Source organism: Vibrio sp. CUB2 (assembly GCF_001557945.1).
GTDB lineage: Bacteria > Pseudomonadota > Gammaproteobacteria > Enterobacterales > Vibrionaceae > Vibrio > Vibrio owensii.
This window is the reverse complement of record NZ_LNRB01000010.1, coordinates 230687-272194: the sequence shown is the minus strand read 5'-3', so window position 1 is coordinate 272194 and position 41508 is coordinate 230687. Positions and strand designations below refer to the sequence as shown.

Genomic DNA, 41508 nt, shown 5'->3' with positions numbered 1-41508 from the left:
ACTCAATAAGCGAGAGTTTAATATTAGAGCCAAGACGGGAAAGATCCTTCCCTAGAGTAGTGAAGAAAAAACCTAGCCGATACCCTAGAAAAAACAATGCCGCTCACCTTAAGTGAACGGCATTAGAGCATCACTCTGGCTTTTCTTTTGGCTGTATTTGTAACGCTAAGCTGCGAACTTCAAACCCGCGATACCCGCAACAATAAGCAGTAAACTGATTAGCTTGATTAGTGTGGCCGGTTCATTAAATAAATAGATACTGGCAATTGCGGTACCTATCGCACCAATACCCACCCAAACGCCATAAGCAACGCCTAGCGGTAACGTTCTTAGTGCGATACCCAGTAACCAAAAGCTCAACCCCATAAATCCAATAGTGAATGCAGATGGTGCAAGCTTACTAAAACCTTCGGTGTATTTGAGCCCGACCGCCCATGCGACTTCGCATAGACCAGCAAGAAAAAGAATTGCCCAAGCCATTGAGAGATTCCTAACGATTGGGGTCGTCCCCGAGAGAGAAAAGAGCGGTGAGGTCGTCCTCACTTCTGTTAGACGCCTAGTATAAAGAAAAATTTCCCACTACTAAAACTCAGATGAGTAGCGAACAAAATCTATCCAAACCGATTAATATAAAATATAAATCCAATCACATTAAATAAAATAGACATCATTATTTAACAGTTTGAATATAACCTTCTGCTGTTGAAAATGATGCGTTTATTGCATTAATCACACAAAAGTTAAGCAAACGTGTAACTACGCAATCGTTTGTGTGACCCAGATCGCTTACAAAAGCTACTGATAACTTTAGTATTTGTGCGAATCCAATTATAAGGTATGACATACCCATGAAATACATCAAAACTCCTCTTGCTCTCCTTGTTGGTGCAGCGCTTTTAACTGGCTGTAATGACGACACTGAATACGTAGATGTTCAACCTAAAGAAGTAAAGATCGCCACTTATAACCTCTCTTTTGATCGCAGTACTTTTGAAGACCTTGTCGCTGAAATGCAGGTAGAGCCAGCAAAACAAACTGAGCTTGTCACCGCTTACCTTGATGGCACTATCGCGGATGAAGACAAAACAATGGCTGAGAAAGTCATTCAGATCCGTAACGTTGCTGCAATCATTCAGAAGAACCGTCCTGACGTTCTTATGATGGCGGAATACAACAACGACGGTACTGGTGAGGATATGGTTGCTTTGGAAGGTTTCCAAAATAACTACCTATCTGTTGCGCAAAGCCTTAACGGTGCAGGTGGTGAAGCAAACTTAGAACCAATCGAGTACCCTTACGCCGAGTCTTACTCAACAAACACAGGCCTAAACAGTGGTCTTGACCTAGATAACAACGGCACAGCTGGCCAGCTTCCTGGCGATGCTTGGGGCTTTGGCTTCTACCACGGCCAATACGCTTTCGCGTTGATGTCTAAATACGAGATCGACACAGAAAACACTCGTACTTTCCAAGAGTTCAAATGGAAAGACATGGAAGGCGCAGAAATCCCTAAAATCACAATCTGTGACGGTTCACAAACCATTCCAGATGGCATGAAGTGTGGTGACGATTGGTACACTGCTGAAGAGTGGGACGTCGTTCGCCTGTCATCTAAAAACCACGTAGATGCACCAATTATCATTCCTACCGAGAAAGGTGACGAAGTTGTTCACCTATTGATGTCTCACCCTACTCCACCAGTATTCGATCCAGGCAAGAACAAAGTTCAAAACGGAGCTGAAGTTGAGTTCTGGCATCACTATGTACAAGGCAAAGAGTACTTCTACGATGACGCTGGCAACAAAGGTGGCCTGACAGAAGGTGCAAAATTCGTCATGATGGGTGACCAAAACCTTGATCCATTAGATGGCGACGGCTTTAGTGACATCATGCAAGCATTCCATCATGATCCACTAGTAAACCAAAAAGTGATGAACGGAGAGCTTTACCCAACTAGCTTCGGTGCTGCGGAACACGCAGTAGATAGCAGTTCTACTCACCCAATCCCTAACCGCATCACTTCGACGTTCGGTCTGGGTGTTGACTATGCAATGCCTTCAGCAAACCTAAATGTGGTTGATTCTGGCGTTTACTGGGCTGCATCATACGAAGAAGGTCGTAAACTGTTTAACGATGACCGCATTGGTAAATACGGTAATGGTAAAGATGTTTCTTCTGACCACCGTATGATTTGGATTAAAGCTCAGTTCTAAAACGCGAACACGCTAACATTCAGATACAACAAAGCCTCGGTTTATGCCGAGGCTTTTTGTTTTTCAACGTTCAAACTACCAGCGGTATGTAAGTGATACGCCCATATCTTCGCTCGTCACCCAAGGAACGAGCTGAACATTTTCATCATAAGCGTCAGTGAACACGTATGCGGTCAAGGTTCCTAAAGCGGCGCCAGCAAGTACATCGCGCCAATAGTGTTTCTTCGCCTCAACTCGACCAACACCAACTAAAGTCGCGACCCCATAAGCAGGTAAGCCCGCTTCCCAACCATAGCGTAAATAGAGGTTTGTCGCCGAAGCAAAAGCGTTAGCCGTATGGTTAGAAGGGAAACTGTCATTACCACTTTTGTCTGGGCGCTCCGCATCGATGGTCGTTTTACCAATCAAACCAATTCCTGACGCAGCGCCAATACTGAAACCGGCTTGCCAAAAACCTTCCCAGTCCCCTTTATATGCGGGTACTGCTGCAGCCGTTGCAACCAAACCATAAGCACCGATATCGGTAAGCACGTCCCAATCTTTTTCACTCATCGCGTTTGCCGATTGAGCGCCACAAATAGAGACAACACCAACTAAACGTACAACTTTCTTCATTAATACAACCAATTAGAATTTATATGCGCGCGAAAACTACCACAGCCATCGCCATTGTTCGACTGGAAACTGTAACAATTAAAACGTGAATTGATTGTGAAAAAAAAGCCAACCACAAGAGATGTGATTGGCTGTATATACGTGTGAACAATTGGGTTCACTAACAACGTCAGTTGGCTAGGTGACCCTCGGCTTAAAGGGTCGATATAACTAAAGCATTAGGCATGCCAACTTTCTGATGCAGTCAAACCGATTGTTATTTAACCACTTGCAGTAAATTTGAATGAATAGTCGCTCTTACGAGATAAAATCATATGCATATTGCAAACAATCTTTTGCAAATGGCAAACAAGTTACACGGCCATTAAGGCTTACGAGCAAGGTCTCGTGCTAAAATCAAAGCTAAGCCAAAAACCTGCAAAAACAGTCCAATGCTTTTGTACCATGCGATCTTTTCTTCCAAACTCGACATAACTTCAGTTACCTCAAGGTTTTCTAGGTAGTAACTGTCGATGCGGTTTCGATAGTTAGTTTGAGCTTGATTGATTTCAGACATAAGGTTGGGCAGTTGAGTGATCTCAATGGCGCTAACCTTCTCCCCTGTCCATGCAGAAAGGTGTCCTTGTAGGACTTGATTCATCTCTTCAGACACCGCTTCGCTTTGGGACAAATGGAGATGCAGTAGCAACACTTCTCGCTTTCTCTCAAGCGTTTCTACACTGTTCCACGCCAATTGAATGGAGTACAAGTTGTCGGCCTTTTGCTCGGCCAACAAACTGGTTTCTTTTCCTAGTTTATCGAGCACCACGCTCGTCAGTACGATCGCCGCGATATTTAGCACCAATCCGATAAGAACCAGTAGCCACGCTGGCGGTAAGTAAGTCGCGTTTTTTACCATAAATTACCGTAAGGTAAGTAGATTAAGTTCAGCACCACTAAACCAATCATAGTAAAGAAGGTGAACTTCATCCCGGTCACGCGCCCTTTTAAGTCTTCACCTAATATTCCGCGCGCATGAATAATGCGCCCAATGACAAACGCAACACCAGCAAGATGAATCAGCCAAACCGATGCACCGTTGTATTCGACGAGAGCCATTAGAATCAGAGTAATAGGAATGTATTCACTTGCGTTGCTTTGGGCACTTCGGGCGATTTGAAGCGCTTCAACGCCGCCGTCAGCGTAGGCGATTTTGTTGCTTCGACGTTGTTTGATGACTTGAAAAGCGAGCCAGATGAGCAGTAAAGCGAGAATGGATGCGTAGAGAGCGGTGATCATAAATCTTCCTTCTTTAGATATTGCGATAGCATTCGAATAACGAAAACTAAGGGCTAACTATATATTAAATATAAGCTAGCCCTATGAATCTAAAGAAGGAATTGGCTAAATTGAGTGGTCAGCAAGCTTTTTTCTTTTTGATAGCTTAGCAATGCCCTCGAAGATCGTGAACAGAAGACCCACCCAAATAAAGGCAAAAGTCACCGCTTTAACGCTGTCGAACATCTCACCAAAGAACACAACAGCCAGTACAAACTGCAAGCTTGGCTCAATGTACTGCATCAACCCCACCGTCGATAAATTGGTGATGCGAATCGCAATCGAATAGAAAATCAGCGGCAAAAGTGTCACAGGCGCACTACCCAAGTAGAGCATAAAGGTGGTCATATCCACGGTTGAGGCCAACTCGCCCACTGTCACTTGTTTTACGATTAAGTAAGTGAGTGCGATTGGCGTCAGCACGACCGCTTCAATAAACAGCGTCGTGCTCCAATCAAAGTTAATCTTCTTCTTAAACAAACCATAAAGAGAGAAGAATATCCCCATTGTCAGAGCGACCAGTGGTAATTGACCGTACTGGATAACTTGATATAACACGCCGATGGTCGCCAGAAGAATCGCAATGAACTGCCCTTTTGAAAGCTTATCGCCCAACACAAATACGCCGAGTGCAACGGAGATTAATGGGCCAATAAAGAAGCCCAAGCTCGCATCAATGACGCGGTTGTTCGTTAACGCCCAAGTGAATGCCACCCAAGAAATACACATTAAGCTACTGGCAACAAACGTATACCAAAGCGATTTTTTATCCTGCCAGATCGCAGACCATTTTGGCATATGACGCGTAATCGCCAGAACGAGAACAAAGCCTACAGGCACTGAACCAATAATACGCAGCGCAAGCAGTTCATCCATCGATGCGTTTGGCAAAAAGCGATAGTAAATAGGCAACAGTCCCCAAATGACGAAGGACAATGCAGCCATAAAGTTGCCGTAACGATTACTGTTCATAACTAACTCGACAAATAAAAAGTGACGCGATTCTATAGAGCAAAGTGCTTTTGTAAAGCGAATTTGAAACGATGACTCAACTTTACAGTGCTAGGCCTTGAACCACGGCGGTAATTCCACTAACAAAACACAGCGTAAGTGCGCCAAAGCGAATCTTTTCTTTCGGCAATGACTGTGTCGTTTTGATTGCTAACCAATAACCAAATGCAGCAGCCGGCAGCAATGGCAACGTGATCACCAAATGATGAAGATTAAAGAAGCCAACGGGTATCTGGACTATCAATGAGATAATAGAGCTAAATACGAAGAATGCAGACAAGTTACCACGTAACTGATTCGCCTCTTGATGTTGTAACAATAAAGCCATAGGTGGACCACCAATCGCAGAACTGGTACCAAACAGACCAGAAAAGAAACCTGCGAACGTCATGCGTCCGGGAGTTGGTTCAATACGGAATGGGAGTACGCTTACTGCTACGGCAAACAGTACGAGAAAACCGATCCAAAGTGTGAGTGCTTCAGTGGAAACAAAGAATAGCAACGCCCCACCCGCTAGCGAACCTGGTACACGACCAATCAAAGCCATTTTTAGGCCACCAATTTCAACACTGCTGCGGTGCTTCATTGCGTTCATTAATGAAATAAACAGAGCAACCAAGCAGATTGGTGCAGGTACATATTCAGGTGCCCAAAGAATCAGCAATGGCGCAGCCACAATAGCGAGGCCAAAACCAATGGCGGTTTGAACATAAGAGCCAAGGAAAATCAGCCCCATTGCAAGCAAATTAGTTGAATCGAAATCCATCGATATGATCTTATATTTTAATTAATTATTAGAGAGCTGATTGAATACACACCACCTATCAATACCTCACTCTCACCCCGCGTAGGATTCACCAAAGCCATTAAAAACACAATCAAAATGTTTCAATATCTGAGTTCTTAAGTCTCACATTTTGCGACTTACAAAATCAGTGGGGCCCTGTCATAACATTTATAAAACGAATGCTATCAAGAACAAAAATATGGAACTATAATCACACTCCATTTAGAGTGAATACACCAATAAAATTCACCAAAGATGAACTTTAGTAGTCTATAGCACCATAAAATACATAAATATTAGACTATCGTATCAACCTAACTTAAAGATGGTTTATGAAAAGAAAATCAGGTTTTACTTTAATTGAGCTTGTTGTTGTTATCGTAATTCTCGGCATCCTTGCTGTCACTGCCGCGCCACGCTTTTTAAACATTCAAGACGATGCTCGCGAAGCTCGTTTAGAAGGTATGAAAGGTGCAATCGCTTCAGGTCTAGGAATTGGATATGGGAAAATGGCGACTGCCGGTCTAGAACATTTACCTTATGTATCGAATTACAACTCTTATAAGGTTTCGGATAGCTATACAATTCCAAAACAGGACTTACCATTCGACGGATGTAACGTAGGTGGGAGCAACAACTGTGTGTTCCTCTATGGCTATCCAGATGCAGACAACGATAGTTTGCCTCTTCTTATTCAGAGTCTAGAGAGCTCAAATTCGGACTGGGAAATCTTGCGTCATCCTAAAGACGATAATCGCAGAGAAATTGTCATCATTGCGAAAGATGATCCTAAGGGAAGCCTGACAGAGTGTGGGGTTTTATATGGTCCACCAAGAAACAAGTCAGATAACTACAAGCTCGAAGTTCTTCCTTGCCCATAATAAAAAGGCTGCCAATCGGCAGCCTTTTTATTATCTGTAGAAAGTTACGCGAAGCTAAACACGTGCTTATCCATCATGTTCACCATACGGCCAATCTCTGGCTTCGTGATGGTGTCATTCGCACCAAGAGATAACGCTTTCGCACGGTTGTCTTCACTCATCAAAGAGGAGAACATCACGATTGGTGTTTGGCTGTAGGCTTCAGTATCACGTAGTCGTTTCACTAAGTGCATACCGTCCATACGAGGCATTTCTACGTCGGTAACAACGGCATCAAGCAACTCACGAACTGGCAAGTTTTCTTCTTTCGCTACGTCGATCAAGCTCATCAGTTTTTCATACGCTTCGCCACCATCTTTACAGGTGATCACGTTATACCCCGCAGAAGCCAATGTATCTTGAATCAATGAACGAATAAACGCAGAGTCGTCCACAACCATGATGGTTTTTGCGTTACGCTTACCTACCATGCGTTGGTTTAGATCAACCGACTTATCGCCCGTCACATCGTACTTTTCCATACTCAGTTCTGGATTGATGTCTGCAATGATCTTCTCGAAGTCTAAGATCATGATCAGATTGCCATCTTTACGAACTACCGCAACAACACAGTCTTGCTCACCCGCTTCTAAGAATTGGCTTGGAGATTCAACGTCGTTCCAAGAAATACGGTGGATACGCGAAATACTGTCGATCAAGAAGCCATTCGTCATCTTGTTGAAGTCAGTAACAATAACAAACTTACGCTCAAGATCACGACGCGTAGGAACACCAAGCCAACCAGCAAGGTCAACCAATGGCGTTAACACTTCACGCGACGAGAATACGCCGATCATATGAGGTTGTGCATTCGGATAATCAGTAGTCTCCGGCACGCGAATCACTTCACGCACTTTAGCGACGTTAATACCGTAATAACATGTTTTTGTGCTGCCATCTGGCAATTGTTTTTCTAAATGGAACTCAATGATTTCAAGCTCATTGGTGCCACTTTCAGTCAGAATAGTACTGGTTACGTTACTCATAAACCCAATTATCCAAAATACGCATCAAGAAAAGGCTTGATGCAATGCCACAGAGAATCACTTCACAGGCGTAAAAATCCAAGAATCCTTTTGTAGTCTTTGAGACAGAATTTGTAAATAATCAAAAGGATGCTGACCGCACACTTCTATATCAAATGATGAAATTTCGTCTCATTTTTGAACAAAACTCAGTCATGAGCTCGATATAGAAAAGACGTCTGTTTAGATAGCGGCAGCAAATAGAAAAAGTTTAGCGATTTATTAGTGTGTTTTAACAACCGACTCATTCGAAACTCGGTGACGCTCACCGTATACGCCTTCTTCCGTTCGAACACCACAGCTAATCACCATGGTGATTTGGTCACTGTTACGCAAGCCAAGCAAAGCTTTCACACGTTTCGAATCAAATCCTTCCATCGGGCAAGTGTCGTAGCCCTTCTCTCTCATGGCATACATAAAGGTCATGGCTGCAAGAGAAACACTTTTGTGCAAGCATACGCGAACATCCGCTTTACTCACCTCACGCACCATAGGTTTATTACGCCCCAACCACCAGCTGTAGAGCTTACGAACGACTCCACGAACACCAAATGCATCGTTGTTATAAACCATTGGGATGAGTTTTTCGTAGTACTTTAGAGCGCGCTTGGCCGCAGCGTCGTCACGGCCTTCAAAAGCTTGGCGCACAGTCTCTGCGTTGCGCTTTGCGCGCTCTTTCCAGTTATGAGTCGTGGCAACAAACACCACCAATTCGTTGGCTGTCTTAGCGGCGTTTTGTCCCATACAAAGCTCAGCAAGCGCTGTTTTTTTATCTTCTGATATCACACGATGAAATTCCCACATCTGCATGTTGCTGCTGTTAGGACTTAATGTGGTTAGCTCTAGGGCCTTGGCAACATCATCATGGTTAAACTCAGCGCTCCCGTCGTATTTTCTGACTGAACGGCGAGATTGAACAATAGATTCAAAAGAAGTTTGGTTCATAACGGACTCAAAAGATGGGAAAAACGCGATCTTACTGATTCACACCTCACCTGCAAGCGCAAATACGAAGCCAGACACAAAATCGTGTCTGGCCGTCTTATTATTGAAGTTTGAAAAAACGTATTTGGTCTGAAAGGTTAATCGACATTCTTGCCAATTCGTCGGCGGCCTGATTACTATCTTGAATCATATTAACCGTCTGATCGACTTGGTCTCTTACCGATACGACACTTTGGTTGATCATTTCCGCTGTCGCACTCTGCTCTTCTGTTGCCGCTGCAATTTGTGTGTTCAGAGCGTTCGTTTGTTCAATATTGGTAGAGATACTAATAAAGGCATCGTTCGCAGATGCAGATTGATGAACCGTCTCCTCAAGCATTCGCTGTCCTGCATCGATAGAATCCACCACTTGAGTCGTGTTCTGCTGCAACGTATGAATTCGATCACCAATTTTTTCTACTGCTTTTTGGGTTTCTTGAGCCAACTGACGCACTTCATCCGCAACGACTGCAAATCCACGTCCTTGGTCACCAGCCCTTGCAGCCTCAATCGCTGCGTTTAATGCAAGCAAGTTGGTCTGCTCTGCAATGGTTTGGATGACTTGAGTGATGTCTGCGACTTCGGCTGTACCATTGGATAATGTCGCGACTTTCTGGCTCATTGTGCCCATTTGAGTTGCTAGCCCGCCGACTTGCTCAGTCGCACTTTGCATGACAACTTGCCCCTGCTCAGACACCTCCGACGCCACTTCGGCCTCACGAGACGCGCCATTCGCATTTTGTGCAACTTCAGCGATCGCAACCGTCATCTCGTTAACCGCCGTCGCGACTTGGTCGGTTTCCATTTGTTGCGATTGCGCATTGCTTAATATCTCAGAGTTTACAGCTGATAATTCTTCCGAAGCGGAAGCAAGAAGATCACTGCATGAAATAACTTCAGAAACGGTTTTATACAACTGCTCTTCCATGTGATGTAAGGCATCAAGCATTTCTGCCACCTCATCACTCCCCTTCACTTGTTGTTGCTCTGCCGAGATTTCACCGCGACTCAACTTCTCTGCTACTTGCTTTGCGAACAAGACATTGTTGGTAATATCGCGAGATATAAACACGCACAGCAAAGACAAAGCCGGAAGTCCGATGAACAGCGCTAATGCTACGTTAATCGTGGCTTCTTCAGTGGTCTGTTGTATCTCTTCTTTTAGTAAGTTCTGGTCATTGACAGCGTCTGTTTTAATACCGTTGATTTGTTCTGAAATATCAAAACCAATCTCCTTTAACACGTCCCATCGAGCATTTCTTTCTCGAATTAACACAGCCACCTGAGACAAGGAACTCGCAAAGCTGTCCGTTAGTGCATTTAACTGCTCTTGATTAACATAACCAAGTTTCGTCAAATACAACTTCCACTCGTCGAGCTTTGATTCAAACTGCTGATAGTCACTCTCATTATTGGTCAATAGGTATTCTGTCGCTTCTTGTGTTAACGCTTTAAACACCAAGGTGGCATCAGCAAGCTCTGCACGATATTGCGTTACATCTGTCGCTTTAGAAAGACGTTTTTCTAATTTTGATTCCACTTGCTTTTGAAAAGAAACAAGTTCGGCAACCTTTAGATCTCGCTCTTTCATTAAGCGAGAAACGTCATTTAGATTTTCCATGTAGCGAACCAATTCAGAAGTCACCTTTTCAAATCGAGTTTTACGCTCTGGATCGAAGGCATTTTCAGCCTGTTTTTGTGCTTCGGTAAGGGCTAATTTTAACGCATCCATAGATCGAGAAAAAAATTGAGGATCGCGATTCGTCCGATATGTCAGTGCATTGGTTCGAGCGGTTAAAAGGTTCGTTTCGATCTCGGTTGCTTCAAAAGCAGTGTTATTGATGGTTTGAAAATGAATAAAATTATTGTTGATGTGTTTGGTGGTAACAATACCCACCACGGTGATTGCAAATAGCACCAAAATAACGGCACTTAAAATCAGGTAAAACTTATGTTTTATTTTTTTAACCTTGTTTAGCATTCCGCCTAACTCCATGAAAACAGCAAGAATGAAATACTAAAAACCCATGGATTCAGGCGCAAACTGATCAACCAAAGCAAAATTACCTATCCTATTGTTATCATTGAACTTATTTCAGAATGTCAGTTTTTTCCGACGAGAAACAAAGATTGATACGTCAATGCAACACTGTGATTCGCTCACAATCTATCTACTTGATTCTATTATTTTTTGCGCGAAGCAATCTCATAAACGAGACACGCCTTTTCAAATAATGAAATTGTCATTTTCACCCATCCCTCACGGATTTTTCCTACAATCTTACCTCTTTTATTGAGTGCTGAAAGGAAGCGGCAAGTAAATTGAAATATCAGGTGAGGTACAAAAATGAATAATGTTCTTATTATCGACGACCAACCGCTATATAGCGAAGCGCTCGCTTCTCTTGTTCAAACCGCTTTCCAATCTGTTAATGCCGTAGAATCAACAGACAGCGCTGAAGTTATGGAAATTATTCGTAACCAACCTGTAGATTTGGTTATTTTAGACGTCGTACTAGGTGATCGAGACGGCATGCGCTTGGCTAAGAACATATTAGCGACAGGCTACCAAGGCAAAATCTTGTTTATTTCTTCTCGCGATTACTCGAGCTTGTCAAAAGCCGCATTTGAAATGGGTGCACACGGATTTTTAAATAAGAATGAAGCGAAAGCCACCATTATGGATGCGATCGTGAGCGTAACGCGTGGATATTCGATGTTTAAAGCGACGCATAACCAATCATCGGGTAACGTCACTTTATCTAACCGAGAAGCGATGGTATTTCACTACCTTGCACAAGGTTACTCAAATAAGAAGATCTCTGAACAACTGTCACTGAGTGCTAAAACCATCAGCACCTACAAAACTCGCATCTTGAAGAAATATCATGCCGAGTCTGTCGTAGAGCTTCTTAATACTCTTCCTCAAGAAGAATGTGGCAGTCTTTGCTGTTAGTTTTGTTCAGACACTCAGTTTAGGTAATTACGTATCTCGCGATGGCATCAGTTAATAACTGGTGCATCGAGTTGTAGCGATGAGTTTGTTTCATCTGCACCACAACTTTCGGACGCCCCTCTGGGTAGAAGGTTTCCGGTACTGGAATAAAATTAAAACCATCTATCGGTTTTTGATACTCAAGCAAAATTGTCGCTGCAGCCCTTTTTCTGATTACCTTTAATAAGCTGGTGATGTTTCCGATAGTCGCGACTCGGTCAATATTTAATCCGCTCTGCTCAAGCGCTCGCTTCGTCACTTGCTCCCTATCCTTCCAACCCGCTAATTCCAGTAGGATAAATTTAAGCTCACACGCTTTCTCTATATCGTGAATACCCAGCTCTTCTGGAACCACAACAACAGCAGGCGCGTAGCCAATAAACTGTTGATGGATCGTTTTAGGATATTCTTCATTAAAGTAATGCAATTGCATATCGACTTTATCTTCCAGAATATCGGCGATGGTGTTGTCTGTACTGCTTGCAACATTCACGTAAGCATTGGGAAACAAATCCATCAGGTCACCTAAAAGCAAGTGACCAAACGATTGCTGTGCAGATTGTGGCAAACAGATAGTAATGCTTTTATCGTAAGACAAAGGATCAAATTCACGTCGTACCAAACAAGACTCAAGCTGATCGAGCGCACTTGTGATTTCTGGCAGTTTTCGTTTTAAGTAGTCGGTGGGTTCAAAGTGATGAGCGTGCCGAATGAAAAGCTCATCTTCCAGTTGTGTTCGTAAACGAGTCAGGTATTTACTGATTGATGCTTCGCTTTTCCCTAGTGCTTTCGCAACAGGCTTAAGTTGGCGATGTCGCTCTAGCAGCACCAGTATTTTGAGCAAATTTAGGTCTAGATCTTTATTCACAGCGCGGTTACCAAATAGAATCAAAGATTAAAATTGTGTTTTTTATAATTACCTTCAGCCAAATACAAAGAAAGCAGCCTTTGCATAGGCTGCTTTACTATAGAAGACCAAAGTCACGTTTTGGTCAAGTTTATCAAACTCTTATATCGCCACTTACTGACATTTAAGTCATTTATTGCAATTTGCAGATGTAAGACACTGTCTCACTTTAGCATCGCTTTCGCTTACATTCGTATAGATCTTCATCTGCACGCATGATGACATCTTGCAAAGATTCATGCTCGCTACTTACCGCTAATCCAGTACTTACTCTGATATCTACCTCCATTTTCTTTAATGGGTTGTCCTTAACTACATCTTGTAACTTCTTCTCTAACATAGATGCTTTGCTAGCGCTGCAACCCGGTAAGATAGCCACAAATTCATCTCCCCCGGTTCTAACCAAGTAGTCTGTGGTTCTGAATACTTTGCGCATTGCCTCTGCGATAATCACGATAACCTCATCACCCACGTGATGCCCAAACTTGTCGTTAATTCGTTTGATTCTGTCACCATCAATGGCAATAACAGAATATGGTGCGGTTCTTAACTTGCGCTTAAATAGCTCTTCTCGAAATACTTTCCGATTGAAGAGTCCCGTCAGCTCATCTTTGGTTGCGTTTGAGATGGCATTGGCCAATTCGACTCGTTTCTCTCTTGTTTCTTGTACCTTCGAAAAGTAGGCAAAGGCGACTGTGAAGTAAATCAAAAATAAAAACGAATAATCAATAACGACTTTACTCAATGGGTAGTCGTAAACAATTAAGTTATTGTTGTCTGCCATGTAAGTTTGACTATACGCAAAGTGTGGCCAAGGATAACCAGGAAAGAACAGCAATATATGCTTGTAACCATTATTGATGTTGACATCAATCGCCTTCCCTTCCTGATACAGTGAATTCAGATACACTTGCTCTCCGAATTCACCAACCAATTTCCCGTTCAGATACACAGGACTCATGATGGTGAATGCCATCGCTCCCGAATAAGGCGTTTTGAACGGGTTAGATATTAGAATTCGGTCCGTTAACTGATCATTCCAAGCCGACAACAAACAGGAGTAGTTCTTTTTACACCACTCTTCATTGAATTCGACACGTTCTTTACGATCCAAACCCTCCACAGGGTGGTCGAAAATCAGCTTATTCCCCGTGTAAGAACGGAAATAAAGCAGAATACCTTCACGGTCATAGATACTTGAAATAAACCGCTCAGCTTCATGCATCGCTTTACGTGCGATGGCCTCTACAAAATCTAACTCTTTATCTTCGCCTAATGGATATACGGAGTCTGGAAAGTTGTATTCCGTGCTATCAATAACGTCTTGCGCGCTTTTATTCGCGTACGCATCAAGCTTTTCTTCTGTCAGTAAACCAAGCATGATCACTTTCTGCTTCATCTTGGTCACGCTTTCCGTATACAAGCCGAACTGCTTTACTTCATAGGAGATCACTAGCGCCCCTATCAGCGTTATCGATGTCATAAACAGAAGTGAAGACACGAACAACGACAGGTATAAGTTTTTTAGCTTCATCCTGAACCTCTTCGTGCGTTATGTATCGGCAACTTTCGTCAGTTCAACGATGTTTTTTACATTGAACTTATCCAGAACGCGTCGCTTGTAGGTGCTAACAGTCTTGTCACTGATAGACAGGACATCTGCGATATCTCGGTTACTCTTCCCTTGCAGTAGTAACTTCATGACGGCGCTTTCACGGCTGGATAACGTCGGTACATTTCGATGTTCTTCTACCGTTTGTTTGAATTTGAAGAACGAGTACCCTTTCGCTACGGCTTCTATCGCATCTTTCAAAATTTCATGGTTTTCGGACTTACACACATAACCATCAGCGCCCGAGCGAAACGCCATTTGACTATACATGTGGCTGGTCTCAGCAGAGAAGAAGATGACCTTGCCACTGAAACCATGAGATTTAATACGCTTATAAAAATCGTACCCATCACAGTCCGCGAGATTCACATCCAAAATGAGCAGACCGATATCCGATTCTTTCAGTGTTTTTAGTGCGTCTTTTGAGCTTGTTGCCGTCATAACTTCATTTGCAATGCCTAGGCTTTCGACCAAGGATTTAATAGCAATGCAAACCAGTGGGTGATCATCAAAGATCAAGCAGTTCATTTTATTCATCATTCTTTTCGTTCAATATCGTTATTGCTTCTAATGGCATAGGTTTATCGATGTAATAGCCTTGGCACACATCAACGGTGTATTGGCGCATGGCCTCTAGCGTTACCTCGTCTTCCACCCCCTCTGCGACGACGCTAATGTTTAAGCTTTTTGCTAGCGCGCATATCGCTAACACTATGTTTTTCTTTTTCGGGTCATGAACTAACCCTTGAACGAATGAACGGTCGATTTTCAGCTCGTTGAAAGGCAGTTGAGCAAGCTTTTCTAACGAGGATGAGCCGGTACCGAAATCATCAATACTGATCGTTACCCCATTCATTCGAAATTTAAGTAGGTTCTTGTAGAGCGCTGGACTGGTTTGAAATGTGTCTCGCTCTGTTATCTCTATCGTAAATCGGTCCGGACTGATGCCATGCTCCTGACAACGGAAGATAAATTGGTTCGCAAATTCCGCGTCTTCTAGGTTGTCATGATCGACATTGAGGGAGACATGTTGCTTGAGTCCGCGATTTTTCATGTCGTATAACGCGTTGCTAAACACTGCATCAAATAACTCTGCTGACAAGTGACAACGTTCAACAATCGAAAGGAAATTATGCGGAGCAAGCACGCCGTAAATCGGATGAAACCAACGAGCAAGCGCCTCATAACCGATAATCTCGCCAGAGTTGGCATCTGCTAAAGGCTGGTAATAGTTTTTGACTTTACCTTCAGCCAATGCGAACAAGAACTCTTGGTCTTGAACGCAGATATCTTGTTGGAAATGTGTATTTTTAACCGGTTCAAGCCCTGCTCTTCTCAGCATTTCGACTACTTGGCTTTCATCGTAGGGTTTAAGTAACTTACCCAGAACTTCAAAACTGAACGTCTCGCACATAGCGCGCACAGCTGTAACGATTGTCAGCTCCATCGCACTGACCAGCACGACTTTGCCGCGATAACCAATCTGGTTAAGCATTTCCATCATGTCGATGCCATCTTTGTTTGGCATTTGCAGATCACAGAAGATAATGTCGATATTCGCCGATTTTGCGTGGGCAATGGCTTTATCGACGTCATCGAATGACGCAACGTCTACGTTGTGACGCAGCAACATTTGCTTTAACAGCGTAATTTGCAGTGGATGGTCATCAATCACCATCGCGTTTAGTGGTTTATTCATGAGCTTTTATCCAATGTTCTGCGAGGTTGATTTCTTGTTCGATTCGGTCAATAAGGCCAGTGACATGTGATTCAAAGTCGGCGTCGCTCGCCTGCTCTGCTTCAACGCACAGTTCGGCCAAAATGCTGACACCAATGGCACCGAGCGCTCCTTTAATTCCGTGGATAATGCGTTTTTTCTCTAACTTGCTTTCTGCTTGTTTTAAGTTGGAAACGTCTTGTGTCATCGAACTCTTAAACACATTCGCAATCTCATGCGCATCTTGCTTTCTGAACTTCTCAATCCACTCAGGCCACTTCGCCTCTTTTTCCTGACCAAGGTAAGGCAGCAGCTTCGACTTGAGTTTTTCTAAGTCATAAGGCTTGTATAAGATGTCATCAATCCCGATGTTTTTGGCTCGTTCATTGGCTAAGCGAGAATCCTCTGCTGTCACGCCAATTACAGGGATCGAAGCGTGCTCAGGTGTTGCTTTAAGCTTCTTCACTAGCTCAAAGCCATCCATCTCTGGCATATGGAAATCGGTCAGCACTAAGATCACTTGATCGTCTCGGTTTACATATTGCCAAGCTTCTAATCCGTTACTGACGATCACAGGCTCGATGCCAAGTTCTCGCAGCTGCATCGTAATTACGCTTTGGTTAATCGGGTTATCTTCTGCAACCAAAACCGAACCGTGCTTCCAATACACGTCACTGAGTTTTTTAGTTTGCTTTGGCTTCAATGAACAATCTTGTGTTAACAGCGCCAAAAGTGTGTCGGGGTACTTAGCGTCTGAAGGAGAAAGCTCACATTCGCGGTTCTCCCCACACACCAAATTGAGACCTTGGAATTTGCCTTGAGATGAAAACTTACCCGCCAAGCATGGCGCTACATCCGTAGACTCCATTCCCCAAACTAGACACCAATCACGAACATTCGAAGGTAAGGTTGGTGAGAAAGTATAACGAATGGCCGCTTGCGGTTCAGCTTCGCAGAAAATCACTGGTAGCTTCACCACCATTGTCGTGCCTAGGCCGAATTGGGAATCGATGCAGAGATCCCCGCCCATGCATTCCACAAGACGGTCAACAATGCTCAAGCCGAGCCCTGTGCCACCGTACTTACGTGTGATCGTGTCATCGGCTTGCACGAACGGTTGAAGAATGCCATCAAGCTGTGTCTCCGTCATGCCGATACCTGTGTCTGCAATCTTCAGGATCAACTGCCCTTCATTCATTGCTACGCTAACGCTGATCTCACCATCGGTGGTAAATTTCACCGCGTTAGACAGTAAGTTTGTGGTGATCTGAACCAAACGCACCGCATCAACTTTCAACCAAGGATTCACAAACGGTTTGAAAGTCACACGGTAATCCAAACCTTTACTTACGGCCTTTGGCTCGAAGCTACGCACAACATCACTGAGTGTGGTCACCACATTGGTTTTGGTCGGCGTGACTTTTAATTGACCCGCTTCAAGCTTGGAGTAATCAAGAACCTCATCCACCAGTAGGTTCAAGTGATTAAGAGAACGCATCGCTTGGGTTATGAGTTCTTTACTAGATTCACGATTAGTCTGACGGGTCAACAAGTCCAATAAGCCGTGTGCCGCAGATAACGGAGTTCTGAGTTCGTGGCTCATTGTCGCCAAAAAGTTTTCTCGCGCACGAACCGCAGTTTGTGCCTTCTCTTGCGCATCAATGAGTGCAAACTCTCGCTCTTTCTGCTCGGTGATATCTTGTAAAACGGTTAGAACGAACTTCTTCTTGCTGCTTGGTGAAAGAATGGATTTACGCTCTCGATAAACATGCTGAATACCGAGCTTACAAGCATTAGATGCCGTCGTATCCGATATACGCTTTCCTGCAATCACTTGGCGCAGTTCGCGTACGTTATCCACCAGCGGTTTCGCCCCCTTTCGGCTTTGAATCGTACAGCCTTTGCAGCGATTATTGCGGTACAAAGAACAGTTGCTCATCTGGATCTGATTATCTTCACCGTGGATAAAGACAATGCTGTTGATCTCTTGGATTATCTCCATCAGCCACTGTTTTTCTTTTTCTTCGTTGGTCGCGTTGAGCTCCGCCAAATTCACTTTTAACTTAAGATGAGCCAGAACGAAGTAAACAATGGCAAGCAAGATGACGAACACCACCGCGACAAACAGCACGATGGTAAAGATATGCTCTTCGTCGTATCCATAGACCAAGTTGAAGTTACGGTATGTACGGTTGAGTTTGTCTATCTCTTTGGCATCGATCGTGTCGATGATGCTGTCGAGGATCTTCTTTAATTTGGTGTTGTGGTTTGCTACAGCAAAAGCAATAGAAAGCGTAAGGACGTCTTTTTCACTGATAAGCAGCCCATCGATATTATCTTGCGCAATCATGCTGTGAACGATGTCGTCCGGGACATAGGCGACATCGATCTCCCCTGATTTCAAATCGCTCAGCAACTGCTTTAAATCGTCGTAACGAGTGAAACGCTCTTCTTTCCATGAATCTAGATTCACCAACCCCTGCTTCTTTAGGCTCATTAATATGCCCGATTTCGCATCGTGAGGCGGATGACTGTCTACATCGAGCGCTTCAATCGCGACAAAGTTGTTGTGCATAAAAGGTTTGGTGATGAGCCAATCTGAAGAACGCGCATGATCTACGTAGGCGACAGGAACAATGTCGGCGCTAAATGCGGTCAAACCACTGTTTAAGCTGCTGCTAGGTTTTAAGTATTCAAACTTAAGTCCAGTCCGAGATTGGATGAGGTCAATAAAATCCGGTAGGAAGCCATCTAAACGACCAGTGTGCGAGTTTCTGAACAGAAACGGGAACGCCTCTTCGCTACTGCTGTAAGTGATGGTCTCTTTGTTCTTGAGATCACGGCGGTATTCCACCAGCAATTTGTCGTTGACGTGATAAGGATTTTTCGATGCAACAGAGCGAATGTTTTTACCATTGCGCTCCCAACTTAAAATGCGATCAATTCTATCGACAAGCGCTTGGTTTTCCTTAGAAGTAATAAAGCTCACGTCCTCCTCGTTTAACCAACTTGGGATATCAACCGAGCCATTCACAATGTCGTTCTGATCTAGATATTGGTTGATCGCGACATAGGTTGAGATCAGCGCATTCGCACGGCCAGTTCTCACCTCTTCAAATGCTTTAGCACGTGTTTGAACTTCGCGAACTTTGGTTGCACCCATGTCTTTCAGGAACTCGCAATATACGGTTCCTACCACGCATACCCATTGCAGTTCTCGAGGGTCGCGTTTGTAGTAACTGTTTTCGCGATACCAAACAGCGACGGTGCTAGAGAAGAAAGGTTCAGAGAAAATGAATCGGGCTTCACGCTCAGGGGTTTTACTAAAACCAACGGCCCCGTCAATCTTGCCACTTTCAATATCATTGAGGATATCGGGAATGTTGTCATAAGAGCGCAGAACAAGCTTGAGATTGAGAACCTTCGCAATGTTCGTGAGGTACTCTAGGTTAATACCATAGAAGGCGTTCACCTTAATGCCGGCATTAGGGTCATCGGACATTTGTGCGATCACGCCAACCACAACGGCATCAGTTGGTTCTTCCGCAGCGAGAGAATAGTTTGAAGACGCAATTCCGATGAATGCGGCAAAAAATACAACGGTTTTTCTTAGAATGCTGAACATAACGACTTCCACGACTTGGGAGGTCAGACTAATTTGCACAGCTTAAATGTCAAACTTCGACAGTTTGAGAAATGTTTTTATATCACTGTTATTAAAAGACTTTATTCGATTTCGTCAGGACATTCTTACAAAATTATCCACCTTGGACTACAACACATTTGCGTAGACCATCTCATCATCAACACGAAACTGTTTGCACAACAAATAAACAGCATAACGTGCGTCACAATAAACAAAAGAGTATAATTAGACACCCGCTTGTGATGAAAAAAAGACCACACTGGCTAAGTGTGGCCTTGATGATTAATCAACCATACATGTTATTTCATTAAGACAATGAAACTGATTCTTCCCGTTATTCTTGGCTAGATACATCGCCATATCGGCTTCATTGATTTTCTCGTCCAACGTCGAACCGTCTTCTCTCGACCAATAACTCACACCGATGCTGGCAGAGATGTCACACGTTACGTCACCAAACTGAAATGGCTTGGATAAACTTTCTATGATGCGTTGTGCAATAGGCTCACAACTTGTCGCATCCCTTACAGCAATCAAAAACTCGTCACCAGCCAAACGCGAAACTAAATCTCTGCGAGCGACGCAGTTCATCAAGCGTTGAGCAACGACTTTGAGCAATTGGTCGCCTATCGCGTGACCGTATTTGTCATTGACGGCTTTAAATCCATCCAAGTCGACAAACAAGATATGCTGAGAAGCACCGACATCGTGCTTTTCTTGTAGACGGCGCATTGCTTTGGAGCGGTTCGCAAGCCCAGTGAGCGGGTCATGATTCGCTTGGTAGTTCAAACGCTTCAATTCAATATCAATGGTTAGATCGGTAAAGGAAACAACAAAGGCTTCTGCTCGACCCGTTTCGCTCTTCAATACACGTACTTTCAACTCACAAGGCATCACGCGCCCTTGTTGGTTTTTGAGCTCTACATGCGTCTTGTAGTGCCCAGTTTTGAGTAATCGCAGTTTGACGGCCTTTGTGACTTCAAAAGGCGATAAAAGCTCTAACGTTTTTAATGCATCTACTTCACCAAACCATTGTGTCGCGGCGTGGTTTTGAGTTTGAATGCCCAATGCTCGATTAAGCACTAAGATTGCGTCTTGGTTTTGATCGAACATCAGATCCAGTAATTTACGGCGTTGCTCGGAAAGCGTTTGCTCCGTGATGTCTTGCAACTGAATCAGACTGCTCTTTTCCGTGTCCATTGGATTACAAGAGATGAGATAACGTTTGGTCTTATCCAAACTTCGGACTTCAACACCTTTTACCGTCGTGTGAGTGTCGATCGCAAACATCACCCGCTCAATTTTTGACAGGGGCTCAAAGCGGCTTACGAGCAAACGTCTGATTTCAGAGTTTACCTCCATGCCTCGTAATTCTTTAGACGCGATCGGGTTAAAGTACGTTACCCTATGACTTGAAGAAACTACCAGAACGCAACGTTGCATTGCATCGAGCGCACTGTGTATATAACGGTTTTTGTCCTCAACACGTTTTAGAACCTGCGCGACCTGAGACTCACGCTCTGCCAAGCTCATGGTCATTTCATTAAAGCACTCTGTCAGCTTCCCTACTTCATCCTGGTGGTAAACAGGCAGAGCTTTACGAATCACCCCGACTTTACTCATATGCTCTATTGAGCGATGCAGAGACAAAAGCGGCAACGAAATAAGTGAATGCAGCAGCTTCGCCAAAGCCCATGCACACATAGACAGCAGCAGCACAATAACGCCAAGCGATAACCACATCTTGCGCTCATTGATGAGTAAGTTTTCTAACGATACCCAGATCTCTAACGCGCCAAGCTTTTCATCACCTAAGACCACATCATAATGACGCATCACAACGTTAAGATGCGAGCACTTCAAGGTACGGCTTTGCCATTCGCAGCCTTTTGGTAGATCTTCAATAGATGCGATGGTTTTATCATGTTGATTCACCACCAGCGCTGAAATCACATCGGGATCAAAACTCAGGTTAATCAGTTGCTCTTTCGCGGTGTATGAATCGTCAAACATCAATGCCGCTTGAAGTGTATTCGCAACTCCCTGACCAAGAATATTGGTACGACGCTCTAACGCGCTTTCTTGGGCTAGGACTAAGTATTGAATGGCAAGCGTGCCAAGACCTATAACTATGAGAGTAATCATAAGCCAAGTTGGAAGCATCATTTTGTGACGCAGTGGTAATCGAGCGAGACGGGAGCGAATCATGGCACCACCTCATCTTCGACTAGAATCGAAATACTGAGCAACTGAGCCCGAAGTTGTACTTGAGTGGGCGCCACATGACCGCGCGATACCATAGGGCGGATACGGTTATTCACTTTCACAAATGCTACCATTCCTCCCATCAAAACAAACTGTTCACCATTGCTGATTAACAACGAATGAGGATAAGTTTCTCTCAGCGTTTCAATCTGGGAAGGCTTCGCTTGTGGAATATAAAGAATATGGCAAGTACTCGGCTTTACATCGCTCGACAGGTCATAGTAACGAGAGAGCTGAGGCTTGCGAGCAACAATGCGTTTTAAATGCTCAGCGACGGAGTCACCCTCAGACACACAATATTCTACAGGCGCAATAGACTTGCCTGTTGCCCCCCAATCGGCGAGTAAAGCAAATCGGTACAAGTAGACCGCTTTCAAATCGGCATCGTCATATTGACCGAACGCGAACGTTGCACTTAGCAATGCCCATAAGGTTATGCCCCATTTAAAGGCAGAACTCTTCTCGAATCGTCTCACCATCTGGCGTAATCCCAATCTAGCGTCAACCAATACTGTGTGCCATTAGCAAAAGAGTTGTAATTGTTAGGAAACTCTTTGCTTTGGTCAGCCCCTAAGTTCTCGACCGACGCGATAATCTCTGGCATACAATCGTTGTACTGCCAGCTTAGAGATGCATCAAAGGAAACGACTTCAGGCCAGTTGTAGTCTTTATTGGCAACAGACACTGGATTCAATGCGGACTCGTAATCTTCATGCAGTTCCGATTCAGAAACATATTGACCACTGACACTTACCCACCATTGCGGTGTGATGTCCCACATTACTTGCGCATTCACAAAGTGGTTTGGCTCATTTTCAATCATTCGTTTCACAGCATCATTGTTTGAGCAGATGGCTCCTTCACAATGACCAACAATTCGCTTATAGCTGTAGTTTGCGTTGATTTGAAGATCATCGCGGGGTTGCCATTTCACAGCGATTTCACCACCAAAACTTTCGCTCCATATCGGATCAATCAGCTTAGACGTATATTGTTCCACCACAGTGCCAATAGTCCCCGGAGATGAGCCCTCTGCGATAATGTTTTGAGTCGCAGATTCAGTTTTATAAACGCGAATGTTTTCGTGTCGGGTGTAAAAGCCACCGATGCTGAATTGCAAACGATGTTCATCCCAAAAACGATAACCAAGTTCATACGTAGAGACAGACTCGACATCCAGATCTTCATTGCCTTTAAGCAACGTACTGTAGTAGTAATCGTAATAGTTGTTATCGCTGAACATTACGTTCTGCATGTATTGGTTTTCACGCAGGTAAGTACTCAACTCAAGGCGTGACGGCGTCACTATCGCTTTCCCCCAACCTGCCCAAATTCTTTGGTTGCTTGCAAGCTCATAACTCAAGCGAACTTGCGGTTGCGGATCGATATCATGAGTCAGGTTATTGTATTGCCAACGGTTGCCCAGCGTTAACTTGGTCTTATCCATTACGGGAATATTCCAGTTCATGTACACGCCATAAGACTGGTTCAGAAAATCAGGGTCTTCCGCTACACGTAAATAAGGCATTGTCACCTCATCACGCTTTGAAAAGGTGCCAAATTGCTCATCAATCAGGCGAGCGTTACCGCCAAGGGTTAACTCGGTACCCCATAAATCAGAGAAAGTGTAATGTGAATCAAGATCGGTTCTAAAGAACTTTGCATTAGCATGAGTACTGTCGTTAGAGCTGTAGGTAAACCAAACTTCGTTTTCCCAACTGTCGCCATTGGCGCGGTCAAAAATATGATGGCCACCAACGAAGTACTCTTGCATCGTCATTTCGGTTTCAAAAGAACGCATAGACTCTGCACCAGGCATGATGAAATGCGGTTGGAAGTTACCCCAGTTGTAATCTTCACGGGAACGAATGCCACCAGCCTGAACACTCAATGTATGTTCATGCTTCTGATAATCCAAACGACCACCAAAGCGCTCGGTATACACATTGAAATGCTGAAACGGCTGTACACGCGCTTCATCGCTGGTCCATGGCATGTGCTCAACGAACTCTCCGTAAAGACTGTAGTTTGCGTATTCTCCAGCAGAGCCCGCATGATGGAGCTGATATTCACTGTAGTCGTAGTTTCCGAAACTGGTTGACACCTTCCCTTTTGCCGCACCGTCTGCTTCTTTTGTGATGACGTTGATAACACCAGTTACGGCATTGCCGCCCCATACTGTGCCAACTGGACCGAGTACGATTTCGATCTGAGCAATGTTGTCCATGCTGACGGGGATTAAATCCCAATCCACACCAGAAGACATCGGGTTAAACACACTACGACCATCAACCATGACCAGCATTTTATTGTTCAAGGTTTCATTATTGCCACGCACGGTCACACCCCAATCGTAATTGGAGTATTTCGCGACATGCAGTCCAGGTGCCAAAGATAACGCATCAGCTACAGAGCGCGCACCAGAGCGTTTAATCTCTTTTGCGGTAATGACATATACAGACGCGGGCGTATCTGCAAGGGATTGCGAGGTTCGAGTGGCCGAAACAACCTTGGTTTCAGCCAAGGAGCACAATGGCATTTCGAGTAAAGAATCTAGATCATAGTTAGCAGAGGCAGGAGCAACAGCTCCGAACGTGGATGCAATCACGAGGTTTAACGACAAACGCATAGGGGTATTTCTCAACGTTTGAACGCAAAAAATAATATTTGGGGGAAGAGGTTCAAACGTTAAATTACAGTGTATCTATATGAGTACAGTGTACCATTTGACCTAGTGTGGTTCATTTTAAACCAACGCCAATTACGCTGAGTTATTTTTGTCGAGACGATTAATTGATATGCCAGATAGTGGGTGTTGGGTGCAGAGAGTGAAAAAGCGCCGAATGGCGCTTAAATAGAAACGTTTTAATTCCAAACGGGCTCGCCGTATTCTTCACAGCGTTTTTTATCATAGTATTCAATACGCCCACCTTTACCGACAAACTGCGCCTGCACTACCATTCCTGCATCCACAAACTCTCGGAAATAGTCGCATGACACATAAAAACTGCTGTCCTGAATGACTATAGGTACCCATTCGTAACCGCCGCTACGAGGTAAGTAAGACTTGAATACAATGACCCCGTCATCCGAAACCTCAATCGCTTGGTCATATTCATTAAGTTTGTAGAAACGCTGTCCATCAAGTTCGGCTTTCGCATATTCAATAGTTTCTTGAGTTGCCGTAGAAGTCGGTGTTTGATTCGGCATTGTTTGACAGCCGACGACCGATGTTGCCGCCACCAACAGCAAAGTTAATTTAATTGTTTTATTCATTATTCCTAACCACTGTAGTGTTAGTTATTATTTTTGTCATGCGTGTACATGACCTTCAAGAAAAGAAAAGCGCCTTTCAGCGCTTATCATTATACATCCCTTACCCAAACGTCCTCGACGTCTTTTTTAAGAAGGTCAATCACACTTTGGTGAATGAAAACTAAGCCAAAATCTTCTTCTAGTTTAAATATCAATCGTTCTTCTAAGGGAATATTTTCTAATTTAGAAAAGTCAAACTCTGTCGACTCGATGTCTAACCAGTTCAACTTGCCGTATTGTTTTTCTTTGTCCGTCAATTTATAAGTTTGATGGATATAAGGCATTCGATAATCTTCGTAAACTTTAATTTGATCATCTGTTGGTTGGCTTGGAGAACAATCCACGCGAGCGTCTAACCACTCTACTCCGTGTACGACCAGTTTCTCTACTTCTGATGCAATATCACTGATGATAAATAGCTTTGGAGAAAAGGTCATTTCAAGCAGTAAATCAGGCTCAACTGGCACTATTGGCTTAGGGCTTTGTTGGAATGGGAAGTTACCTAAGTCTTGTTTAGTTAGTAAATGATATTGTTCTTTCATAATTAAAATACAGGTGCCTCTTCATCAAAATCAAATGGCTCTTGCACGAGACCTACTGCGCCATTTTTCTCTGCGATATCCCAAACATTATCAACCAACTCAGTAGAAAAGAAAATCGTGTCATCTGAGCCTTGCACTCTGAATATATGCTTCTTATGTGGTTCAATAGCGTTGTACTTCGACTCAGATATGTATAGCTCAGAGACTACTACCTTTGGAGGTAAGCCTAGATGAGACTTATCCCTAGTAAACACAAAACTTTCCTCATCATTAATAACGTCAATGGTATTATTAACCGACATGATGTAAAAGCCCGTTAGTTGCCTGCAAGTGGAATGTAGCTCGGCAGGCAGGAATATCACACCATATGGATCCCACGCCATAATAGCTTCCATTATCAGTCTAGAAACTAGCCGATCACCTTTATCGATTATATCGGGAACGTCTTCGAGTGGGTGTTCACCAGCAGTCCAAACTATAGGAGCAGATGTTGAAACTGGAACGAATATATCTGTAGAATATAAAAATTCTCTGCCATCAGCTGGTTTGGCAATAATATCACTACCTAATAAGTTTTCGCTAAATGTTGTTAGTTGTTCAGTGCTCATTTGCTCACAACTCCTTGATGTTCTTTAACCTACGCTCACTACTGTCGAAGATCATATCCTTCACGACATCCTTCGGCTCAATTTTTTTATAAATATTTTCGTACACCATATTGTTTTTAACTGAAGTACTGTACTCTTTATTATTTTTTTGATACGTGATGTTGGACTTAACCAATCCTTCGCTTTCTCTTGTATGCTCATCCTTTTCTGCTGTATCTCGTCGTTTATTAAAAAACTTGAAGCCTCCGGGCGTAAAGTGAGCGTCCCTACTACTACATACACCACATCCTATGTTTCCTTCCTTGAACCTAACGCCATCACCTTTTAGCAGCAGTTTAAAGTTCGAAATATAACCCAGTATTTTTTTAGATACGTCATCAATCTCATCGACATAGATTAAGTAATCAGTGTCACAATTCAATTTGTTCAATGTCAGTGCTAACTTTATCGCAACTACTTTATGGTAACCAATTGTCGAATCGATAGACTTTTTAAGCCCTTTGTCTTTTATCTTTGATGACTCTTTAAGCATCCTCGCTTTAGTGCCATAAAAAGAGTTCGAAATGCTTGAATCAGTATGGCCAGAAGAATGTTGAGGAGTCTCGTAATAACAACAAATTTCTTCATCCGATGATAGTAAAACTAGATTGGTTCCATGATTCATCGACCAACCTTTTCGTTGCATTTGTAATGTTCTAAAGGTTGCTAGACTATTAACAACCATATCACTTATTATATGGTGTGCATCGAGAGCGCCTGACTTAAGGTTCAGAGGGTGGGACATTCTAATATCGGCACTCGCTAACTTATAAGAGTCAGTTTGGCGAAATACATCACCTTCAAACTCTTTCACCGTATTGCTAGGGTTCGCTTCTTGTCTTTTCACTATTTGTTCTTCCCTTTTGTTCTTAGAGCATCGGCGCACTCTCCCTCTTTTTTGCCAGCAACTCTTTTACAAATCTTACACCTAACAGGCTTTTTATCTTTTTCTTCATTCGCCTTTGCAGAGTTCTTTCCTGACTGAGCAGACTCACCTGTATTGTGTTTTACTTTTGCTGGGTACGTTTTCTCGCCCTTACCTAAGATGCGAGCAAAAAGATCATCAAACTCGCCCATCGCTTCTTTTAGTTTGTCCGGCACCATCTTATCGATGATTTTCACTTCATCCGCTAGCTTCAAGAAATACGCGCCGAGCTCATCTGCGCCCATTCTGTTTGCGTATGAAGCCAGCTCAGTTGCCACTTCAATACACGGTTTTAGAACATCGCTAACAATCTGGCTGGTTTGTTTCGCGTAATCCACCCAATCTAATGTACGCAAGAATTTTTCTGGATCGCCTTTCCCCATGCCTCTTAAAACGGCTAGCAAAGTATCTTTTGATGTTCCTTTACCGCCTTTTAGTGCTACTTTACATGTGCCTTTGACCGCACTACCAAATGTAGGAACGCAGCCGACAAGGGTAAGTGAAAGTGCTAACCAGTTTTCGGGCTTATCACGTTCTTCTTCACTCAACAAAGTCATAATGTTTGCAGATAAATCGCGCACGTCAGCGGCTTGGTCTACGACAGGAATCATCGTCAGCGCTGTATTGGCGATGATCTGCTCTACAGAAGCATCATCGTTGAAATCACCAAGAATCACACCCCAAATCCAACTGGCGGCACCAGACATTCGCGTCCAAGCATTTTCCCAGAAACCAACTTCGCCTTTCTTTGTTTCTTCAATGATCAGTTGAGCGTTAGCACTAGGATTAAAGTTCGGATTGGTCTTAGTTGGAACATTCGGCATAAAGTCGCGACTGTCCTCACCGTACTCTATGGCAAACTCACCCGGAGCAACGCCACCGACCGAAGCCTTACCGTTGTTGTCTAATGTTCCTTCAAATATGGCGCCAGATTGATCGGTTAGAGTGTAAGTTGCGCCTTGAACGGGTTCACCGTCTGAGTAAGAGAGGTACAAGTCAACCGTATACGTCCCTTCCTGATCTTCCGTAACAGAAACCGATGGGTTTTGTGCGCCGCCCAAACACATAGTGTTGGCTTTGTTCATAGTCATTTGATCAGACAGGCGACATACGCCCTTACCTTCAAACTTAACCGTTGGTGAGGCTGAAATGAATTTTGCTTCGGCTTCTATCGTGCCGGATGCAACGCCTTTTTTATCGCCGCCCGCGTCACCGGTACTTTTTGAAAATGTACTGCCTTTGATTGCGACACTGTTGCCGCCATCCATAGAGATAGTCGTAGTGCCACCAGCAAGGTCTGCTGATTTAGCATTGTTGCCATAAGGGATAGGAACGATCGGCTTGCCGACCTTCGTTAAACAAACATCTGGGAGCGTTGCATTCGCTTCACCACCTGAGCCTTTATGAACTATCGAAAGTCCATTTGCACCAACTGTTACGCCCATAACCAATCCATTTGAATTTTGTTGATTGAATAATAAAAGAGATCGCATATTGCAATCTCTCTAAATGACTAGTGAATTTCACTAAATCGCCAGTGACATCCACGATAAAGCTAAAAACTGGAAGAAGATCTCATTTCGAGATCTTCTGTTTATCGATACACTTCAAGCAATTGCTGGAACTTTAAATCTATAACGATGTAGGTCGCGGCATACATGATCGCGAAGGCTATCGCACTGATGCCTAAAATCAGTTTGGGTGAAATCACCCTTTTTAACGGTTTCTTGAGGTATTTGGCCTTAAGGTTAACGAGAGAGACTTTCTCTTGTTCTGCCAAACGTTCATCACGCACTAAGCGATAAATGGTATTGCCGATTTCTGCGAGCTTTTCGTTTCCGCGTTCTTCACGGCCGTATTTGCCCTGAAAGCCAAGTTGAAGTAGTAAATACAGAAACTCGATAACGTGACGATACTTGCGTGGGTCTGCTTTTAAGCGTTCGAGAATAACGAAGAACTTATCACCGCCAGATGTTTCGTTGTGGAACTCTGACAACAAACTGTTCTGGCTCCAATGGCTGTTAGCCCCCCACTCCTGTCGGCAAACCGATTCATCAATCGCAGCGCACAAACAGTATCGGATGACCAAGATGGATGCGCGATCCAATTCCATTTCATTGAGCTTACGTTCACCTTTTCTTATCTCGCGAGCCACTTGTTCACGAAACGGCATTGGGTCATCGAGCCAAGGAATTGAGGACATACAAGACAAACTGGCGATCAACCAAGAGAACTGATCGACCAAAGGGTTGATGCCCATGTTTTCAATGTTTAAGTCTTGTACCGCGATGTTACGAGATAAGTCAGGCGCTGGCATCACCTCCATCGGTTTGCCAGGCTCTGGTTGGAATAAGACTACGGTGACGTCGGTTTCTGCATAACTCATAGACGAACAGCCCATAGTTGCAACGACAAGTTAGCAAAGTCGCCAGCTACGTGAACCGCTATCGCAGCAGTGTTTTTCAGTGCCGCCCACTCTTCACCGGTCTTATCCAGTTCGAAATAGGTGTAACCAGCGTGGTAAGGCAATGCACGAGGTACAACTGGCATTGGTTTGATCTCGATACCCGGCAGTTGAAGGTTAATCAAGTCACGAATGTTATCGATAGAACCGATCTTCGTTTGGCTAACAAACTGGGTGTGAAGAACATCCAAAGTAACATCGGCTTTAACTGCGAGGATAAACGTCGTGGTGTCAATGATCTTGCTGTCTGGAATCGCTGCCGTTCTAATGCCGTAGTTTTGGTCTCTCAACGTGAGTGGCATTGCACGCTGCTCAGACATCACACTTAATGTCATCTTCGCACTATCAAGTGTTCGCGATAGACAGCTGGTCAAATCGCCGTGATTGTATTTGGTAAACTCAACTGGTCGACGAGATGCCGAACACAAAGTTGAAAGCTCTCCCTCTGCTTGAAGAAGAATGCGGTAAAACGATTCAGGATGAACCCCTTCAGCGCTTGCAAAGTGCCAGAATAATGGCTCGTATCGGTTTAGAGCTTGGAGCAGCATGAAATCAGAAACTGAAGATACACCTTGTTGGTCAACGACACCTAAGCGCTGAACGATAGACTCTGCGCGGTGTTTCAGCATAGAAGCAAATTCGGTTGCAAACTTGTTCAGTACGGTTGAAGCATGGATATCAATACAAGTCGGAATAAAGCTCTCATCTAGGATGACACTGCCGTCTGGCTTCACTTCAGAGATCTTTAGAATTGGAATCGATGTGTACGCACTCTTGTCTTCGTGGTCGTACATCAAACAAAAGTTAAGCTTACCGACTACGATGTTTGCCATGTCTTCCGAATCATAGCAAGCGTCGACCGCTTCTTGCGATTCCATCGTGTAACGTGCGCCGTCTTTCTTGGTGCCGAATAGCTCTGAACGTTCGGAAGGTAACGGACAACAAAGGTAAACCACCTTGTCAGCAATTGAAGGATCAACGTCTTTCACTTCTGGCAGTTCAGCGAGCAGTGGAAGATCAAAAGGGGTTCGGTCTTGAAGAATGCCTTCAGCGCGAGTAATACCAATTTTACCCAACGCCAGCAGTTGCGAGTTGATCTCTAAACGCTTAATTCCCCAATGTACAGGCGATGCATTGGCGCTCAACATGCTCGACAGTTTACTTTGTGAACGATCGAGTTGCTGAAAGTGCTGCGGCTTCATGAACATTCCATCTTGCCAAACAACTGGATTGTATAAAGACATGCTTTTATTCCTTAAAAGTAAACTTGTTCAATGCCGCGAGTGTTGTCAGAAATTAACTCACTGCCTTCTAACTTGAGTTTGATGTAGTACTCACTCTTCTCTTCAATCACTTCGACTTTACGCCAAGAAGAGCCGTCAATATCGCGAAACGCTACCGAGAACCCGACGGCACGAGTAGCAGGGTCAAGCTCCAAGAACTCATGGATTTTTTCACCCGGTTGCATTTGGTATTCGTAACGTTTGATGTATTCATCACCCAGTGACGCTTTATCATTCTCAAACAAGGCAAAGAAATCTAAGCTTCGAAACAATACTGGTGATGTCAGTTCATGCACGCGCAAAATCACCGGAGAGGATTGCCCGCCTTCACGAACGTTAAGAACCGAAGAAGCCTCAATCACCAACTCGATCGAGGACGTTTCAGGTGTAATACCGGTTGATTCTTTAAATTGGTCCCACATGGAACAGCCGGATAGCAAAGCACATCCGAGCAACATCGCAATACTACGCATGGCTTCCCTTAATCGCTTTGGTGTAGTTTTTCTTGATCAAACCTTTCAACGATGTCTCATTCATTTGGCGACGGTTATTAGCATAGAACTCCAGATATTCACCCCACAGTTTTGATTTGGTAGTGAACATAGATTTACTTGCGACGTCGTTTGCAAACGTGACAGGGTCATTCGTTTCAGATTGCTCGATCAGCAACTCATTGAGTGCTTTATTAAAAATAATTTGGTGGTCGTTGATCTCATCTAACATCTGCTCAACCAACTCATTAGGAGACAGTAGATTCTGGCTGTTTAGAGTCAGCATCAGTTCCGCCAGATTAGAATCCGCTTCGCTTAAGCCCTGCTCACCTTTAAGTGACTCCACTTCATGAAGGTCTTTTTGCAAGTTGTCGATACACAAACGAAGACAGGTTCCCATTTGTTTAAACAGGAGTGCTTCATTGCTGATCAATTCTGGATTACTGATCCCCAAACCTTCATAGAAAGCTTTGCTAATGTCGGAAGAAAGTGTGCCTTCCTCAGTAGCGATAGATTCATTGCTGACGAAACCCACTTTGGTTTCCGTAACTTTTGATTCTTGCTGAGCAGATTGCGTCGAAGGAATGAAGGCTTGTGTTACCTCCTCCCATTTCTGACCAACTGGTTCTGTTCTTTGCGCCGATTGTTGGACTGGTGGTGGAGTCGGTTGTTCAAATTGTTGTGGGCGAGATTGGTTTACTTCAGGTTGTACTTTCTCAGGTTGAGACACCAACGCTTCTGAGTTATCTGATCTCTCTGAATTCACAAAATCTTCAGGGATAAAACTGTTATCTCGACGAGGCTGTGTTTCTGGTTCAACAGATGCATTACTCGTGGCGGTTCCAGCCAACCAATCTTCTGGAATTAGGTTCGGAATATCGAATTCAGAGTGGATACTGAAGCTATCATCCACAACTTGTCTTGTGTTTTCAATTGGCTTAGTTTGTGCGGCCTCAGGCTTTTCGACATCACGGATAAGATGGTCATCTTCACGCTGCATCGAAAACTTAAGATGTGCAATAGGGTCATCGCTGTCTACATCGTCCTGTTTCGTTTCCATGAAAAGATCTTCTAACGCACCGACTTTTTCGTCTTCCTCAACGACAGCCTCACCCAAATTAACTAGCGGATCATTTGAGACACGTTCTGGAGCAATATCGGCAGCAATATCTTGAGCCGCAGAAACATGCTCTAAAGAAACACCAATTTCGTACTGGCCAAGGGACACTACGTCACCGTCGACAATCGAAACTGGTTGGTTTTTAAGGATCTTATTGCCGTTTACCATAGTGCCATTGGTTGACACATCACTGATGTAATATGTGTCACCGTAAACACTAATAAGGCAGTGGGTCCCAGAGATAAAACGATTATGGTCAGTTAAAGGCAGTGTACAACTTGGCGCACGCCCTACTGAGCCACCACCTTCGGGCATTTCAATATGCTTAGCGCCCGTGTATTCCTCCGGGCACTTTGAAATGAATAGGACTAGCTGATGTGTTTGCATTGCTAAACCTTAAAATAGTAGGGAAACGGACAGCTCTACTCCACCAATTCCATCATTGACTACTGGAAGAATGTAGGAAGCTTGAGGAATGATCTGGATATGGGCATCTGGGTTGCTACCAAGTTTAATTGCGGTACCAAGAGTGACAACCGCACCAAGTTCAAACTGGTCAATGTCTTCAATGCTTTCGTAACGGTAACCGTCTTGGTCTACTTTCCAACGGTTTGAATACTGTGAATAGCCGAACGAAAGTCCAGCACCGACGTAGGGCGTGAAAATGCTCCAAGAGCTCAGGGCGTATTGTGGAACAACGCGAAGCTCGTAGTTTGTGACTTCTTGATAAACACCATTTGAAGGTGCGTCGACATCTTCGGCAAGGTAATTAAGACCCAACCACCAACGCCAACGATTGTTGTTTTCATCGATAGGACGTGTATGAACTAGACCGTATCGCAACGTGTCTACATCACCGCTAGAACCTTCATCATAGTCAATACTTTCGATTGTCAGCATGCTGACTGAACCGCCATATCGTTCCCCTTTCGCAGCTGCAAAAGTAGAACACAGACACATGGCCGTGATTAGCCCAACTTGACTTGGTTTTAGCATTTCGTCCCTCTTGGAAAACCTTTGTAATAATATTCAGGGGCGAAAGATATCAAGTCTCTTTGCTTTTTCAATATGGTAAAAAATAGCGCCATTAAATAAGGCAAATAAACTACAAATTAAGGCAGAATAACTAAAAATAATTGCAGAAAGCAGGATGATTATATTGATGAAAATCAGAGCGAATTTGTCATGATTTTGGTGAAGGTTTAAGGCTGAACAGAAATTACAACCATGTGTAATGTTGCAAAGTTGAGGTCGAATAAGATAAATTGGGCGTATAATAGTAAAGACTAATCAAGAATGATTTAATTTAGATAATGTAAGATTGCTCCCGTTAATCTTACCTTTCCATAAATTTGAGAAATAACAGAAAGCGCATTTATTAACCAATTAAAGACTTTTAATGCGACACACATCACTGTTGTTAATGCGTTAACAATCAGCATTTTCAACAAAAAACGTGAACGAAGATCACACATAGTTAAATTATACGTATTTAACTATTATTTATTATTCAAATTCTTTCTTTTAACTATAAAATCCCTCCAAAAATATATCATAGCACCACATTTGTCATTTTCCTGTGAGTCGCTAAATTTTTATAATCAGTTGGAATTGGAAAATATGTTTTTCAGCGACTTCACTAGAAGGCCGATCGACGAAAGTAATCCAAGCGGCTTAAATCCTAATGGCTTAGATGATTTTGACGAAATCAAACGTCAAATAAATAACCTTAACAAGGTAACAGGCAGAGTTTCTTGGAAGACAGTGCAAACGCTGTCGAAAAAGATTCTAAGCACTCAAGGCAAAGACTTTCGTTGCAGCTGCTATTTTACGGTTGCAGCAACCTATAATGACGGTTTAAAAGGCCTAGTTGAAGGTTTGAACTCGTTGCTCGATTTATGTGTCGTGTACTGGTACACCGCTTACCCAGAGCATGCAAAAGCTAATGCCCGTATCAGCGCTATCGAATGGATGGTTGAGTACACTGAGAAACGGATTAAAAAGCAACGTGCATTACCAGAGGAGCTTCCTCTTATCGAAGCAGCACATCAACTGTGCTTACGCATCGAGGAAGAGTTGCGCCTTCACTACGGCATTAAAGCTCCATCTTTTGGTCGTATCCGTCGTATCTTGAATCAGTGGATTGAAGAGATTAAGGAAGCAAAAGCCAAAGAAGTCATGGCGTTAGAGACGAAGCAACCAAAACCGGAAGTGCAAGCGCCATCAACAGGGATTAAAGTTGAAATCGCCCCTCCACCGAAAGTTGACGCCAAACAACCACCAGCAACGCCACAACCCGAGTCACAGAAATCGAGCCGATGGGTACTCTTCTCTGTGGTTGGTTTGTTAACAGCTGCATTGGCTTCTCATTTTATTTACAAGCAGCATCAATACGAAACACTGAAAGATGATATCGAACACGCTTCACTGACAGAACTGACTGATATCGTCGGCTCGTTTAGCGTTGAAAACAAAGATCACCGACTTGCTTTACGTTCAGCGACTGTAGAACGCCTTGATACATTGATGACCGATTGGACACTCGATCCAGTGAAGGTAAGTAAAGTAAATACCATTGATGAATTGACTTATGAGTTGACAGAAATCTACCCAGACTCGTCATCTGCTCAGCAACTTCGAGAGAATTTTTTAGACCAACGTTCTCGTTTCGAAAATGAATTCGATGTCATATACAAACGGTTTGCCTATGCTAGGACAGTATTTGCCAATGTCGCTAAACAGAATTCAGATAAAGACTCGAAGAAAGCGTATGAATACAGTAATTCGCTATTTCCACTTCTAGGTCGAATTGACTACGCAGAAAAGAACACGCAGCAAAAGGAAATTGAGCGCTCCCTCCTTTTACTGAACACCTACCTATATAAAATTAATCAGCTAAAAACTGCGTCAAACGACAATAAATAACAATACAAGTAAAAGAAGTTATAGGCTTATGTTCAAACAAAAAATACTGAGAAACCCGATCGTGGTTTCTACCATAGTGGCTCTGGTTTTAGCCGCGATATTTGCAGCAGTATATTTATTCTTACTCGAAGATGCAGATAAGCTTTATCTATGGGTTGGTCTCGGAGTCATTGCTACCTTTTATCTTATATTCCAGTTTTCACTATGGCTTAAGAAAAAGAACAACTCAAAAGCTCAGCGTCTAGAAACAGAAGAAGAAGCCCTTTCGATGGTGATTCGCCCTCTTCTGTCTAATTCAGGCAAGAAGCCAATCTATCTTATGATTGGTAATAAAGCGTCTGGGCGACGTCAATTCTTGTTTAATTCAAGCGCAATTAAACCAATGGATCGTTCTCGCACTGCAAAAAACGATTTCTTTGAATGGTATGAATCTGACAGCGCGGTTTACGTCAAACCAGATCAGCGTCTCGTGTTCCAAGAGGTTTCAAGCAGCGATGCGTCACTGTGGAATACCTTTGTCGATGAAGTGATTCGTCACCGTCCGAGAAAGCCATTTTCAGGTTGCCTGTTCTTTACCGACTTTGAGTTCATGATTGTTTCTGAACCAGAGCAAAAAGATTACACCATCACTGCCTTATTGCAGCGTTTGAGCTCCATCAGTGAAAAAACTTCTTCAGCATTGCCTGTTTACCTGATGATGTCGAAACTCGACAAGTTGGATGGCTTTAAGGAATACGTGCATTTTAGCTCGCTTAAAACGCGTGTAGAGTTCTTGTCTATCCCTTTGAAAGAAGCGAAAGGTGTCATCACAGAGTATTACCGCGATGGTTACCGCAATCTAGTCAAAGTACTTGAAAGCAACGCTTTAGACGCATCAGCAAACTCAACCGATATCGACGAGAAACAAGCAATCCTTGCGTTTCCTAAGCAATTTGAACTTTGCCAAGCGGAAATCAGTTATGTACTTGAACGCCTTTGTGACGCGAACAGCGGCGTTTATTCTCTTGATATCCGAGAGATTTTCTTCTGCTCTAGCTTACAAGGTGGTCGTAAGTACAACCTGTTAGCAAAAAGCTGCAGCAATTACTTTAATTTGCCGATCATTGCGTCAGAGCATACACAACTGACAGAAACGCCCTACTTCTCTCGTTTCCTGATTGATTCTCAGATTTTGCCAGAGAGCGATTTTGCCGGTGAGAACAAAACGTACCTGCGTTTGATCCAACGTCAAAGCCATTTGGCTATGTTGGCGTCCGTGATCTTGTTGGCTGGCGGTACCTATTTCTTTGTTACAACACTAGACAGTAACCTACGTGTGATCAATCAATTGCTTGGCATTGATGACAAAGGTCAGGTAGAGCAAGAAGCAAGCTTTAACCAGTTATTGGTTAACGCAACACGCGCAATTCAGCCATCATACAGCGCATGGCTAGAAGGCTCTCGCGCCCTAGACGAAGAAGTCTTGCCGCTGAACATCAGTCGCCTAGACCAAAGCACAAGATTGGCTTACGAAGCTCTACTTAAAGAAGTCGCACAACAGCTCATGCCCGTTGTAGAAAGAGGTTACCGTCTCGAGTTAACTCACAATCAACATGATATTGCTGCGACGTTGCCATTACTTAAAGGCTACTTGATGCTGAATGACCCATCAAAACGTGACATTCAGTTCTTACGTCGCCAAACACTGCAAACACTCAACGATTTGAGCGACAAGCCAGATGTTGTTAACCAAGCAATGCGTTACTTAGATGCCTACTTCCGCACTCAATTTGCACCGGTTGATATCAACATGGACATTGTGCGCGCGACTCGTCGCTCATTACTGGCTAACTCCAATGTAGATCTAGTCTACGCAGGCATTTTGAACCAGGCGGATGCCATTGACCTTGGCACGCTCGATCTTCAACGTGCCGTTGGTTTTGAGTTCAACAACGTGTTTAACGAACCGCTAGACGACAATCGACTTGTGATCGATAAGGTTTACACCTCAACAGGTTTTAGTACCTTCTATCGCCCTCGTGTTGATTTGATGTCACAACAAGTGATCAGCGATAACTGGGTTTTAGGTTTATCAAACCACGTGATTCCAACCAAGCAAGAGCAGGATGCGTTTAAGACTCAGGTTCGTAAGAAGTACACCGACGACTACATCAACTACTGGCGCAACGCACTGAGTGAGTTAAAAGTTCAGAACTACAGCAATGTGGGTGACCTGACGAACGCTATCGACCTTATTTCAGGTCCATCTTCGCCAATGACGACCGTGCTGAAGCAAGTTTACGCGAACACTCAGTTCTCTCCTGTTGGCGAGAAGAACGCGTTAATCGCTAAAGTGAACCCGAAACTCGCGGAAGCGGCAGACTCGGCATCAGAAGCAGTAGAAGAAGCCGTACAGCCAGATTACCTACTGATGAAGCGTGTTGAGCAAGCTTTCCACTTGTTGAACCAACTTCAAGTCAGTGAAACGCCAAACTCCCCTACTCCATGGGATGAGACCATTACAGCCTTGAGCCGTGTTCGTACTTACATGAAAGACATCGCTGATGCGCCTGACCCACAAATGGCTGCGTTGGCCGCTGCTCAACACCGTATGAACAGCACAGAAGCGGATCCGCTTATCAAACTTAAGCAGATTGCTCAAAAGTCACCAGAGCCGGTACGCAGCTGGTTGCTTGATGTGGTTCAGCAAAGCTGGTCAGTGATGATTGCAGAATCAGCAAAAGGCATTCAAACCCAATGGTACAGCGAGATTTACACCAAGTTTAAAGAGCTAGGACTTGGTAAATACCCATTTGATTTAAACGCGACAGAAGAAATCTCGATTGAAGACTTCGAATTGTTGTTTGCATCAGGTGGTTTATTAGACACGTTTATTCAGAAGAACTTCGCACCGTTCTACGATACAAACTTGTGGACACCAAAACAGGTGGATGGCGAAACAATGCCACTTTCACCTGCCCTATTGGTGCAATTGCGCAATTACAACGTTATCCGCGATACGTTGATCAATAAGAGCACAAACCGAGTTTACATCCCGTTCAGTGCGAAAGTATTAGACCTTGATTCCAGTGCTATCAGAGCCAGTCTGAAAATTTCAGACACTGATATCAACTACTATCACGGTCCGAGCCGAATTCGTGAGATGGAGTGGCCGCCGCAGAACGGTGACTTCAACATTAGTATCACGATCCAAGATGTGACAGACGAGGGCAAGCAGCACGTTCTTAATAAGAGTGGTCAGTGGGCGATATACAGATTGCTAGGTGATTCAACCCTGACAAACACTCATAACGGTAGCTTCGTCAGTGACATAAAAGTGTCTGGGAGGGACTTGAGCCTTCGTATCACTCCTTTGACACAGAAAAACCCATTCACTCTAGCCGAGCTGTATAACTTTACACTCCCAGAGTCGATTTAATAACTATATAAAAACCAGAATAGGCAGAACACATGATTTCAAACATGACTTTACAAGGCTTAGACAAGTTAGACCGCAAAATCCTTTCCAGTCTGTTATCAAACGGACGAGAGTCAATTGCGAATCTATCTAGAAACATCGGTTTGTCTCGTACTGCTGTCGCAGAAAGAATCAATAGGTTGGAAAAGACTGGGATCATCAAGGGCTACACTGCCCAGATCCGAGTCGAAAATGAGGGTCGCAAAGCAGCCAGCTATCTGCTGATCTCTTGTGAAAAGGGCAAGAAAAACGAAGTAACGAGTGCCCTTAAAGAGATTCCAGAGGTAAGACTGACAAGCGTTGTGGGTGGTAGCTTCGACATTATTGCTCTTATCGAAGCTCCGGACCTTCAGTCTATTCACCACCTATGTAATGAAATTGAATCTTTCAGCGGAATTCAAAAACTCGATACGACGGTTGTACTCCACCAACCAATCAGTCGATAAGTTATTTGGTTCCCGCCGAACATTCTTTTCAGACTAAAAAGCCGCGACTACATCGCGGCTTTTTTTGTGTTCTTTTTGTACCTAACGCTTCTTACGCATCCGTTTCTTATTCATCCATTTCTTAATCATCGCAAAGCATTAGATACTACCAATCACTCGTATTTTAGCGTCTGCTTCGCTAGGGCTACCCAGCCAAAACGTTTGACCTAAATGGTTCCCTTCCCCATTACCCAGTTGGTTATCTGGAATAGAATCAAGGTTAACCGTCAGCTTAAGGTCCCACGACATCGGGTCACGCAGAATAAAACGCATCAACCCCACCAACGTCTTGTGCAATTCACCATCGTAGGAGAACTGTTTAAACGTCTCAAAATCAATGTTGTCGATGCACAAGTTAAACTTGCCGTTCAAATCCGCAATGCTTTGTCCCAAGTGCAAGCTTTGCCCCAACACACAGTTAGCGCGATTGAGCTTGTTACGCTGGCTTTCAGCGATTTCTACGCGCCTGTAAACCCACTCTTCGATTCGAACGTTCGGCAGTGAAAAGTAATGCGAAACAATACCGGATATCAGCTTAGGAGAGCGTGTCCGCGTCGATAACTGGTTAACGTAAGACAGAATCTTCGCTCGGTCCAACTCCGCGACATCACAATCTTGCATCACGCCAGACAGACCTGCCAAATGCAGTATCCTTCCAGAGAACGCGTCGCTTGCGCCACTTTGGTATTGCACGTGATAGCGATACTTCTTCCAAACTCGATACAACAAACTGGTGTAGCGGTTATGGAAAAAGTCGAAGAAGTCTTTTACCGGGTTATCATCAGGGTCGCGTCCTGCAAGCTTCTCAGTGTAAGAGGCTGGCAGTGGTGAGCTTGAGCCATGCAAGCCGAGGAAGTTGGTCTCAACACGTGAATACTGCAGCCCGTTTTTTTCCATATGAGTGATAAAGTCCATATCACTCTTCGGAAAGCACAGATTTGGCGACACACTGAACTCAATGCGTTCCTGATGGAAGTATTTGTTCTCACCGACCGCGACAAAATTGGAATTTGGCTCTAGTTGGTAGTGTTTCTCCAACAAAAGCACCGCTTGGTAAAAACTAAACTCATTCGACTTATCAGAAAGTGTATTAATCATAGAATCGTCTGCTGTCCGATCAGGCTTGCCCAGTTGTAAACTTCGCCAGTGGCTTCATCAAACACTTCCAGTTCAGTAAAAGAGTTCACACTCGAATACAAACGGATGAATTCGTTCAGTACGGTTGCCATAAGGAACATATCGCCTTCATTCACGAAGAACTTAGAGTTGGTCACCAACTTGAATTGGTTACCACGTACAGAAACGCCACGGAATACACGGTCAATTGGTTTCATCTCTGACGAAATAATGCCATCAAGTCGATGAATCGACGCGCGGTGGGCTTGTCTATCGACACGAGAATGGAAGTCGTAAGTCGAGAGCAACACTTTCAACACATCGATATTCGCTAAAGACAAGTAGTTGAGCGACATGTTGGCAATCAGCTGCCATTGAAGCTCACCATTCACTTGTGGGCTTACCGATTGTGTTGGCTTGGTAATGTTTTTAAACGTCGCATACGTTGGTGACTTATGGGTTGCGTAAGTGATGTCACCCACCGAAAGACGTTCTGCCAAATCCGCGTTGCTGCATTGCAGTTTCATCAATACGGTTTCAGTCCCAAGATCCGCAATGTCGCCATTGTGAGTATGGAATGAGATATAGCGCTCTAACCCTCTTCCGCTTACTCGCTCACCTACTTTGGATTTGTAGAACTCTCGCTTATCACGTTGGTTGATTTGGTGCTCAAACGACTCAAATTCGATTAACGGTTTACGACGGCGTTCGTCCTTACTCCAAC

The 41508-nt window shown here is 43.9% G+C and carries 35 protein-coding genes (1 of these 35 running past the window's edge); 6 read left to right on the top strand and 29 right to left on the bottom strand.

Going from position 1 to position 41508, the window contains the following annotated elements; all coding sequences use genetic code 11:
- Positions 1-165 precede the first annotated feature (165 nt).
- Positions 166-480 (bottom strand): multidrug efflux SMR transporter, encoded by a 315-nt coding sequence (locus ATB78_RS17765; RefSeq protein WP_005441333.1) that lies wholly within the window; start codon positions 478-480, stop codon positions 166-168.
- A gap of 368 nt (positions 481-848) precedes the next feature.
- Between ATB78_RS17765 and ATB78_RS17755 the strand changes: the two genes are divergently transcribed.
- The gene (locus ATB78_RS17755) at positions 849-2213 is read left to right on the top strand and encodes an endonuclease/exonuclease/phosphatase family protein (protein WP_061009573.1); all 1365 of its coding nucleotides are present in this window, start codon (positions 849-851) and stop codon (positions 2211-2213) included.
- A gap of 75 nt (positions 2214-2288) precedes the next feature.
- Here the strand turns inward: ATB78_RS17755 and ATB78_RS17750 are convergent, their stop codons facing one another.
- The 5 genes from ATB78_RS17750 to ATB78_RS17730 form a co-directional block, all read right to left on the bottom strand.
- Entirely contained in the window at positions 2289-2828 is a 540-nt protein-coding gene (locus tag ATB78_RS17750) for a phosphatase PAP2 family protein (RefSeq protein WP_061009571.1), read from the bottom strand.
- Between the two features lie 364 nt (positions 2829-3192).
- A complete protein-coding gene (locus ATB78_RS17745) occupies positions 3193-3726 on the bottom strand; it encodes a hypothetical protein (protein ID WP_045414830.1) in 534 nt (177 codons plus the stop codon).
- The gene (locus ATB78_RS17740) at positions 3720-4106 is read right to left on the bottom strand and encodes an MAPEG family protein (protein WP_009705272.1); all 387 of its coding nucleotides are present in this window, start codon (positions 4104-4106) and stop codon (positions 3720-3722) included. The genes ATB78_RS17745 and ATB78_RS17740 overlap by 7 nt, the downstream gene beginning before the upstream one ends.
- Positions 4107-4211: 105 nt before the next feature.
- Positions 4212-5117: an EamA family transporter RarD gene (gene rarD / locus ATB78_RS17735; RefSeq protein ID WP_061009570.1), complete on the bottom strand. Its 906-nt coding sequence runs from the start codon at positions 5115-5117 to the stop codon at positions 4212-4214.
- 82 nt (positions 5118-5199) lie between these two features.
- Positions 5200-5922 (bottom strand): sulfite exporter TauE/SafE family protein, encoded by a 723-nt coding sequence (locus tag ATB78_RS17730; protein ID WP_005441319.1) that lies wholly within the window; start codon positions 5920-5922, stop codon positions 5200-5202.
- A 353-nt stretch (positions 5923-6275) separates the two neighbouring features.
- Here ATB78_RS17730 and ATB78_RS17725 point away from each other — a divergent pair, with 353 nt between their 5' ends.
- The gene (locus ATB78_RS17725) at positions 6276-6824 is read left to right on the top strand and encodes a prepilin-type N-terminal cleavage/methylation domain-containing protein (protein ID WP_038893380.1); all 549 of its coding nucleotides are present in this window, start codon (positions 6276-6278) and stop codon (positions 6822-6824) included.
- 44 nt (positions 6825-6868) lie between these two features.
- Here ATB78_RS17725 and ATB78_RS17720 read toward each other — a convergent pair whose 3' ends face one another.
- The 3 genes from ATB78_RS17720 to ATB78_RS17710 form a co-directional block, all read right to left on the bottom strand.
- A complete protein-coding gene (locus ATB78_RS17720) occupies positions 6869-7849 on the bottom strand; it encodes a chemotaxis protein (RefSeq protein WP_054823213.1) in 981 nt (326 codons plus the stop codon).
- Positions 7850-8110: 261 nt separating this feature from the next.
- Complete coding sequence (locus ATB78_RS17715) at positions 8111-8833, bottom strand: nitroreductase family protein (RefSeq protein ID WP_061009568.1); 723 nt, start codon at positions 8831-8833, stop codon at positions 8111-8113.
- A 100-nt stretch (positions 8834-8933) separates the two neighbouring features.
- A complete protein-coding gene (locus ATB78_RS17710; protein ID WP_061009567.1) occupies positions 8934-10853 on the bottom strand; it encodes a methyl-accepting chemotaxis protein in 1920 nt (639 codons plus the stop codon).
- A 366-nt stretch (positions 10854-11219) separates the two neighbouring features.
- On the opposite strand from ATB78_RS17710, the gene ATB78_RS17705 reads away from it, so the two are divergent.
- Complete coding sequence (locus ATB78_RS17705; RefSeq protein ID WP_061009565.1) at positions 11220-11828, top strand: response regulator transcription factor; 609 nt, start codon at positions 11220-11222, stop codon at positions 11826-11828.
- A 19-nt stretch (positions 11829-11847) separates the two neighbouring features.
- On the opposite strand, the gene ATB78_RS17700 is transcribed toward ATB78_RS17705, so the two are convergent.
- The 18 genes from ATB78_RS17700 to ATB78_RS17615 form a co-directional block, all read right to left on the bottom strand.
- Positions 11848-12735 carry a LysR family transcriptional regulator gene (locus ATB78_RS17700; RefSeq protein WP_061009584.1) on the bottom strand — a complete coding sequence of 296 codons (888 nt, stop codon included), beginning with the start codon at positions 12733-12735 and terminating at the stop codon, positions 11848-11850.
- A gap of 208 nt (positions 12736-12943) precedes the next feature.
- On the bottom strand, positions 12944-14308 hold the full coding sequence (locus ATB78_RS17695) for a GGDEF domain-containing protein (protein ID WP_061009562.1): 1365 nt from the start codon (positions 14306-14308) through the stop codon (positions 12944-12946).
- Positions 14309-14326: 18 nt separating this feature from the next.
- A complete protein-coding gene (locus tag ATB78_RS17690; RefSeq protein WP_061009560.1) occupies positions 14327-14926 on the bottom strand; it encodes a response regulator transcription factor in 600 nt (199 codons plus the stop codon).
- Positions 14916-16085: an EAL domain-containing response regulator gene (locus tag ATB78_RS17685; protein ID WP_061009558.1), complete on the bottom strand. Its 1170-nt coding sequence runs from the start codon at positions 16083-16085 to the stop codon at positions 14916-14918. The genes ATB78_RS17690 and ATB78_RS17685 overlap by 11 nt, the downstream gene beginning before the upstream one ends.
- Positions 16078-19728 carry a transporter substrate-binding domain-containing protein gene (locus ATB78_RS17680; protein WP_061009556.1) on the bottom strand — a complete coding sequence of 1217 codons (3651 nt, stop codon included), beginning with the start codon at positions 19726-19728 and terminating at the stop codon, positions 16078-16080. The genes ATB78_RS17685 and ATB78_RS17680 overlap by 8 nt, the downstream gene beginning before the upstream one ends.
- A 303-nt stretch (positions 19729-20031) precedes the next feature.
- Positions 20032-21957 carry a diguanylate cyclase gene (locus ATB78_RS17675; protein WP_061009554.1) on the bottom strand — a complete coding sequence of 642 codons (1926 nt, stop codon included), beginning with the start codon at positions 21955-21957 and terminating at the stop codon, positions 20032-20034.
- On the bottom strand, positions 21954-22493 hold the full coding sequence (locus ATB78_RS17670) for a YfiR family protein (protein ID WP_005437953.1): 540 nt from the start codon (positions 22491-22493) through the stop codon (positions 21954-21956). The genes ATB78_RS17675 and ATB78_RS17670 overlap by 4 nt, the downstream gene beginning before the upstream one ends.
- A complete protein-coding gene (locus ATB78_RS17665; protein ID WP_081096620.1) occupies positions 22487-24643 on the bottom strand; it encodes a TonB-dependent receptor in 2157 nt (718 codons plus the stop codon). Before ATB78_RS17665 ends, ATB78_RS17670 begins: the two co-directional genes overlap by 7 nt.
- A gap of 236 nt (positions 24644-24879) precedes the next feature.
- A complete protein-coding gene (locus ATB78_RS17660; RefSeq protein ID WP_061009550.1) occupies positions 24880-25290 on the bottom strand; it encodes a hypothetical protein in 411 nt (136 codons plus the stop codon).
- Positions 25291-25379: 89 nt separating this feature from the next.
- Positions 25380-25871: a hypothetical protein gene (locus ATB78_RS17655; protein ID WP_053301295.1), complete on the bottom strand. Its 492-nt coding sequence runs from the start codon at positions 25869-25871 to the stop codon at positions 25380-25382.
- Positions 25872-25873: 2 nt separating this feature from the next.
- The gene (locus tag ATB78_RS17650; protein ID WP_061009548.1) at positions 25874-26479 is read right to left on the bottom strand and encodes a DUF1629 domain-containing protein; all 606 of its coding nucleotides are present in this window, start codon (positions 26477-26479) and stop codon (positions 25874-25876) included.
- Between the two features lie 4 nt (positions 26480-26483).
- The gene (locus ATB78_RS17645) at positions 26484-27365 is read right to left on the bottom strand and encodes an AHH domain-containing protein (protein ID WP_061009546.1); all 882 of its coding nucleotides are present in this window, start codon (positions 27363-27365) and stop codon (positions 26484-26486) included.
- Positions 27365-28888, bottom strand: a complete 1524-nt coding sequence (locus ATB78_RS17640) for a PAAR-like domain-containing protein (protein WP_081096619.1) — start codon at positions 28886-28888, stop codon at positions 27365-27367. Before ATB78_RS17640 ends, ATB78_RS17645 begins: the two co-directional genes overlap by 1 nt.
- Before the next feature lie 149 nt (positions 28889-29037).
- Positions 29038-29829, bottom strand: a complete 792-nt coding sequence (icmH, locus tag ATB78_RS17635) for a type IVB secretion system protein IcmH/DotU (RefSeq protein WP_061009544.1) — start codon at positions 29827-29829, stop codon at positions 29038-29040.
- Positions 29826-31151 (bottom strand): type VI secretion system baseplate subunit TssK, encoded by a 1326-nt coding sequence (gene tssK, locus ATB78_RS17630; RefSeq protein WP_061009543.1) that lies wholly within the window; start codon positions 31149-31151, stop codon positions 29826-29828. The genes icmH and tssK overlap by 4 nt, the downstream gene beginning before the upstream one ends.
- Before the next feature lie 11 nt (positions 31152-31162).
- Positions 31163-31663: a type VI secretion system lipoprotein TssJ gene (gene tssJ / locus ATB78_RS17625; RefSeq protein WP_020195819.1), complete on the bottom strand. Its 501-nt coding sequence runs from the start codon at positions 31661-31663 to the stop codon at positions 31163-31165.
- Positions 31656-33188 carry an FHA domain-containing protein gene (locus ATB78_RS17620; protein WP_061009541.1) on the bottom strand — a complete coding sequence of 511 codons (1533 nt, stop codon included), beginning with the start codon at positions 33186-33188 and terminating at the stop codon, positions 31656-31658. The genes tssJ and ATB78_RS17620 overlap by 8 nt, the downstream gene beginning before the upstream one ends.
- Positions 33189-33197: 9 nt before the next feature.
- Positions 33198-33797, bottom strand: coding sequence for an outer membrane beta-barrel protein (locus ATB78_RS17615; RefSeq protein WP_061009539.1), 600 nt, complete (start codon positions 33795-33797; stop codon positions 33198-33200).
- Positions 33798-34421: 624 nt separating this feature from the next.
- On the opposite strand from ATB78_RS17615, the gene ATB78_RS17610 reads away from it, so the two are divergent.
- The 3 genes from ATB78_RS17610 to ATB78_RS17600 are packed head-to-tail and all read left to right on the top strand — an operon-like array spanning position 34422 to position 39629.
- Positions 34422-35726 (top strand): type VI secretion system ImpA family N-terminal domain-containing protein, encoded by a 1305-nt coding sequence (locus ATB78_RS17610; protein WP_061009537.1) that lies wholly within the window; start codon positions 34422-34424, stop codon positions 35724-35726.
- 28 nt (positions 35727-35754) lie between these two features.
- On the top strand, positions 35755-39144 hold the full coding sequence (gene tssM / locus ATB78_RS17605; RefSeq protein WP_061009535.1) for a type VI secretion system membrane subunit TssM: 3390 nt from the start codon (positions 35755-35757) through the stop codon (positions 39142-39144).
- A 32-nt stretch (positions 39145-39176) separates the two neighbouring features.
- Positions 39177-39629 carry an Lrp/AsnC family transcriptional regulator gene (locus ATB78_RS17600; RefSeq protein ID WP_009705245.1) on the top strand — a complete coding sequence of 151 codons (453 nt, stop codon included), beginning with the start codon at positions 39177-39179 and terminating at the stop codon, positions 39627-39629.
- A 138-nt stretch (positions 39630-39767) separates the two neighbouring features.
- Here ATB78_RS17600 and tssG read toward each other — a convergent pair whose 3' ends face one another.
- Positions 39768-40766: a type VI secretion system baseplate subunit TssG gene (gene tssG, locus ATB78_RS17595; RefSeq protein WP_061009532.1), complete on the bottom strand. Its 999-nt coding sequence runs from the start codon at positions 40764-40766 to the stop codon at positions 39768-39770.
- Positions 40763-41508, bottom strand: the end of a protein-coding gene (gene tssF / locus ATB78_RS17590; RefSeq protein WP_020195814.1) for a type VI secretion system baseplate subunit TssF. The gene runs 1003 nt beyond the window's last position; only the last 746 of its 1749 coding nucleotides appear in the window; its start codon lies beyond the right edge, outside the window; its stop codon occupies positions 40763-40765. Before tssF ends, tssG begins: the two co-directional genes overlap by 4 nt.

Coding starts and splice junctions, on each gene's coding strand:
- ATB78_RS17765 (WP_005441333.1), bottom strand. CDS start 480: ATGGCTTGGGCAATTCTTTTTCTTGCTGGTCTATGCGAAGTCGCATGG.
- ATB78_RS17755 (WP_061009573.1), top strand. CDS start 849: ATGAAATACATCAAAACTCCTCTTGCTCTCCTTGTTGGTGCAGCGCTT.
- ATB78_RS17750 (WP_061009571.1), bottom strand. CDS start 2,828: ATGAAGAAAGTTGTACGTTTAGTTGGTGTTGTCTCTATTTGTGGCGCT.
- ATB78_RS17745 (WP_045414830.1), bottom strand. CDS start 3,726: ATGGTAAAAAACGCGACTTACTTACCGCCAGCGTGGCTACTGGTTCTT.
- ATB78_RS17740 (WP_009705272.1), bottom strand. CDS start 4,106: ATGATCACCGCTCTCTACGCATCCATTCTCGCTTTACTGCTCATCTGG.
- rarD (WP_061009570.1), bottom strand. CDS start 5,117: ATGAACAGTAATCGTTACGGCAACTTTATGGCTGCATTGTCCTTCGTC.
- ATB78_RS17730 (WP_005441319.1), bottom strand. CDS start 5,922: ATGGATTTCGATTCAACTAATTTGCTTGCAATGGGGCTGATTTTCCTT.
- ATB78_RS17725 (WP_038893380.1), top strand. CDS start 6,276: ATGAAAAGAAAATCAGGTTTTACTTTAATTGAGCTTGTTGTTGTTATC.
- ATB78_RS17720 (WP_054823213.1), bottom strand. CDS start 7,849: ATGAGTAACGTAACCAGTACTATTCTGACTGAAAGTGGCACCAATGAG.
- ATB78_RS17715 (WP_061009568.1), bottom strand. CDS start 8,833: ATGAACCAAACTTCTTTTGAATCTATTGTTCAATCTCGCCGTTCAGTC.
- ATB78_RS17710 (WP_061009567.1), bottom strand. CDS start 10,853: ATGCTAAACAAGGTTAAAAAAATAAAACATAAGTTTTACCTGATTTTA.
- ATB78_RS17705 (WP_061009565.1), top strand. CDS start 11,220: ATGAATAATGTTCTTATTATCGACGACCAACCGCTATATAGCGAAGCG.
- ATB78_RS17695 (WP_061009562.1), bottom strand. CDS start 14,308: ATGAAGCTAAAAAACTTATACCTGTCGTTGTTCGTGTCTTCACTTCTG.
- ATB78_RS17690 (WP_061009560.1), bottom strand. CDS start 14,926: ATGATGAATAAAATGAACTGCTTGATCTTTGATGATCACCCACTGGTT.
- ATB78_RS17685 (WP_061009558.1), bottom strand. CDS start 16,085: ATGAATAAACCACTAAACGCGATGGTGATTGATGACCATCCACTGCAA.
- ATB78_RS17680 (WP_061009556.1), bottom strand. CDS start 19,728: ATGTTCAGCATTCTAAGAAAAACCGTTGTATTTTTTGCCGCATTCATC.
- ATB78_RS17675 (WP_061009554.1), bottom strand. CDS start 21,957: ATGATTCGCTCCCGTCTCGCTCGATTACCACTGCGTCACAAAATGATG.
- ATB78_RS17670 (WP_005437953.1), bottom strand. CDS start 22,493: ATGGTGAGACGATTCGAGAAGAGTTCTGCCTTTAAATGGGGCATAACC.
- ATB78_RS17665 (WP_081096620.1), bottom strand. CDS start 24,643: ATGCGTTTGTCGTTAAACCTCGTGATTGCATCCACGTTCGGAGCTGTT.
- ATB78_RS17660 (WP_061009550.1), bottom strand. CDS start 25,290: ATGAATAAAACAATTAAATTAACTTTGCTGTTGGTGGCGGCAACATCG.
- ATB78_RS17655 (WP_053301295.1), bottom strand. CDS start 25,871: ATGAAAGAACAATATCATTTACTAACTAAACAAGACTTAGGTAACTTC.
- ATB78_RS17650 (WP_061009548.1), bottom strand. CDS start 26,479: ATGAGCACTGAACAACTAACAACATTTAGCGAAAACTTATTAGGTAGT.
- ATB78_RS17640 (WP_081096619.1), bottom strand. CDS start 28,888: ATGGGCGTAACAGTTGGTGCAAATGGACTTTCGATAGTTCATAAAGGC.
- icmH (WP_061009544.1), bottom strand. CDS start 29,829: ATGAGTTATGCAGAAACCGACGTCACCGTAGTCTTATTCCAACCAGAG.
- tssK (WP_061009543.1), bottom strand. CDS start 31,151: ATGTCTTTATACAATCCAGTTGTTTGGCAAGATGGAATGTTCATGAAG.
- tssJ (WP_020195819.1), bottom strand. CDS start 31,663: ATGCGTAGTATTGCGATGTTGCTCGGATGTGCTTTGCTATCCGGCTGT.
- ATB78_RS17620 (WP_061009541.1), bottom strand. CDS start 33,188: ATGCAAACACATCAGCTAGTCCTATTCATTTCAAAGTGCCCGGAGGAA.
- ATB78_RS17615 (WP_061009539.1), bottom strand. CDS start 33,797: ATGCTAAAACCAAGTCAAGTTGGGCTAATCACGGCCATGTGTCTGTGT.
- ATB78_RS17610 (WP_061009537.1), top strand. CDS start 34,422: ATGTTTTTCAGCGACTTCACTAGAAGGCCGATCGACGAAAGTAATCCA.
- tssM (WP_061009535.1), top strand. CDS start 35,755: ATGTTCAAACAAAAAATACTGAGAAACCCGATCGTGGTTTCTACCATA.
- ATB78_RS17600 (WP_009705245.1), top strand. CDS start 39,177: ATGATTTCAAACATGACTTTACAAGGCTTAGACAAGTTAGACCGCAAA.
- tssG (WP_061009532.1), bottom strand. CDS start 40,766: ATGATTAATACACTTTCTGATAAGTCGAATGAGTTTAGTTTTTACCAA.